Annotated in this window: 55 protein-coding genes and 1 tRNA gene (2 of these 56 cut by a window edge); 34 read left to right on the forward strand and 22 right to left on the reverse strand. The window is 65.5% G+C overall.

What is annotated here, in order from left to right; translation table 11 throughout:
• On the reverse strand, nt 1–1,747 hold the 5' portion of the coding sequence (glnE, locus tag FAZ11_RS02730; RefSeq protein WP_058773358.1) for a bifunctional [glutamate--ammonia ligase]-adenylyl-L-tyrosine phosphorylase/[glutamate--ammonia-ligase] adenylyltransferase. Its footprint begins 1,214 nt before the window's first position; only the first 1,747 of its 2,961 coding nucleotides appear in the window; it begins with the start codon at nt 1,745–1,747; the stop codon falls past the left edge of the window.
• Between the two features lie 329 nt (nt 1,748–2,076).
• On the opposite strand from glnE, the gene aceE reads away from it, so the two are divergent.
• The 4 genes from aceE (at nt 2,077) to msrA (ending at nt 10,343) form a co-directional block, all read left to right on the forward strand.
• Complete coding sequence (gene aceE, locus FAZ11_RS02735) at nt 2,077–4,719, forward strand: pyruvate dehydrogenase (acetyl-transferring), homodimeric type (RefSeq protein ID WP_058763513.1); 2,643 nt, start codon at nt 2,077–2,079, stop codon at nt 4,717–4,719.
• 28 nt (nt 4,720–4,747) lie between these two features.
• Nucleotides 4,748–6,733 carry a dihydrolipoyllysine-residue acetyltransferase gene (gene aceF / locus FAZ11_RS02740; RefSeq protein WP_058778877.1) on the forward strand — a complete coding sequence of 662 codons (1,986 nt, stop codon included), beginning with the start codon at nt 4,748–4,750 and terminating at the stop codon, nt 6,731–6,733.
• A gap of 263 nt (nt 6,734–6,996) precedes the next feature.
• The gene (locus tag FAZ11_RS02745) at nt 6,997–9,603 is read left to right on the forward strand and encodes a putative bifunctional diguanylate cyclase/phosphodiesterase (protein WP_058768264.1); all 2,607 of its coding nucleotides are present in this window, start codon (nt 6,997–6,999) and stop codon (nt 9,601–9,603) included.
• A gap of 80 nt (nt 9,604–9,683) precedes the next feature.
• Nucleotides 9,684–10,343, forward strand: a complete 660-nt coding sequence (gene msrA, locus FAZ11_RS02750) for a peptide-methionine (S)-S-oxide reductase MsrA (protein WP_058768263.1) — start codon at nt 9,684–9,686, stop codon at nt 10,341–10,343.
• 231 nt (nt 10,344–10,574) lie between these two features.
• Here the strand turns inward: msrA and FAZ11_RS02755 are convergent, their stop codons facing one another.
• A complete protein-coding gene (locus tag FAZ11_RS02755) occupies nt 10,575–11,411 on the reverse strand; it encodes a 23S rRNA (adenine(2030)-N(6))-methyltransferase RlmJ (RefSeq protein ID WP_058773356.1) in 837 nt (278 codons plus the stop codon).
• Nucleotides 11,412–11,540: 129 nt separating this feature from the next.
• Between FAZ11_RS02755 and FAZ11_RS02760 the strand changes: the two genes are divergently transcribed.
• The 3 genes from FAZ11_RS02760 (at nt 11,541) to selO (ending at nt 18,215) form a co-directional block, all read left to right on the forward strand.
• Nucleotides 11,541–13,280 (forward strand): potassium/proton antiporter, encoded by a 1,740-nt coding sequence (locus tag FAZ11_RS02760; protein ID WP_058773355.1) that lies wholly within the window; start codon nt 11,541–11,543, stop codon nt 13,278–13,280.
• Between the two features lie 98 nt (nt 13,281–13,378).
• Nucleotides 13,379–16,723, forward strand: a complete 3,345-nt coding sequence (gene mscK / locus FAZ11_RS02765) for a mechanosensitive channel MscK (RefSeq protein WP_137279082.1) — start codon at nt 13,379–13,381, stop codon at nt 16,721–16,723.
• A gap of 31 nt (nt 16,724–16,754) precedes the next feature.
• Entirely contained in the window at nt 16,755–18,215 is a 1,461-nt protein-coding gene (selO, locus tag FAZ11_RS02770) for a protein adenylyltransferase SelO (RefSeq protein ID WP_137279081.1), read from the forward strand.
• Between the two features lie 41 nt (nt 18,216–18,256).
• Here the strand turns inward: selO and pncB are convergent, their stop codons facing one another.
• The 10 genes from pncB to FAZ11_RS02820 all read right to left on the reverse strand — a co-directional run bounded on the left by pncB (nt 18,257) and on the right by FAZ11_RS02820 (nt 27,203).
• The gene (gene pncB, locus FAZ11_RS02775) at nt 18,257–19,459 is read right to left on the reverse strand and encodes a nicotinate phosphoribosyltransferase (protein WP_058763497.1); all 1,203 of its coding nucleotides are present in this window, start codon (nt 19,457–19,459) and stop codon (nt 18,257–18,259) included.
• Nucleotides 19,460–19,540: 81 nt separating this feature from the next.
• Nucleotides 19,541–19,759 carry a hypothetical protein gene (locus FAZ11_RS02780; RefSeq protein ID WP_193557127.1) on the reverse strand — a complete coding sequence of 73 codons (219 nt, stop codon included), beginning with the start codon at nt 19,757–19,759 and terminating at the stop codon, nt 19,541–19,543.
• Nucleotides 19,756–20,454 carry a lipopolysaccharide kinase InaA family protein gene (locus FAZ11_RS02785; protein WP_058763492.1) on the reverse strand — a complete coding sequence of 233 codons (699 nt, stop codon included), beginning with the start codon at nt 20,452–20,454 and terminating at the stop codon, nt 19,756–19,758. The genes FAZ11_RS02780 and FAZ11_RS02785 overlap by 4 nt, the downstream gene beginning before the upstream one ends.
• A 26-nt stretch (nt 20,455–20,480) precedes the next feature.
• The gene (locus tag FAZ11_RS02790; protein ID WP_137279080.1) at nt 20,481–21,167 is read right to left on the reverse strand and encodes a class I SAM-dependent methyltransferase; all 687 of its coding nucleotides are present in this window, start codon (nt 21,165–21,167) and stop codon (nt 20,481–20,483) included.
• A gap of 90 nt (nt 21,168–21,257) precedes the next feature.
• Nucleotides 21,258–22,547: a sensor histidine kinase gene (locus FAZ11_RS02795; RefSeq protein ID WP_137279079.1), complete on the reverse strand. Its 1,290-nt coding sequence runs from the start codon at nt 22,545–22,547 to the stop codon at nt 21,258–21,260.
• Between the two features lie 2 nt (nt 22,548–22,549).
• A complete protein-coding gene (locus FAZ11_RS02800; RefSeq protein ID WP_058763486.1) occupies nt 22,550–23,224 on the reverse strand; it encodes a response regulator transcription factor in 675 nt (224 codons plus the stop codon).
• A gap of 198 nt (nt 23,225–23,422) precedes the next feature.
• A complete protein-coding gene (gene groL / locus FAZ11_RS02805; protein ID WP_058763484.1) occupies nt 23,423–25,063 on the reverse strand; it encodes a chaperonin GroEL in 1,641 nt (546 codons plus the stop codon).
• Between the two features lie 39 nt (nt 25,064–25,102).
• A complete protein-coding gene (locus FAZ11_RS02810; RefSeq protein WP_058763482.1) occupies nt 25,103–25,396 on the reverse strand; it encodes a co-chaperone GroES in 294 nt (97 codons plus the stop codon).
• Nucleotides 25,397–25,585: 189 nt separating this feature from the next.
• Nucleotides 25,586–26,044 carry an FxsA family protein gene (locus tag FAZ11_RS02815; protein WP_058773350.1) on the reverse strand — a complete coding sequence of 153 codons (459 nt, stop codon included), beginning with the start codon at nt 26,042–26,044 and terminating at the stop codon, nt 25,586–25,588.
• Between the two features lie 151 nt (nt 26,045–26,195).
• Nucleotides 26,196–27,203 carry a DUF481 domain-containing protein gene (locus FAZ11_RS02820; RefSeq protein WP_058773349.1) on the reverse strand — a complete coding sequence of 336 codons (1,008 nt, stop codon included), beginning with the start codon at nt 27,201–27,203 and terminating at the stop codon, nt 26,196–26,198.
• Nucleotides 27,204–27,428: 225 nt separating this feature from the next.
• Here FAZ11_RS02820 and FAZ11_RS02825 point away from each other — a divergent pair, with 225 nt between their 5' ends.
• Nucleotides 27,429–27,767 (forward strand): MGMT family protein, encoded by a 339-nt coding sequence (locus FAZ11_RS02825; RefSeq protein WP_058768256.1) that lies wholly within the window; start codon nt 27,429–27,431, stop codon nt 27,765–27,767.
• Nucleotides 27,768–27,795: 28 nt separating this feature from the next.
• Nucleotides 27,796–29,511: an AmpG family muropeptide MFS transporter gene (locus FAZ11_RS02830; protein ID WP_058763539.1), complete on the forward strand. Its 1,716-nt coding sequence runs from the start codon at nt 27,796–27,798 to the stop codon at nt 29,509–29,511.
• A gap of 9 nt (nt 29,512–29,520) precedes the next feature.
• On the opposite strand, the gene FAZ11_RS02835 is transcribed toward FAZ11_RS02830, so the two are convergent.
• Nucleotides 29,521–30,366, reverse strand: coding sequence for a mechanosensitive ion channel family protein (locus FAZ11_RS02835; RefSeq protein WP_420849621.1), 846 nt, complete (start codon nt 30,364–30,366; stop codon nt 29,521–29,523).
• 95 nt (nt 30,367–30,461) lie between these two features.
• Entirely contained in the window at nt 30,462–30,941 is a 480-nt protein-coding gene (locus FAZ11_RS02840; protein ID WP_058763473.1) for a YajQ family cyclic di-GMP-binding protein, read from the reverse strand.
• Nucleotides 30,942–31,064: 123 nt separating this feature from the next.
• Here FAZ11_RS02840 and FAZ11_RS02845 point away from each other — a divergent pair, with 123 nt between their 5' ends.
• From FAZ11_RS02845 to FAZ11_RS02860, 4 genes are all read left to right on the forward strand, one after another.
• Nucleotides 31,065–31,979: a putative 2-dehydropantoate 2-reductase gene (locus tag FAZ11_RS02845; RefSeq protein WP_058773348.1), complete on the forward strand. Its 915-nt coding sequence runs from the start codon at nt 31,065–31,067 to the stop codon at nt 31,977–31,979.
• Nucleotides 31,980–32,183: 204 nt separating this feature from the next.
• A complete protein-coding gene (locus tag FAZ11_RS02850; RefSeq protein ID WP_058768252.1) occupies nt 32,184–34,205 on the forward strand; it encodes a sensor histidine kinase in 2,022 nt (673 codons plus the stop codon).
• A 21-nt stretch (nt 34,206–34,226) separates the two neighbouring features.
• Nucleotides 34,227–34,787: a cob(I)yrinic acid a,c-diamide adenosyltransferase gene (locus FAZ11_RS02855; RefSeq protein ID WP_058773347.1), complete on the forward strand. Its 561-nt coding sequence runs from the start codon at nt 34,227–34,229 to the stop codon at nt 34,785–34,787.
• The gene (locus FAZ11_RS02860) at nt 34,784–35,839 is read left to right on the forward strand and encodes a hypothetical protein (protein WP_058773346.1); all 1,056 of its coding nucleotides are present in this window, start codon (nt 34,784–34,786) and stop codon (nt 35,837–35,839) included. Before FAZ11_RS02855 ends, FAZ11_RS02860 begins: the two co-directional genes overlap by 4 nt.
• Here the strand turns inward: FAZ11_RS02860 and FAZ11_RS02865 are convergent.
• Complete coding sequence (locus tag FAZ11_RS02865) at nt 35,820–36,671, reverse strand: hypothetical protein (protein ID WP_058773345.1); 852 nt, start codon at nt 36,669–36,671, stop codon at nt 35,820–35,822. The genes FAZ11_RS02860 and FAZ11_RS02865 overlap by 20 nt on opposite strands.
• A gap of 254 nt (nt 36,672–36,925) precedes the next feature.
• On the opposite strand from FAZ11_RS02865, the gene FAZ11_RS02870 reads away from it, so the two are divergent.
• Entirely contained in the window at nt 36,926–37,222 is a 297-nt protein-coding gene (locus FAZ11_RS02870; RefSeq protein ID WP_058763462.1) for a hypothetical protein, read from the forward strand.
• Here FAZ11_RS02870 and FAZ11_RS02875 read toward each other — a convergent pair.
• Nucleotides 37,198–38,142, reverse strand: a complete 945-nt coding sequence (locus FAZ11_RS02875) for an NAD-dependent epimerase/dehydratase family protein (RefSeq protein ID WP_058773344.1) — start codon at nt 38,140–38,142, stop codon at nt 37,198–37,200. The genes FAZ11_RS02870 and FAZ11_RS02875 overlap by 25 nt on opposite strands.
• A gap of 83 nt (nt 38,143–38,225) precedes the next feature.
• A complete protein-coding gene (locus tag FAZ11_RS02880) occupies nt 38,226–39,113 on the reverse strand; it encodes a LysR family transcriptional regulator ArgP (protein ID WP_058763458.1) in 888 nt (295 codons plus the stop codon).
• Between the two features lie 98 nt (nt 39,114–39,211).
• On the opposite strand from FAZ11_RS02880, the gene FAZ11_RS02885 reads away from it, so the two are divergent.
• Nucleotides 39,212–39,811 (forward strand): LysE/ArgO family amino acid transporter, encoded by a 600-nt coding sequence (locus FAZ11_RS02885; RefSeq protein WP_058773343.1) that lies wholly within the window; start codon nt 39,212–39,214, stop codon nt 39,809–39,811.
• 63 nt (nt 39,812–39,874) lie between these two features.
• Complete coding sequence (locus tag FAZ11_RS02890; RefSeq protein ID WP_137279078.1) at nt 39,875–40,840, forward strand: methyl-accepting chemotaxis protein; 966 nt, start codon at nt 39,875–39,877, stop codon at nt 40,838–40,840.
• A gap of 8 nt (nt 40,841–40,848) precedes the next feature.
• Here FAZ11_RS02890 and FAZ11_RS02895 read toward each other — a convergent pair whose 3' ends face one another.
• Nucleotides 40,849–41,463: a pseudouridine synthase gene (locus FAZ11_RS02895; protein ID WP_058773341.1), complete on the reverse strand. Its 615-nt coding sequence runs from the start codon at nt 41,461–41,463 to the stop codon at nt 40,849–40,851.
• A 50-nt stretch (nt 41,464–41,513) separates the two neighbouring features.
• Here FAZ11_RS02895 and FAZ11_RS02900 point away from each other — a divergent pair, with 50 nt between their 5' ends.
• On the forward strand, nt 41,514–42,545 hold the full coding sequence (locus FAZ11_RS02900) for an MBL fold metallo-hydrolase (protein ID WP_058773340.1): 1,032 nt from the start codon (nt 41,514–41,516) through the stop codon (nt 42,543–42,545).
• Between the two features lie 4 nt (nt 42,546–42,549).
• Here FAZ11_RS02900 and FAZ11_RS02905 read toward each other — a convergent pair whose 3' ends face one another.
• Both FAZ11_RS02905 and FAZ11_RS02910 read right to left on the reverse strand, forming a co-directional pair.
• The gene (locus FAZ11_RS02905; RefSeq protein ID WP_058763449.1) at nt 42,550–42,885 is read right to left on the reverse strand and encodes a protealysin inhibitor emfourin; all 336 of its coding nucleotides are present in this window, start codon (nt 42,883–42,885) and stop codon (nt 42,550–42,552) included.
• 12 nt (nt 42,886–42,897) lie between these two features.
• Nucleotides 42,898–43,959, reverse strand: a complete 1,062-nt coding sequence (locus tag FAZ11_RS02910; RefSeq protein WP_058773339.1) for a M4 family metallopeptidase — start codon at nt 43,957–43,959, stop codon at nt 42,898–42,900.
• Nucleotides 43,960–44,093: 134 nt separating this feature from the next.
• Between FAZ11_RS02910 and FAZ11_RS02915 the strand changes: the two genes are divergently transcribed.
• Nucleotides 44,094–44,167, forward strand: a tRNA-Gly gene (locus FAZ11_RS02915).
• Nucleotides 44,168–44,683: 516 nt separating this feature from the next.
• Here FAZ11_RS02915 and FAZ11_RS02920 read toward each other — a convergent pair.
• Both FAZ11_RS02920 and FAZ11_RS25300 read right to left on the reverse strand, forming a co-directional pair.
• Nucleotides 44,684–44,959 carry a HigA family addiction module antitoxin gene (locus FAZ11_RS02920; RefSeq protein WP_420849613.1) on the reverse strand — a complete coding sequence of 92 codons (276 nt, stop codon included), beginning with the start codon at nt 44,957–44,959 and terminating at the stop codon, nt 44,684–44,686.
• A gap of 76 nt (nt 44,960–45,035) precedes the next feature.
• The gene (locus FAZ11_RS25300) at nt 45,036–45,155 is read right to left on the reverse strand and encodes a hypothetical protein (RefSeq protein ID WP_420849612.1); all 120 of its coding nucleotides are present in this window, start codon (nt 45,153–45,155) and stop codon (nt 45,036–45,038) included.
• 317 nt (nt 45,156–45,472) lie between these two features.
• Here FAZ11_RS25300 and FAZ11_RS02930 point away from each other — a divergent pair, with 317 nt between their 5' ends.
• The 16 genes from FAZ11_RS02930 to FAZ11_RS03005 all read left to right on the forward strand — a co-directional run.
• Entirely contained in the window at nt 45,473–45,697 is a 225-nt protein-coding gene (locus FAZ11_RS02930) for a tail protein X (RefSeq protein WP_058773337.1), read from the forward strand.
• 22 nt (nt 45,698–45,719) lie between these two features.
• Entirely contained in the window at nt 45,720–46,034 is a 315-nt protein-coding gene (locus FAZ11_RS02935; protein ID WP_058763537.1) for a phage holin, lambda family, read from the forward strand.
• A complete protein-coding gene (locus FAZ11_RS02940; RefSeq protein ID WP_058773336.1) occupies nt 46,031–46,843 on the forward strand; it encodes an N-acetylmuramidase domain-containing protein in 813 nt (270 codons plus the stop codon). The genes FAZ11_RS02935 and FAZ11_RS02940 overlap by 4 nt, the downstream gene beginning before the upstream one ends.
• Nucleotides 46,840–47,037 carry a hypothetical protein gene (locus FAZ11_RS02945; protein ID WP_058773335.1) on the forward strand — a complete coding sequence of 66 codons (198 nt, stop codon included), beginning with the start codon at nt 46,840–46,842 and terminating at the stop codon, nt 47,035–47,037. The genes FAZ11_RS02940 and FAZ11_RS02945 overlap by 4 nt, the downstream gene beginning before the upstream one ends.
• 273 nt (nt 47,038–47,310) lie before the next feature.
• Nucleotides 47,311–47,580, forward strand: coding sequence for an Rz1-like lysis system protein LysC (gene lysC / locus FAZ11_RS24915; RefSeq protein ID WP_193557126.1), 270 nt, complete (start codon nt 47,311–47,313; stop codon nt 47,578–47,580).
• A complete protein-coding gene (locus tag FAZ11_RS02955) occupies nt 47,564–48,079 on the forward strand; it encodes a phage tail protein (protein ID WP_058773333.1) in 516 nt (171 codons plus the stop codon). Before lysC ends, FAZ11_RS02955 begins: the two co-directional genes overlap by 17 nt.
• 200 nt (nt 48,080–48,279) lie before the next feature.
• Complete coding sequence (locus FAZ11_RS02960) at nt 48,280–49,203, forward strand: baseplate assembly protein (RefSeq protein ID WP_058773332.1); 924 nt, start codon at nt 48,280–48,282, stop codon at nt 49,201–49,203.
• Entirely contained in the window at nt 49,196–49,831 is a 636-nt protein-coding gene (locus FAZ11_RS02965; RefSeq protein ID WP_058773331.1) for a phage tail protein I, read from the forward strand. The genes FAZ11_RS02960 and FAZ11_RS02965 overlap by 8 nt, the downstream gene beginning before the upstream one ends.
• Nucleotides 49,824–51,386 (forward strand): hypothetical protein, encoded by a 1,563-nt coding sequence (locus FAZ11_RS02970; RefSeq protein ID WP_058773330.1) that lies wholly within the window; start codon nt 49,824–49,826, stop codon nt 51,384–51,386. Before FAZ11_RS02965 ends, FAZ11_RS02970 begins: the two co-directional genes overlap by 8 nt.
• 2 nt (nt 51,387–51,388) lie before the next feature.
• Nucleotides 51,389–51,949 (forward strand): DUF4376 domain-containing protein, encoded by a 561-nt coding sequence (locus tag FAZ11_RS02975; protein WP_058773329.1) that lies wholly within the window; start codon nt 51,389–51,391, stop codon nt 51,947–51,949.
• 124 nt (nt 51,950–52,073) lie between these two features.
• On the forward strand, nt 52,074–53,468 hold the full coding sequence (locus FAZ11_RS02980) for a phage tail-collar fiber domain-containing protein (RefSeq protein ID WP_058773328.1): 1,395 nt from the start codon (nt 52,074–52,076) through the stop codon (nt 53,466–53,468).
• Between the two features lie 10 nt (nt 53,469–53,478).
• Nucleotides 53,479–53,760, forward strand: a complete 282-nt coding sequence (locus tag FAZ11_RS02985; protein ID WP_058773327.1) for a hypothetical protein — start codon at nt 53,479–53,481, stop codon at nt 53,758–53,760.
• A 68-nt stretch (nt 53,761–53,828) separates the two neighbouring features.
• Nucleotides 53,829–54,419, forward strand: coding sequence for a phage baseplate assembly protein V (locus FAZ11_RS02990; RefSeq protein WP_058773326.1), 591 nt, complete (start codon nt 53,829–53,831; stop codon nt 54,417–54,419).
• The gene (locus tag FAZ11_RS02995) at nt 54,416–54,760 is read left to right on the forward strand and encodes a GPW/gp25 family protein (RefSeq protein WP_058773325.1); all 345 of its coding nucleotides are present in this window, start codon (nt 54,416–54,418) and stop codon (nt 54,758–54,760) included. Before FAZ11_RS02990 ends, FAZ11_RS02995 begins: the two co-directional genes overlap by 4 nt.
• Nucleotides 54,757–55,665, forward strand: coding sequence for a baseplate J/gp47 family protein (locus tag FAZ11_RS03000; RefSeq protein ID WP_058773324.1), 909 nt, complete (start codon nt 54,757–54,759; stop codon nt 55,663–55,665). Before FAZ11_RS02995 ends, FAZ11_RS03000 begins: the two co-directional genes overlap by 4 nt.
• A protein-coding gene (locus FAZ11_RS03005; RefSeq protein WP_058773323.1) for a phage tail protein I crosses the window boundary here: on the forward strand, nt 55,662–55,734 show its beginning. It continues 548 nt past the right edge of the window; the window shows 73 of its 621 coding nt (coding positions 1–73); it begins with the start codon at nt 55,662–55,664; its stop codon lies beyond the right edge, outside the window. The genes FAZ11_RS03000 and FAZ11_RS03005 overlap by 4 nt, the downstream gene beginning before the upstream one ends.

Raw genomic sequence — 55,734 nt, forward strand, 5'->3', positions numbered from 1 at the left:
AGGCGCTGGCGCCGCAGAGTTCCAACAGCCGCGCCAACGCTGGCGGATTCTCGCTGAGCAGGACCAGATAGGCGGAGCGCCGCGCCACCGCCTCCACCAGCGGCAAAACCCGCTCCAGCGCCCGGTCGGGCTGCTCGTCGACGCTCACCGCATCCAGCAGGCGCGGCATGAAGGCATCCAGCCGTTCGCGACCGGCGCGCTGCATGGCCCGCACCTGGCCACTGGCGCGCAACTGCGCCAGCAACTCCAGCGCCTGCTCCGGTGCCTGGAAACCGGCCTTGCGCAAACGCGCCAGGCTTTCCTCGGGGTCGAGCAGGTCTTCCCAGAGCGGCAGCCAGCTATCTTCCAGTTCCGCGCTCTGGGCTTCCTCCTCGGGATCGGCGATGGTCTGCTGGAAGTGCCAATCGACGCGCGTACGCCAGCCGTCGAGCGCCGCATAGAATTCGTCCCAATCGGCGTAGCCCATCAGGAAAGCCACTCGCGCCCGGTTCTGGGGGTCCACCGGCAGGGTCTGGGTCTGCTGATCGGCGATGGCCTGCAAGGCATGCTCGACATAACGCAGGAAACCATAGCCTTCGCGCAACTCAGCTTCGGCCGACGCCGGTAGATAGCCGCGCTCGCGCAAGCTGGTCAGCACCTTGAGCAGCGGTCGCTGCTGCAGCACCGGATCACGCCCGCCATGGATCAGCTGATAGGCCTGGGCGATGAACTCCACCTCACGGATACCCCCCGCGCCCAGCTTGACGTTATCGGTCATGCCGCGCCGCCGTACCTCCTGCCGGATCAGCTGCTTCATGCTGCGCAAGGCTTCGATGGCGGAGAAATCCAGGTAGCGCCGATAGACGAAGGGCCGCAACAGGGTCAGCAATTCGGCGCCGCCGGCCTGGTCACCACCGACCACCCGCGCCTTGATCATGGCGTAGCGCTCCCAGTCGCGCCCCTGGTCCTGGTAATAGAGCTCCATGGCCGCGAAGCTCAGCACCAGGGCACCGGCGCTGCCATAGGGGCGCAGACGCATGTCGACGCGGAAGACGAAGCCGTCCACGGTGACGGCGTCCAGCGCCTTGATCAGCCGCTGGCCGAGCCGGGTGAAGAATTCCTGGTTGTCCTGTTCGCGCCGCGCCCCGCGCGTCTCGCCCGCCTCGCCATAGGCGAAGATCAGGTCGATGTCGGACGACAGATTGAGTTCGCCCGCCCCCAGCTTGCCCATGCCCAGCACCACCAGTTGCTGCGGCTCGCCACTGTATTTCCCGGTCGGCACGCCGAACTGGGCGCACTGCTGGGCGTACAGCCAGGCGCAGGCCTGGTCGATGCAGGCATCGGCCAGGTCGCTGAGGTCGCGGCAGGTTTCCACCAGGTCGGCCTGGCGAGTCAGGTCGCGCCAGACGATGCGCACCTGCTGCAGCATGCGGAAGCGCCGCAAGCGCCGTCCCAACTCGGCTTCGTCCGGGCAGTCCGCCAGCACCTCGCGCAGCCGCTGCGCCAGCTCGCCCGGCGCCAGCGCCTGGTGCAGGACACCGCTGTCGACCAGTGCCAGGCAGGGCTCGGGCAGGCGACAGAATTGCTCGACGACGAAATCACTGAGCGCAGCCACCCGCCGCCATTCCGCACGCAACGGCGCGGACCACTGCGCATGCCGAGCGGCGGCGGTCGACTCGCCGGCCAGCGCTTCGCCCAGGCGGCGTTCGGCGAGGTCGGCACAGGCGACGAGAGTAGGAGGCAGATCGGGACGAAGAGGCGGTATCATGGGCAGCCCTGCGCAAAGACAGTCGAACTTCACCACCCCTGCTACGCCGCCGATTCCAGAGACATTCCGACGGACCACCCGGTCCGAGCGGGAACCGTTTTCCTGTCCGCGGTTCGGAGTTCGCGAGCCCTGGAGTAGAGCGTTCGACAAACGTCGAATTGTTTTTTATCCATTTCAGCTCGGAGCTGAAACGGAATTGAATTTGTAGTAAAACTACACGCCGATCGGAACCGTCCGGTCATAAATCCAAGAATTTTCGCTGCCCCCAAGAGGCCGGCGGCGACCCTGAGGCGACCGATTCTGGAAGCCTTTCCGCCCTGGAGCAAGCCATGCAAGATCTCGATCCCGTCGAAACCCAGGAATGGCTGGACGCCCTGGAGTCCGTCCTCGACCACGAAGGCGAGGAGCGCGTTCATTATCTGATGACCCGCATGGGCGAACTGGCCACCCGCAGTGGTACCCAGCTGCCCTACTCCATCACCACCCCCTATCGCAACACCATTCCAGTGACCAAGGAAGCCCATATGCCGGGCGACCTGTTCATGGAGCGCCGTATCCGCTCGCTGGTCCGCTGGAATGCCCTGGCGATGGTCATGCGCGCCAACCTCAAGGATCCGGATCTGGGTGGCCACATCTCCACCTTCGCCTCCAGCGCCACCCTCTATGACATCGGCTTCAACTATTTCTGGAAAGCGCCCAACGAAGAGCACGGCGGCGACCTGATCTACTATCAGGGCCATGCCTCCCCCGGCGTCTATGCCCGTGCCTTCCTGGAAGGCCGCCTCTCCGAAGACCAGATGAACAACTTCCGCCAGGAAGTGGACGGCAAGGGCCTGTCGAGCTACCCGCACCCGCACCTGATGCCCGACTTCTGGCAGTTCCCGACCGTCTCCATGGGTCTGGGCCCCATCACCGCCATCTACCAGGCCCGCTTCATGAAGTACCTGGAGAACCGCGGCTACATTCCCGCCGGCAAGCAGAAGGTCTGGTGCTTCATCGGCGACGGCGAGTGCGACGAGCCGGAAACCCTGGGTGCCATTTCCCTGGCCGGCCGCGAGAACCTCGACAACCTGATCTTCGTCATCAACTGCAACCTGCAGCGCCTCGACGGCCCGGTACGCGGCAACGGCAAGATCGTCCAGGAGCTGGAAGGCATCTTCCGCGGCGCCGACTGGAACGTCACCAAGGTCCTCTGGGGCCGCATGTGGGATCCGCTGTTCGCCCGCGACACCGAAGGCCGCATGCAGCAGCGCATGGACGCCGTGGTCGATGGTGAATATCAGAACTACAAGGCCAAGGACGGTGCCTACGTGCGCAAGCACTTCTTCGGCGCCAATCCCGAGCTGCTCAAGATGGTCGAGGACCTGTCCGACGACGAGATCTGGAAGCTCAACCGTGGCGGCCACGACCCCTACAAGGTCTATGCGGCCTACCACCAGGCGGTCAACCACAAGGGCCAGCCCACCGTCATCCTGGCCAAGACCATCAAGGGCTACGGCACCGGTGCGGGCGAAGCCAAGAACACCGCGCACAACACCAAGAAGGTCGACGTGGACTCGCTGAAGAAATTCCGCGACCGCTTCGATATCCCGCTGAACGACTCCCAGCTCAGCGAGCTGCCCTTCTATCGTCCGGCCGACGACAGCGCCGAGATGAAGTACCTGATGAGCCGCCGCGAGGCCCTGGGCGGTCACCTGCCCCAGCGTCGCGCCCGCAGCATCAGCATCCCCACCCCGCCGCTGGATACCCTGAAGGCGGTGCTGGACGGCTCCGGCGATCGCGAGATCTCCACCACCATGGCCTTCGGCCGCATCCTGTCGCAACTGGTCAAGGACAAGGACCTGGGCAAGCGCATCGTGCCCATCCTCGCCGACGAGGCCCGTACCTTCGGCATGGAAGGCATGTTCCGCCAGCTGGGCATCTACTCGCCCCACGGCCAGCTCTATGAGCCGGTCGATCGCGACCAGGTGATGTACTACCGCGAAGAGAAGGACGGCCAGATCCTCCAGGAAGGCCTCAACGAGGCGGGCGCCATGTCCTCCTTCATCGCCGCCGGTACCGCCTACAGCAACTACAACCAGCCGATGCTGCCGGTCTACATCTTCTATTCGATGTTCGGCTTCCAGCGGATCGGCGACCTGGCCTGGGCGGCGGGCGATGCCCAGACCCGCGGCTTCCTGCTCGGCGGCACCTCCGGCCGGACTACCCTGAACGGTGAAGGCCTGCAGCACGAGGACGGTCACAGCCACATTCTGGCCGGCACCATCCCCAACTGCCGCAGCTACGATCCCACCTATGCCTACGAGCTGGCGGTGATCATGCGCGAAGGCATCCATCAGATGATGGAACTGCAGCAGAGCGTCTTCTACTACATCACCGTGATGAACGAGAACTACCAGCAGCCGGCCATGCCCGAGGGTGTCGAGGAAGGCATCATCAAGGGCATGTACCTGCTGGAAGAAGAAAAGGGCGACTTCAAGCACCGCGTCCAGCTGCTGGGCTCGGGCACCATCCTCAACGAGGTCCGCGCCGCCGCGAGCCTGTTGCGCGAGATGGGCGTCGGCGCCGACATCTGGAGCGTCACCAGCTTCAACGAACTGCGCCGTGAAGGCCTGGCCGTGGATCGCTGGAACCGCCTGCACCCGCTGGAAGAGCGCCGCCTGACCTACGTCGAGCAGTGCCTGGGCGAGCGCCAGGGTCCGGTCATCGCCTCCACCGACTACATGAAGCTGTTCGCCGACCAGATCCGCCAGTGGGTCCCCACCGAATTCCAGGTGCTGGGTACCGATGGCTTCGGTCGCAGCGACAGCCGCAAGAAGCTGCGTGATCACTTCGAGGTCGACCGTCGCTGGGTCGCCGTCGCCGCTCTGCAGGCGCTGGCCAACCAAGGCAAGCTCGAACGCAAGGTCGTGGCCGACGCCATCACCAAGTTCGGCATCGACACCGAGAAGCGCAATCCCCTGGATTGCTGATGCGGCACACGGATAAGAGGAAACAATTGTGAGCGAGACCATCCGCGTACCCGACATCGGCAGTGGCGACGGCGAAGTCATCGAACTGCTGGTGAAGGTCGGCGATACCGTCGAGGCCGAACAGAGCCTGGTGGTGCTGGAGTCCGACAAGGCCAGCATGGAGATCCCGGCCCCCAAGGCCGGCAAGATCGCCGCCCTGCACATCAAGGTCGGCGACACCCTCAAGACCGGTGATCTGCTGATCGACCTGGAAGGCGAGGACGCTGCCGCCGGTAGCGAACCCGCCGCCGAACCCAAGGCCGAGTCCAAGCAGACCCAGGTCGAGGAAAGCGAAACCCCGACGCCGGCCGGCGACGAGGACGCCTCGGCGTCCGCCGGTGAAGGCGAGTCCCAGGAAATTCACGTTCCGGACATCGGCTCCAGCGGCAAGGCCAGCATCATCGAGGTGGCGGTCAAGCCCGGCGACACCATCGCCGCCGAGCAGACGCTGATCACCCTGGAATCCGACAAGGCCAGCATGGAAATCCCCTCCCCCGCCGCGGGCGTGGTGGAGAGCGTTTCCGTCAAGGTCGGCGACGAAGTGGGCACCGGCGATCTGATCCTGGTGCTCAAGGGCGCCGCCAATGCCAAGCCGAGCAAGAGCGTGGAGTCCAAGGCCGGTGACAAGCCCGCCAAGGAAGCCGCCGAGCCCGAGCTGCACGAGGCAGCCGCCGCCGAGCCGGCCGGTGAATCGGTCGAGGAGATCAAGGTCCCCGACATCGGCTCCACCGGCAGCGCCAACGTCATCGAGGTGCTGGTCAAGGCCGGTGACCAGGTCAAGGCCGAGCAGTCGCTGATCGTGCTGGAGTCCGACAAGGCCAGCATGGAAATCCCGGCGCCCAAGGCGGGCGTGGTGGAAAGCGTCGCCATCAAGGTCAACGACCAGGCCAAGACCGGCGATCTGATCCTGACCCTGAAGGTGGCCGGTGCCGCGCCCAAGCAGGCGGCCAAGCCGGCTGCCGGCAACGCTGCTAGCGCCCCGGCGCCCGCGCAGAAAGCCGCGGCTCCGGCCAAGGCCGCCGCTCCCGCCAGCGCGCCTGCCGCCGGCAAGGGCAAGAAGGTCCATGCCGGCCCGGCGGTGCGCATGGTCGCTCGCGAATTCGGCGTCGACCTGGGCGAGGTCACCCCGACCGGTCCCAAGGGCCGCATCCTCAAGGAAGACGTCCAGACCTACGTCAAGGATCAGTTGCAGAAGAGCAAGGCGGCACCGGCCGCGGCTGCAGGTGCTACCGGTGGCGCCGGCATCCCGCCGATCCCCACCGTGGACTTCAGCAAGTTCGGCGAGATCGAAGAGGTGCCGATGACGCGCCTCATGCAGGTCGGTGCCAACAACCTGCATCGCAGCTGGTTGAACGTGCCCCACGTCACCCAGTTCGACCAGTCCGACGTGACCGATCTGGAAGCCTTCCGCGTCGGCCAGAAAGCCGTGGCGGAAAAGGCCGGCGTCAAGCTGACCATCCTGCCGTTCCTGCTCAAGGCCTGCGCCCATGTGCTCAAGGAACTGCCGGACTTCAACGCCTCCCTGGCCCCCAGCGGCAAGGCGGTGATCCGCAAGAAGTACGTGCACATTGGCTTCGCCGTGGACACCCCGGACGGTCTGCTGGTGCCGGTCATCCGCAACGTCGACCAGAAGAGCCTCCTGCAACTCGCCGCCGAAGCCGCCCAACTGGCGGAAAAGGCGCGGACCAAGAAGCTCAGCGGCGACGACATGCAGGGTGCCTGCTTCACCATCTCCAGCCTGGGTCACATCGGCGGCACCGGCTTCACGCCGATCGTCAATGCCCCGGAAGTGGCGATCCTCGGCGTGTCCAAGGCCAGCATGCAGCCGGTCTGGGACGGCAAGGCCTTCCAGCCGCGCTTGATGCTGCCGCTGTCGCTGTCCTACGATCACCGCGTGATCAACGGGGCTGCCGCCGCGCGCTTCACCAAGCGTCTGGGTGATCTGCTGGCGGAGATCCGCGGCCTGCTGCTGTAAGCCAAAAGAAGACGGCAGTCGACTCGACTGCCGTCTCCTGGCAAAAATAAGAAACCCCGCGTGAGCGGGGTTTCTGTCTTATGGTCGAATGAAACGGTAGGATGGCCGTTCGGTCCCTACTTGTGTGCGCCAGGTCTCATCGGGCACCCTTAGAGGTCATCAGACATCGCTAGCGGCGGAAAGGAAAAAGGATTAATGATTTACCTCCCCTTTCCGATAACCCTAGGGTATCCATCCGTCGTCACAGGGACGCGAACACCCGCATGAGTATTCACTCCGACGCTGCCGATGCTGCGGTAGCCGATCAAGCAGGCGCTCTTAGCGCTCCTGCTCGATTGGGCTTGCTGCGCTTCGAGCGCCTGAATGAAGCCTCGTGGGCGATGCTCTACCTCGACCCCCGTTGCGAAACCAGCCTCGGCCTCCCCGCGCAGGCGTTGTGCTCGCTGATCGACGCCCCCTACGCCAGTCTGATGGAACCCAGCGTGCGGCATCGCCTGCACGAGGACATCCAGCTGCAGCTCGCCGAGCACGGCAGCTACCAGGTCAGTTACCTGTTTCACTCGCCCGATGCCCCCTATCAGGTCATCGAGGTGGGGGAAAGTCTGCAACGCCACGGGCGTCCCCTGCTGCGCGGCTATCTATTGCGGGTGATGGGTAACGAAACGCTGGCCGGCGAATGGGAAGTCCATACCCTGGCCCTGCGCTCCACCCTGACCCTGTTGCAGGAAAACCAGGACCTGACTCAGCAGCGTCTGATGCTCGCCCAGGCGCGGCAGACGCTGCTGCTCGAACTGTCGCGCTGCGCGTTGCGCAAACGCCCCACAGCCAGCGAGCTCGCGAAACTCCTGGTTACCCATGGGACTGCCGCCTTCGCCGTCGACCAGGTGAGCCTCTGGCGCCTGGACGACAATGGCCTGACCTGTCTGACCAGTGACGAGCGGATAACGACGCCGTGCAGCGATCATCAACGGCGCCTGCGCGAGCAGGGCTTGATCGAAGATGCCAGCCAGGTACTGCTGCCACCGAACACGGCCGCCGGTACCGCCCTCGATGTCGCCCTGCTCCATGACGACACCCTCACCGGCCTACTGTGCCTGCGCCGTGCCCAGGCAACCACCTGGGAGGCCGGAGATCTCGGCTTCGCCCGCGGCCTGGCGGACTGCCTGGCTACGCTGGTGCGCGATCAGGAGCGGCCGCCGGAACGCGCCCACCCACTCACCCGGGTGATGGAAGCCAGTACCGATGCCTTCCTGCTGCTGGACGCCGATGGCCGCCTGGAACATGCCACGGACAGCTTCACCCGGATTACCGGCTACCCCAGCACCCGGCTCCAGGGTACCCTCATCGAAGCCCTACCCGCGCTGGAAAACTGGAGCGAGCTGCTCTACGAAGCCTGGCAACGTCTTGCGCACCAAGACAGCTGGCAAGGCGAATTACGCTGCTACCGGCGCGATGGCGAAAGCTATTGGGGCTTGCTGTCGCTGTCCAAGATCCTGCAACCCAATGGCGAGCTGCAGGGCTACCTGGGGATCTTCCAGGACACCAGCAAGACCCGCTTCGCCCAGCAACAAAACGACGAGGTGGTCTTCCGCGACAGTCTCACGGGCCTTGCCAACCGCAACCATTTCATCGCTCGCCTGGAAGCCCGCCTGGAACAGTCCAACGCCAATCGCGAGCACTCGCTGCTGCTGGTGGACGTCGACAACTTCAAGCGGGTCAACGACAGCCTCGGACATCACATCGGCGACCAGCTACTGGTCGGACTGGCCCGTCGCCTGCGCACGGCGCTGGGCAAGAGCGCACTGATCGCCCGTATCGCCAGCAACGAATTCGCCGTCCTGCTCGAAGGGATGGACGCGGTCGCCGCGGCTGCCCTGGCACGCGATACCCTGGTCGCCCTCGATCCGCCGCTGTACGTGGAAGGCCACCCCACCCTGATCAGTTGCTCGATCGGCTTGACCACCGCGCGGCCGCACGAGACGGATCCACAGACCCTGATCAAGCACGCCGGTCTCGCCCTGCACCGGGCCAAGGCCAATGGCGGCCACCAGGTCCAGGTGTTCACCGAGGCGCTGATCGCCGAGGTCAGCCACAAGCTGTTCATGCAGAACAACCTGCGCCGCGCCCTGGAGCAGAACGAGCTGCTGATGCACTACCAGCCCAAGGTCTGCCTCAAGCGCGCCAAGCTGCTTGGTCTGGAGGCCCTGATTCGCTGGCAGCATCCGGAAAAGGGCATGATCCGGCCGGACCAGTTCATCAGCGTCGCCGAAGAAACCGGGCTCATCGTCCCCATCGGCAAGTGGGTGATTCGCGAAGTCTGCCGCCAGTTGCACCAGTTGGACGCCGCGGGCTTCGGCGACCTGCAGATCGCCATCAACCTGTCGCCCAAGCAATTCACCGATCCGGATCTGGTGCAATCCTTCGTCACCATCCTCGAAGAAGAAGGCATCGCCCCCCGACGCCTGGAACTGGAACTCACCGAAAGCCTGCTGCTGGATGCCACCGACGCCACTCGCGAAACCCTGGAAGCCCTCAAGCGGCTGGGCATGAGCCTGGCGATGGACGACTTCGGCACCGGCTATTCGTCGCTCAGCTACTTGAAAAAATTCCCCATCGACATCATCAAGATCGACAGGAGTTTCATCAAGGACATCCCGGACAACCAGGACGACATGGAAATCACCTCCGCGGTGATCGCCATGGCCCACAACCTGCGACTGGAGGTGGTTGCCGAGGGTATCGAAACGACCGAACAGCTGGCCTTCCTGCGTCATCACCGCTGCGATATCGGCCAGGGTTATCTGTTCGACAAGCCGATCCCGGCCGAGCAACTCGATACCGCACTGGCGCGTTATCTACCGGCGCGCTGACCCGCCGAGTGGCACCGACCCTACCTAGGCAATTTTGCGTACACTGGGTGTTTCGCCAGGCCTTTCCAACGAGGTAACCCATGGTCCTGCGTTCCGAAATCTTGACCAAGAAGACCCACCTGCCCTCCGCCGACCAGGCACTCCCCGGCCGGGAAACGCCCCTGGCGGTGCCGGAGGCGCATTTCGTCAACGGCCATCCGCTCAAGGCACCCTTCCCCACCGGGCTGCAAAGCCTGGTCGTCGGCATGGGTTGTTTCTGGGGCGTGGAACGGCGCTTCTGGCAGCAGCCGGGCGTCTGGACCACCGCTGTGGGTTATGCCGGCGGGCACACCCCTAACCCGACCTACGAAGAGGTCTGCTCGGGCCTGACCGGCCATACCGAGGTGGTGCTGGTGGTGTTCGATCCGGCACAGACTTCGCTGGAGGCACTGCTGAAGGTCTTCTGGGAAGCCCACGACCCGACCCAGGGCATGCGCCAGGGCAACGATGTCGGCACCCAGTACCGCTCGGCGCTGTACTACACCGACGAGCGCCAGCGCGACGCCTTCGAAGCCAGCCAAGCCGCCTTCCAGGCGCAGTTGGCCGCGGCGGGTTATGGCGAAATCACCACCGAAATCGCCCCGCTACCGCCCTTCTACTATGCCGAGGCCTATCACCAGCAGTATCTGGCGAAGAATCCCAACGGCTATTGCGGCCTGGCCGGCACCGGCGTCTGCCTGCCACCCAGCCTGGCGGTCTGATCCCGAGCCGCGCTAGCGGCTCCCTGTTGGGCTTCGGCGATAGAGCCGCCTCAACCCAACCTACGCCAAACCGCTCCTGTAGGTTGGGCTGAGCACAGCGAAGCCCAACACTCCGAGGCTCAACTCCGTCCTGTTGGGCTTCGGCGATAGAGCCGCCTCAACCCAACCTACGCCAAACCGCTCCCCGTAGGTTGGGTTGAGCGTAGCGAAGCCCAACAGCGCCGAACCTGGCTATTCCGCAATCAACCAATCCAACTGCCAGCCACCTTCGCCCTGGGCCAGGTGTGCGGCCAGCCAGGGCAGCAGCTCGCGCAGCTCTTCTTCCAGCCCCCAGGGCGGATTGACGAGGGCCAACCCGGAACCGTTGAGCCGGGTGGGATCGTCCGCCGCGCGGATCAGCAATTCCGCCTGCAACAGCTTGGGTGCCCCGCTACCCTGCAGCCCCGCATAAAAGCGCTTGAGCTGGCGACGATCCTTGATCGGATACCAGAGGGCGATCACCGTCTGGCGCATGCGGCCGATGGCCTCCTGCACTGCCTTGACGCAACGCTCCAGCTCGTCGGCCTTCTCGAATGGCGGATCGATCAGCAGCAGGGCCCGCCGCTCGGGCACCGGCAACAAGGCACGCGGCAACAACCAGCCGTCCTTCTGGTGCACCGCCACCCGACGATCGCCCCCCATGTTCTCCTTGAGCAAGCGACCGTCTTCGGGATGCAGCTCGTTGAGCAGCAGCCGGTCCTGGGGCCGCAGGGCCTGGCGCATCAGTTCGGGCGAACCAGGGTAGTAACGCAGGGCGCCGTCGGGATTGAGCGCCGCCACCGCGTCACGGTATCCCGCAAAGGCCGCGGGTGCCTTTTCCAGCCCCCAGAGCCGCCCGATGCCCTCGCGCCACTCGTCGGTACGGCTGGCCTGGTCACCGGCCAGGTCGTAGCGACCGACCCCGGAATGGCTGTCCAGATAGACGAAGGGCGCCTCCTTGCGCGCCAGCAAGGCGGCCAGGCGCAGCAGGGTGGCGTGCTTGAAGACATCGGCGTGGTTGCCGGCGTGGAAGGCGTGTCGGTAATTCATGGGATACTCCAGCGTCAGCCCTACAGTGTACCGTCTTCCTCCGCCGCCAGCGGCGCTGCGCTTTGACACCCCGGTCGCCCAACGGGTTAAATCCCTAGGTTGTTCAATCCTTTGCCCCAGGAGTCGCGCTTGGACGCCGTCACCATCAACAGCTTGTTCTTGATCGGTGCGGTGCTGATCGGCCTGTCGATTCTGGTCAGCTCGATTTCCTCGCGGATCGGCATCCCGATCCTGGTGATCTTCCTGGTGGTCGGCATGTTCGCCGGGGTCGACGGCCCCGGCCACATCGCCTTCGACAACTATCCGATGGCCTACCTGGTGGGCAACCTGGCGCTGGCGGTGATCCTGCTCGACGGCGGCATGCGCACCCGGGTATCGAGTTTCCGCGTAGCCCTCTGGCCGGCGCTGTCGCTGGCCACCGTAGGGGTGATGATCACCACCGGCCTGACCGGCCTCGCCGCGGCCTGGCTGTTCGATCTCAGCCTGCTGCAAGGCCTGCTGATCGGTGCCATCGTCGGCTCCACCGACGCCGCCGCGGTGTTCTCGCTGCTCGGCGGTCGCGGCCTCAACGAACGGGTCACCGCCAGCCTGGAGATCGAATCCGGCAGCAACGACCCCATGGCGGTGTTCCTCACCGTCACCCTCATCGAGATGCTCGCCAGCGGCCAGACCGGCTTCACCTGGAGCCTGCTCGGTCACTTCGTCAGCGAATTCGCCATCGGCGGCGTCATCGGCCTGGGCGGCGGCTGGCTGCTGTTGCAACTGATCAACCGTATCCAGTTGGCCGACGGCCTCTACCCGCTGCTGGCCATCAGCGGCGGCCTGCTGATCTTCGCCCTGACCAATGCCGCTCACGGCAGCGGCATCCTCGCCGTCTACCTGGCCGGCCTGCTGCTGGGGAATCGGCCCATTCGCAGCCGACACAGCATGCTGCACATGCTCGACGGCATGGCCTGGCTGGCGCAGATCGGCATGTTCCTGGTGCTGGGCCTGCTGGTGGAGCCGCACAACCTGCTGCCCATCGCCCTGCCGGCCCTGGGCCTGGCACTATGGATGATCCTGGTCGCCCGCCCGCTGTCGGTGGCCATTGGCCTTCTGCCCTTCCGTGCCTTCCACGACCGTGAGAAGGCCTTCATCGCCTGGGTCGGCCTGCGCGGCGCCGTCCCCATCATCCTCGCGGTGTTCCCGATGATGGCCGGTTTGCCCCAGGCCCAGCTGTTCTTCAACGTGGCCTTCTTCATCGTACTGGTCTCCCTGCTGGTGCAGGGCTCCAGCCTGCCACTGGCGGCCAAGCTGCTGAAGGTAACCGTGCCACCGGAACCGGCGCCCTTCTCTCGCGCCGGCCTGCAGGTGCACCCCACCAGCGAGTGGGAGCTGTTCATCTATCGCCTGGGCGCCGAGAAATGGTGCATCGGCGCGGCGCTACGCGAACTGAAGATGCCCGAGGGCACCCGTATCGCCGCGCTGTTCCGTGGCGAGACCCTGCTGCACCCCTCGGGCAGTACCACCCTGGAAGCCGGCGACATCCTCTGCGTGGTCGGCCATGAGCACGACCTGCCCGCCCTGGGCCGGCTGTTCAGCCAGGCGCCCCAGCAGACCCAGAGATTCTTCGGCGACTTCGTCCTGGAAGCCGATGCCGAACTCAGCGCCGTCGCGGCCCTGTACGGCCTGCAACTGGGCAACGTGGACGGCAACCAGCGGCTCGGCACCTTCATCACCCACGAGATCGGTGGCGAACCCATCGTCGGCGACCTGGTGGAGTGGAACGGCCTGGTGTGGATCGTGGCCGCCATCGAGAACCAGCGCGTGCGCAAGGTGGGGGTGAAGTTTCCCGAAGGCAGCAGCAGCGGACCCGCGCTCTTTCTGTGACCGGCGACGGACGCGGTTCGCGGCTTTGGCGGTGCTGCCTTGCACCCCAGACAGCGGCGCTTTAACCTCGCGCCTTTCCACTGCCCGACGCCTGCCGTATGTCTCGCCTGTCCGCCCTGCTTGGTGCTGTCGCCCTCTGCGGCTGCCTGTTGACCCTGCCCGCCGTCGCCCAGGACTCCGGACCGCCCGATGCGCAGCAGGTCCAGCAGAGTCTCTCCGACCTGGCCAACCGCAAGCTACCCGCCGCCGAGCAGGCCGCCGCCCAGGAGAGCCTGCAGCAGACGCTCAAGCTGCTCGACCAGCGCGACCAGTACGTCAAGCAGTTGGACGACCTACGCCAGCAACTGGCCCAAGCGCCGCAGCAGACCAAGGATGCCCAGCGTCAGCTGGCGCGCCTGCGCGCCGAGCCGATCAAGCCGGCCGAGCAACGCTACGCTGGCGCCACGCCCCAGGCCCTGGAGCAACGGCTGAGCGAGACCAGCACCGCACTGAACAATGTGCAGGACGACCTCAACGCCGCCAACAGCCTGGTGATCAACGCCCAGACCCGCCCCGAGCGCGCCCAGGTGGACATCGCCAACCTGCAGACCCGTCTGCAGCAGATCGCCGACCTGCTCAAGAACGGTCGTGAAAACACCAAGCCGCTGACCACCGAGCGACGCAACCAGCTGCTCGCCGAGCAGGCCGCCGACACCGCCCAGATCCAGTTGCTGCGCCAGGAACTGGCCGGCAACAGCGTCCTGCAAGACCTGGGTTCGGCCCGCCGCGAACTCTACACCGAGCAGGTCAAACGCTACGAACAGGAAACCCTGGACCTGCAGACCCTGATCAGCGGCAAGCGGCGCCAGCAGTCCGAGAAGACCCTGGCCGAAGCCTCGCGCGAATCGGAAAAGACCGCCGGCGATGACGTGCTGTCCCAGGAGACCAAGGCCAACCTGCAGCTGTCCGACTACCTGCTGCGGGCAACGGATCGGCTCAACGACCTCAACCGGCGCAATCTCGAGGCGCGTCAGCAGCTGGACCAGCTCAAACAGACCAGCGAGACCATGGATCAGCAGATCGGCGTGCTCAAGGGTAGCGTCCTGCTTTCCAAGCTGCTCTACCAGCAGCGAGCGGCCCTACCTTCGGTCAAGGTGAACAAGGACCTGACCGACGACATCGCCGATCTGCGTCTCTATCAGTTCGAGCTGAACCAGCAGCGGGCCCAGATCGCCAATCCGAACGCCTATGTCGACAATCTGCTGGCTCAGCAGCCGCCGGAAAAGGCCACGCCGCAACTCCGCCAGCAATTGCTGGATCTGCTCAGGACCCGCGCCGACCTGCAGGACAAGTTGAATACCGAGCTCAACGCCCTGCTCAGCGAATCCATCGACCTGCAACTCAACCAGCGCCAGTTGCAGACGACCGTGACCAACCTGCGCAGCACCCTCGACGAGCAGATGTTCTGGATTCCCAGCAACAAGCCGCTGGACTGGAGCTGGTTGAAGAGCGTACCCGGCAAGCTGCTGCAGCAGTTGCGCGACGTGCCCTGGGGTTCCAGCTTGCATGAGCTCTACGTGGGCCTGGCCGATCGACCCCTGCTGTTGCTGCCACTGGTGCTGGCCTTCGCCACCCTGATCTGGCAGCGGCGGCGCATTCACGCCCGCGTCGCCAGGCTCAACCGAGACATCGGCCACTACCAGCGTGACAGCCAGCTACACACGCCCCTGGCCATCCTGCTCACCATCCTGCTCGGCCTGCCGACAAGTCTGGTGCTGTGGGTGGGGGGCGTGGCCCTGGAAGGCGACGAGCGCGGCGTCAACGCCGCCATCGGCGCGGCGCTACTGGAAATCGCCGCCGGCTGGCTGGTGTTCTACACGGTATACCGCCTGCTGGCCTCCGGCGGCGTGGCCGAGACCCACTTCCGCTGGGCTCGCCCCCAGGCACAATCGCTGCGTCGGCTGGTGCGGCGCGTGGGTCTGCTGGCCCTGGCGCTGATGGCGGTGGTGGCCATCGCCGAGCGCCAGTTGGCCGGCCTTGCCGACGATGTGCTGGGTATCCTCATCGTGCTGTTCGCCTATGCCAGCCTGGCCTGGATGCTGGGGCGCTCCCTGCTCAACGCCAGTGCCCGGGAACGCCTGCCGTTCTTCCGCCTGCTGCTCGGCCTGATGATCACCGCCATCCCGGCCGTGCTGTTCTGCGCCGTGCTGTTCGGCTACTACTACACCGCGCTCAAGCTCACCGATCGGCTGGTGGATACCCTCTATGTGCTGATGGCCTGGATCATCCTCGAGGCCACCCTGGCCCGTGGCCTGAGCGTGGCGGCCCGGCGCCTGGCCTACCAGCGCGCCCTGCAGAAGCGCCAGGCGCAGCAGGAAGACGCCGAGGGCGTCGAGGTGGTGCAGGAGCCGGTCCTGGACATGGAGCAGGTCAACCAGCAGTCCTCCCGACTGTTGCGCCTGAGCCTGATCCTGGCCTTCCTCGGCGTGCTCTACCTGGTCTGGGCCGACGTGGTGGCGGTGTTCTCCTACCTGGACAACGTCACCCTCTACCAATACACCAGCGGCACCGGCGCCACTGCCACCGAGGTGCCCCTGACGCTGCGGGTGTTCATCATCGCCCTGGTCATCGCCGGCCTCACCGTCGCCCTGGCGCGCAACCTGCCCGGCCTGCTGGAGGTACTGGTGCTGTCGCGCCTCAATCTGGCCCAGGGCAGCGCCTACGCCACCACCACCCTGCTCTCCTACGTCATCGTCGGGGTCGGCACCGTCACCACCCTGGCGACCCTCGGGGTGAGCTGGGACAAGCTGCAATGGTTGGCCACCGCCCTCTCCGTCGGTCTGGGTTTCGGTCTGCAGGAGATCTTCGGTAACTTCATCTCCGGCCTGATCATCCTCTTCGAGCGCCCGGTGCGCGTGGGCGACCTGATCACCATCGGTAACGTGACCGGCACGGTGAACAAGATCCGCATCCGCGCCACCCATATCACCGACGCCGACCGCAAGTCGGTGGTGGTACCGAACAAGACCTTCGTCACCAGCCAACTGATCAATTGGACGCTGACCGATACCGTCACCCGTATCGTGCTGACCCTGGGCATCAACCGCGGCAGTGACCTGGCCGAGGCGCAACGGCTGATCATGCAGGCGGTGAAGGAAAATCCGCGGGTCCTGCACGATCCCGAGCCCTCGCTGTACATCATCCATTACGGCGCCAGCACCCTTGACCATGAACTGCGCATCTATGTGCGTGAACTGGGTGACCGTAGCGCCGCCACCGACGAGCTGATTCGCCGTATCGATCACCTGCTGCGCGACGCCGGCATCAACCTGCTGTCGACACCGCAAATGGAGATCACCCTGAAGAATCGCCACGGAGCGGAGAAACAACTGGGCAAAAAGTCCCTCCTACCTGAAGGGGATGCCCAGCAGGAGGCCGAGGATCCCAAGCCATCCAAGGCCTGAGTACTACCTGCGCGGCGAGTCCGGGAGACCCATGAAACAGCTGCTCGACCTGACCTTCGACAACAGATTCGCCCGCTTGGGCGATGCCTTCTCCACCCACATCGAGCCACGGCCGCTGGACGATCCGCAGCTGGTGGTCGCCTCCCCGGCGGCCCTGGCACTGCTGGATCTGGACCCAGCGGTGGCCGAGACGCCTGAATTCACCCAGGTGTTCGCCGGCGCCCAGCTATGGGACAGTGCCGAGCCGCGGGCGATGGTCTATTCCGGCCACCAGTTCGGCTCCTACAACCCGCGCCTGGGCGACGGCCGCGGCCTGCTGCTGGGCGAGGTGGTGAACGACCGCGGCGAGCACTGGGACCTGCACCTCAAGGGGGCCGGCCTCACGCCTTTCTCGCGCATGGGCGACGGCCGCGCCGTGCTGCGCTCCTCCATCCGCGAATTCCTCGCCTCCGAGGCGCTGCACGCCCTGGGCATCCCGACCACCCGCGCCCTCTGCGTGATCGGCTCCTCCACCCAGGTGGTGCGTGAGCGGCTGGAAACCGGTGCCACCCTGCTGCGCATGGCCCCCAGCCACGTACGCTTCGGCCACTTCGAATACTTCTATTACACCCGCCAGCATGAGTTGCTCGAACAGCTGGGCGAGCATGTCCTGGCTGCGCACTTCCCCGAGTTGCTGGCCAGCCCCGAGCCCTGGGCGGCGCTGTTTCGCGAGGTGGTGGAGCGCACCGCGCAGTTGATCGCCCACTGGCAGGCTTACGGCTTCTGCCACGGCGTGATGAACACCGACAATTTCTCGATCCTCGGGCTCACCTTCGACTTCGGCCCCTACGCCTTTCTCGACGACTTCGACGCCCAGTTCATCTGCAACCACTCCGACCACACGGGACGCTACTCCTACAGCAATCAGGTGCCCATCGCCCATTGGAACCTGGCGGCCCTGGCCCAGGCATTGACACCCAAGGTGGCGGTCGAGACGCTGCAGGAGAACATCGCCCTGTTCCTGCCGCTCTACCAGGCGCACTACCTGGACCTGATGCGGCGACGCCTGGGGTTGCAGGAAGCCCGCGAGCAAGACCAAGAGCTGGTCGAACGCCTGCTAGCCCTGATGCAACAGGGCGGCGTGGACTACCACCTGTTCTTCCGCCGGCTGGGCGAAGAGGAGCCCGACGCAGCGCTCGCCCGGGTACGGGAGGATTTCATCGATCTGCGCGGTTTCGACGACTGGAGCCAGGCCTATCGCGCCCGCCTGGACGCCGAAGGCGGTGCGCCAGCCGACCGCACCGCGCGCATGAACGCCGTCAATCCGCTCTACGTCCTGCGCAACTACCTGGCCCAGCAGGCCATCGAGCGGGCCGAAGCGGGGGATTACAGCGAGGTACGGCTGCTGCATGAGGTGCTGTCGCGCCCCTTCGAAACGCAGCCGGGTCGCGAGCGCTTCGCCCAGCGACCCCCGGATTGGGGTAAGCATCTGGAGATCAGCTGCTCGTCCTGAGCGCCGGTCGGTAATCTGCCGCGCGTCGGCCTGACTGCGATCTAGGCGCCGTCGACCTGGAAGACGTGCCTCAGATAATGCAGGAAGTCCGGCTCGCCACCCTGGGCCTTGCCCGGCGCGTCGGAGATCTTGGCCACCGGCTGGCCATTGCAGCGACTCATCTTGAGCACCATGTTCATCGGCTGCACCCCGGGGATGTCACAGGTGAAATGGGTGCCGATGCCAAAGCTCACGTTGATCCGCTCGCGCAGGGCGCGGAACAGGGCGAGTGCCTTTTCCAGATTCAGGGAGTCGGAGAACACCAGGGTCTTGGTCAGGGGATCTATGCCCAGCTGCTGGTAATGGGCGATGGCCTTTTCCGCCCATTGCAGGGGATCGCCACTGTCATGGCGCAGGCCGTCGAACAGCTTGGCGAAGTAGAGATCGAAATCGCGCAGGAAGGCATCCATGGTGATGGTGTCGGTCAGGGCGATACCCAGCTGGCCGCGATACTCGCGCACCCAGCAGTCGAGCGCAGCGATCTGGCTGTCGATCAGCCGCGGCCCCAGTTGCTGGTGCGCCATCAGCCATTCGTGGGCCATGGTGCCCAGGGGCGCGACATCCAGCTTCCACGCCAGATGGACGTTGCTGGTGCCGACGAAGCGACCGGGGAAATCGTCCTTCAGGCTGCGCACCACCATCTCCTGCACGCCATAGGAGAAGCGGCGGCGCGTGCCGAAATCGGCCATCTTGAATTCGGCCAGTTCGTCGGCGCCTGCGGCAGCCGCCAGCCAGTCGAATTTGCGATAGAGCTGATCACGGGCCACCTGCAACGGCAGCTCGGCATGCCGCTGGCGATTGCGCACCTCGCTGATCAACGCCAGGATCGGCACCTCGAACAGGATGAGGTGGAGCCAGGGCCCCTTGAGAGTCAGGGTGAAGCGGCCCTCTTCCTCGCCGAGGAACACATAGGAAGGATTGAAGCGGAACAGCCGCAGGAAGCGAATGAAATCGGGGGTGATGAAGGCGATGCGTTCGAGAAAGGCCAATTGACTGTCGCTGATGGCGACGTCGGCGAGGGCATCGATCTCGGCCTGGATGGCCGCATGATAGGGCCGCAGGTCTTCATCGTTGCGGCAGCGGAAGGTCCATTCGACTTCCGCGTTCGGATAGTTGTGCAGGACGGCCTGCATCATGGTGAGCTTGTAGAAATCGGTGTCCAGCAGGCTTTGCACGGCCTGCTCGGAGAAGCTATCAGCCATCATTGGCGGGGCTCGGCGTCGATTGGTCAATCGACAGCATGCCGAACTTGTCTGGGAAGCGAAAGGAGCTTGGCCGCCAGGGGATTAGCGGTTGTGGGTCTGGGTCATGCCAAACAGGAAGAGCAGCAGATCATGGCTGCCTGTGTTGGAGGTGCTCAGGTTGCGCGAGACCGGAGTCTGGCAGTAGCTGAGTTCCTCGCTACCCACCACGGCGGCCGCTGGACGCAACCAGCTCGCGTAGGCCAGAGTCGTGACCCCACAGAAGGCCGCCACCAGCAAACCTCGAGTAATTTGTGAAGTCATGATTCTAAGCCCCTGATCTTCCGCCCCAGCGCGTGTTGATAAACGTAGATCAGAGTTCGCCATTGCGCAGCGTTCCACGACGAATGGCGGCGTAATTGCAGCATATCCCGACGAGCGGCGGTGTCCAGCGATATTCGTTGGCGGCATTTCTCCAGATCGAGCAGTGCGACGTCGAATTCCTTGCCCTCGGTGCCCTGTCGCTCGGCCACGAAGATGTGCTTGGGATAAAGGCAGCCATGCTGCCAACGGTGCCGATGCATCCGGGCCAGGACACCGGCGAGGGTCGCCAGGAAACGTTCATGCTCAGCCTCGCTCAGTTGGCTACCACCGCCTTCCGCGTACCAATGATCGAGGTCCTGATAGCCTTCCAGCGCGGCGCTCACCAGCAAGGCGCGCCAACCGCCCTCGGCTTGCCGGGCATCGCAGAACAGCAAGTCCGGGACCTGAATGCCCAGCTCGCGAAAGGCCAGCAGCGCATCTCGTTCACGCAAGGCGGTGGGACGCCCCAGGGGATGACGCAAGCTGCGGTAGAGGTGGCCGACCTGTCGCTTGACGTAGGCCAGGGTGCCGTCGGGAAGCCGTAGACGCTGGACGCCACTCTCCCCGCCGCGCCTAACGTTGGGCGCTTCCACCCAATCACCGGCGGTGTTCCACCAACGGTCAAACCCCTTGTCGCCCTGAGTCATGGCTCCCATCGGCTGCCTCTTATGTTTTGGAAAGCTTAATTGGTCTTGCGCAAGACGTAGACCCGCCACATGGCGTAGCCCGGCAGGAAATCCAGGGCCCGATCCACGACGAAACCGGCTTCGGCGACCTCCGCCTCGAATTGGCTGCGCGCGACGATGAATCGATTCTGATAACCGCCGCGGTCCCGGCCTTCGGCCTGGCGGCGGCGCTCTAGTGCCTGGCGGCGCCAGGCTTTGAAATTGCCATCCACCCAGAGCGACAGGATGACGCTATCCCGGGTGACCCGATGGAATTCCTGCAACAGAGCCAGGCGGTCCGCCGATTCGCCCACGTGGTGGAGCAAACGCATACAGAAGATGCAATCTACAGAATTGTCGGACAAGTCGATAGCAAAAGCCGATGTTTGCAACGGCCGTACCCGCGCCACGACCTCCGCGGGCTGCTGCGCGCAGGCAGTGGCCAGCATGTTTTCCGAGTAGTCCGCGCCAATGATCACGCGATTACGCTTTTCCGCCAGTAGCGGCCAGAAGCGCCCGGCGCCGCTGGGCAGGTCCAGCACCAGATTGGGCTGGCCGGCGATGCTCAGCGCCTGGCGTGCCAGTTGCTCGTCGCGCCAATGGGACAGGCGCCGCGCCAGCCCGTCCTGATGCTTGAGATAATACTGGCGAGCGTGGTCGGCGTCGTACTTTTGCGAAAAGGGCAAATCGATGGGCGCTTTCACGGAGTCAGCTCCTGGAAGGTAGGAAGGTGCCGCTAACCTACCCAGGACGCTGTCAAACGCCGGTCAAGCCTTTGTGAAAATTCTGTAATCCTAATCAGCTACCCTGTCGGTGCCGAGTCGTATTTCAAAACGGCAGCCGCCCAAGGGGCTGTCACCCAGGTTTACGCTCCAACCCTGCAGCTGGCAGATCCGTCTGACCAGCGACAAGCCCAGGCCAAGCCCCTCCCCGCGCCCCTCGGCGCCGCGCACGAAGGGTTGGAACATGGCTTCGCGCTGCTCTTCCGGGATACCCACGCCACTGTCTTCCACCACGAAGCCATGATCCCCGACCTGCAAGCCGATGTAGCCACGCTCGGTGTAATGCAGCGCGTTGCGCAGCAGGTTACTCATCACCGAGCGCAGGAAGGGTTCGTGCCAGAGGTAGGTGTCGGCTTCCGGCGCCATGCTCAGCCGCCATTGCAGTCCCTTGGCTTCCACCGCCGCCTGCCATTCCGCCGCCTGCCGCCGCGCCACCTCGGCCAGGGTGGCCCGCGGTGCCTGGGTATCGCTGTCGCCCTGGTTGCGGGCCAGCGCCAGGAAGGTCTGGACCAGCTCCTGCATCTCCCGCGCGGCGCGGGTCATGCGCTCCAGCGGTCCCTGCGCCCGAGGCGGCAGGTCCGGGATGGCGGCCAGTAGTTCGCAGGACGAATTGATGACCATCAGCGGCGTGCGCAGCTCATGGCTGACATCGCTGGTGAACAATCGCTCGCGCACCAGCGCGGCGCGCAGGCGATCGAAGGCGTGGTCGAAGGCGCCGGCCAACTCCCCTACCTCGTCCTTGGCGTAGTCGGGTGCCAGGGGCGGCGTGACATCCAGGATCTGATCGCGCCGCCGTACCTGCCGTGCCAGGCGCACCACCGGGGCGATCACCCGCCGCGCCAGGGCCCAGCCCAACAGCCAGGCCAGCGCCACGCTGCTCAGGAAGCCGACCAGCACCACCTTGTAGAGCAAGCGTTCCCGGGCCTCGAAATCGCTCTGGTTCTGCAACAGGACGAAGTGATTACCTTCGAGCTCGGCCACATAGGCATAGAAATACTGATGGTCCTCCTCCACTTCGCTGAAACCTGCTGGGAGGTCACGCAGGTGGTCTGGCAATTGAGACACCTCGGCGAGGGGGACGAAATACAGGCGCATGTCGGGATCCAGCACCGGCTGCCCGCCCCGTCGCATGTCGCGCTGCACCATACGCTCCAGCTCATTGCGCAGGTCGGTGGAAATCAGCCGCTCCTCGACGGTGTGCACCACCGCGACGATGCCCAGGGAAAACACGCCGCCGACCAGGAAGGTCATCAGCACGAAGGCGATGACGATCCGCCGCGACAGGCTCAGGTGGTACTCCATGGTCAATCCTGCTCCACCAGCTTGTAGCCCACCCCATGGATGGTACGCAGCAGCGGCTGCTCGAAGGGTTTGTCGATGACCTGCCGCAACTGGTGGACATGGCTGCGCAGGCTGTCGCTGTCCGGGTAGTCCTCGCCCCAAACCGCCTCTTCCAGCACCTCGCGACGTACCACGTGGGGGCTCTTCTGCATCAGCAGGGCGAGGATCTTGAGGCCAATGGGATTGAGCTTGAGCAGCGTGCCGGCCCGGGTCACTTCCAGGGTATCGAGGTCGTAGCTGAGATCGGCGACCTGCAACTGGCGCCGTCCGCCGCCCTTGGTCCGCCGCATGACCGCCTCGACGCGGGCGGCCAATTCGGACAAGGCGAAGGGCTTGACCAGGTAGTCGTCGGCGCCGGAGCGGAAGCCTTCCAGGCGGTCGTCGAGCTGGTCGCGAGCGGTGAGCATGATCACCGGGGTGTCGCGTCGGGCGTCTTGGCGCAGGCGCTGGCAGAGGGTGTAGCCATCGATGCCCGGCAGCATGATGTCGAGGATCAGCAGGTCGTAGTGCTCGGTCGCCGCCAGGTGCAGACCCGAGAGACCGTCCTGGGCGCAATCCACGCTGTAGCCCTTGAGGCTGAGGTAGTCCAGCAGATTGCTGAGGATGTCCTTGTTGTCTTCCACCACCAGGATACGCATGTCGCTGACCTCTATGCCAGACCCCGCCCGGGGCCTCGTTGTCTTCTGTTCGGCACAGAGCCTACCTGCCACCAGCGACCTCGACCAGCGCAGCAGCGGCGCCCTGGTTGGGAGCACCAGGGATTACCGACCATAAAAAAACCCCGGTGTCCGCGAGGATCACCGGGGTTCGGCTCGGCCCTAGGGCCGGAGCGGCTCTTACATCATGCCGCCCATGCCACCCATGCCGCCCATGTCGGGCATGGCCGGGGCTGCGTCGTCTTTCGGCAGCTCAGCCACGATGGCTTCGGTGGTGATCAGCAGACCAGCGATGGACGAAGCGGCCTGCAGCGCGCTGCGGGTCACCTTGGCCGGGTCGATGATGCCGAATTCCAGCATGTCGCCGTATTCGCCGGTCGCGGCGTTGTAGCCGTAGTTACCGCTGCCCTGCTTGACCTTGTCCAGCACGACGGAGGCTTCGTCACCGGCGTTGGTCACGATCTGACGCAGGGGCGCTTCGACGGCGCGACGCAGGATGTTGATACCGGCGTTCTGCTCTTCGTTGATGCCTTTCAGGTCTTTCAGCGCTTCCAGGGCACGCACCAGGGCAACACCGCCGCCAGGCACCACGCCTTCTTCCACAGCAGCGCGGGTCGCGTGCAGGGCGTCTTCGACGCGGGCTTTCTTCTCTTTCATCTCGACTTCGGTGGCAGCGCCAACCTTGATCACGGCAACACCGCCAGCCAGCTTGGCCAGACGCTCTTGCAGCTTCTCTTTGTCGTAGTCGGAAGAGGTTTCTTCGACCTGGGCACGGATCTGCTTGATACGGGCCTGGATGTCGGCTTCGACGCCAGCGCCGTCGATGACGGTGGTGTTTTCCTTGTTCAGGACCACACGCTTGGCTTGACCCAGGTGCTCCAGGGTGGTGCTTTCCAGGCTCAGGCCGACTTCTTCGGAGATGACGGTGCCGCCGGTCAGGATGGCGATGTCCTGCAGCATGGCCTTGCGACGATCACCGAAGCCGGGCGCCTTGACGGCAGCGACCTTGACGATACCGCGCATGTTGTTGACCACCAGGGTGGCCAGGGCTTCGCCTTCGACGTCTTCGGCGACGATCAGCAGCGGACGACCGGCCTTGGCAACGGCTTCCAGCACCGGCAGCAGTTCGCGGATGTTGGAGATCTTCTTGTCGACCAGCAGCAGCAGCGGGCTGTCCAGCTCGGCGGACATGGTGTCGGGCTTGTTGATGAAGTAGGGCGACAGGTAGCCACGGTCGAACTGCATGCCTTCGACGACGGACAGTTCGTTTTCCAGGCCCGAGCCTTCTTCGACGGTGATGACGCCTTCTTTACCAACCTTCTCCATGGCTTCGGCGATGATGTTGCCGATGCTGTCGTCGGAGTTGGCGGAGATGGTGCCTACCTGGGCGATGGCCTTGCTGTCGGCGCAGGGCTTGGACAGGTTCTTCAGCTCGGCGACGACGGCGGCGGTGGCCTTGTCGATGCCGCGCTTTAGGTCCATCGGGTTCAGACCGGCGGCCACGGACTTCAGGCCTTCGGTAACGATGGCCTGGGCCAGGACGGTAGCGGTGGTGGTGCCGTCGCCGGCCGCATCGTTGGCCTTGGAGGCCACGTCTTTCACCAGCTGGGCGCCGATGTTCTCGATCTTGTCCTTGAGCTCGATCTCCTTGGCGACGGAAACGCCGTCCTTGGTGATCAGGGGAGCACCGAAGCTACGCTCCAGAACCACGTTGCGGCCTTTCGGGCCCAGGGTGGCCTTGACGGCGTCGGCCAGGGTGTTGACACCGGTCAGCAGCTTCTTGCGCGCGGAGTCACCGAATTTGACGTCTTTTGCAGCCATGTTCTGTTTCCTCTAAGAAATTCGAAAAGTGAGCGGGGATCAGCCTTCGATGACGGCCAGGATTTCGGACTCGGCCATGACCAGCAGTTCTTCGCCATCGACCTTGATGGCGTTGCTGCCGGAGTAGGGGCCGAACACCACCTTGTCACCCACTTTCACCGCCGGAGCCCGGACTTCGCCGTTGTCCAGCACGCGTCCAGTGCCTACGGCAACCACTTCACCGCGGTTCGGCTTCTCGGCAGCCGAGCCCGGCAGCACGATGCCGCCAGCGGATTTGGTCTCTTCTTCGCTGCGACGGATCACAACGCGATCATGCAGAGGACGAAGCGCCATTGTCGTATCTCCCAAAGTTCTAAGTGTTTCCAGCGCCGATGACTGCATCGGCAGTTTGTTTTTACCGGCTGCGCCGGGTGCGACCCATCCTCGACGGGACGCGAAACCTGCTCGCCTCGCGGCGACAACCTTGCGGTGTCCGCTACATGAGGTTGTCGCCAGGCATTTCAAGGGTGGCCAGGAAAATTTTTAGTGCTTTTCCTCGTCGCGGCGCACGATCTCGCCCTCGATCACCTCGGGACGATGCGGCGCGGAATGACCAGGCCCCGGCTGGTAGCCCTGGGGACCGGCAGCCCGGCGCGTCACCTGGCCGATCACCGCGCCCAGCAGGGCCTTGCGGGTCACTGGCAGCAGGCAGATGAGCGCCAGGACGTCACTGATGAAGCCCGGAAAGATCAACAGGGCACCGGCGATGGCCATGGTCAGCCCCTGGACCACCTCCTGCTCGGGCATCTGCCCCTGGGCCAGGCGCATGCGGATACGCCAGAGGGTGGTGAAACCGGCGACGCGCAGCAGGGCGACACCGACCAGAAAGCCCAGCAGCAGCAGGGCGAAGGTGGCGAGCACGCCAATTTCGCTGCCGACCTTGATGAGTACGGCCAGTTCCAGAAAGGGGAACAGCAAGAAGAGTAAGGCGGTCACGCGCATCTCGAATCCTTCACGGTAGAAACCGGTTGAATGCTTAGAGATGGAGGCGTCCGCGACGATTTCAAGGTGATCGTCACGGACCGTACGCCTGCGAAAAGGCCGCGAAAATCGCGGCCTTGACGGTTTGGCTGACGCCTAGCGAAACATGACGTTACCAGGAGACGCCGACGCCGGCGGTGTACTCGGTCTGGTTGACGTTGCCCTCGGCGCCGCTGGTGAACTCCTTGGACGCCTTGAGGTTCAAGGATGCCCAGTTGGTCACCTTGTATCTCAGGCCGATGTCGCCGTCGAAGGTCAGGTCGGCGGTATTGTCCAGCGGCCGGCCGATTTCGCCGTTGGTGAAGAACTGGACGGTCTGACCGTAGAGATAACGGTTGTAGTCCCACTTCATGCTCGCCGAGAGGAAGCTGCTGGAGCCGCCATCGCGATACTCGTAGCGGTTCTGGTTGAGCAGGCCGGTGAGCGAGAAGGCGCCCAGTTCGTTATCCCAGAACTGGTAACCCGGACCGGTACCTATGATGCGCTGTTTGGCCAGATCCTGAATCCAGTCGCGCTTATATTCGGCGCGGCCCTGCCAGAAGAATTTCTCGTCGAAGAAGCGATCCAGGGCGTACTGCAGGTCGTACTTGTTGATCGACACCACGTCGTCGGCTTCGTAGCGGTCATAGCTGCCGTTGGCATTGTGCCGCCACATGCCGTGCCGGGCCTGGGTCCGGAAGTCGATGTCGTACTTTTCGCTGTCCTGGGACGAGTTGATGTAGTCCAGGCCGGCATCGATGTTGCCTTTCCAGGCGAAGTCGCGCAGGAAGGGACGCGGGGTGACGATCTGGGTGATGCTCGCCAGGGGCACGGTCTGCGCGCCGTCGGCGGTGGTGACCACCACCTCGCCGTCATTGGCCGGCTTGAGGCTTTCCACGGGGAAGTCAGGCTCGTACTTGCCACGCTGGACGATGACCGGCTTGTCGCGCTGCAGGGTCTTGATCTTGTCCCAAGCCAGGGGAATGTTGCCACCGTACTCGGTCTGCAGCAGCAGCTTCTTGCTGTCGAGCAGCTTGATGGAGCCGGTCAGGCGGTCGCCATTCTTGAGCCAGACCGTGTCGGCATGGGCGAAAGAGGCGAGTGACAACAGCGCGAGCGAGGTAAGGAATCGAAAACGCATGGGCACCAGGACACCTTGAGTAGAAAGGTAACGAAACGAGAGGGCGCGATTATCCGGGTGGCAGAGCCCGACGCAACCGTTACTGAGTAAAAGTTGAGCAAGTTTCCAGAAATACCGCCCAGAGGTCGGACAGACTTGAAGAAAGCGGCAAGCGAACCTCTTTCCGCCCCACTGTAACCAAATTTTTCGGCACACTGGCACTCTCATCCAGGGCATCGAGGTGTCATGAGCGAATCCTCTCCTCCCGATCCACGTCGCCAGGCGGTCTTCCAGGTCCTGGCCGCCATTCCCACCGGGCGGGTGGTCAGCTACGGCCAGTTGGCGGAACTCGCCGGTCTTGGGCGGGGCGCACGCTGGGTGGGCTGGATGCTGGGACGCTTGCCGGAGGGCAGCGCCCTGCCCTGGCACCGCGTGATCGCGGCGGATGGACGGCCGAGCCTGAGCCAAGATAGCGCTTCGGGACGGGAGCAGCGCGAGCGCCTGCGCGCCGAAGGTGTGATGTTGCACGAGGACCGGGTGGACATGCGTCGGTACCGGTGGAATCCAGCTGAGAGTGTCGAGTAGAGTGCGCGTTTTTTCCGAGCCCAAGGGCATGTTTGCACGTTTCTGGCGTGAAGCCGTCACCACCTATAAGTCCAAGGCCTGCCTGGCCCTGCTGCTGCTGGGTTTCGCCGCGGGCTTGCCGGCGATGCTGGTGTTCTCCACCCTCTCCGTCTGGCTGCGCGAAGCCGGGGTGAGCCGCGAGACCATCGGCTATGCCAGCTGGATCACCCTGGCCTATGCCTTCAAGTGGGTGTGGTCGCCCATGCTCGACCTGTGGAAGCTGCCGCTACTCGGCCGACTCGGCCGGCGGCGTTCCTGGCTGGTGCTGTCCCAGGTCGTGGTCGGCCTGGGCCTGGTGGGCATGGCGCTGTGCAATCCACAGCAGCACCTGGAGCAGTTGATCGCCCTGGCGGTCCTGGTGGCCTTCGCCTCGGCGACCCAGGACATCGCCGTGGATGCCTATCGCCTGGAGATCGCCGGCGACGAACGCCAGGCAGCGCTGGCCGCCTGCTACATGACCGGCTATCGCATCGCCGCCCTGCTCGCCAGCGCCGGCGCGCTGTTCCTCGCCGAGGAGCTGGGCTCGTCCAAACTGGACTACAGCCAGAGCGCCTGGGCCACCACCTATCTGCTGTTCGCCCTGCTGGTAGTGCCCAGCCTGATCACCAGCCTGCTGATCCGCGAGCCCGAGCAGGTGGCACCGCTGGCCATGGCCGAATCCCCCTTCGGCTTCAATCACCAACTGGTGGCGGTGGCGCTGCTGCTGGTGATGCTGATTTCCATCCCCGCGGCGATCAACGCCATGATCGCCCAGGCCTGGCCGCGCGCCCTGCTCTATACGCTGTTCATCGTGGGCATCCTCTCGCCCTGGGGGCGCTACTGCACCCGCCCGCTCAGTGACCTGCTACGCCGGGTACGCGAGCCCATGCGCCTGCGCGACGCCGCCAATGCCGAGGAAGTACCGCGCTTCGATTTCGTGCACCAGATGGTCTCGGTGATCCTGCTCATCGTGCTGCTGGTGGCGGTTCCCGGCGCCCTGTCGGCCTATGCCGGCGGCTACTGGCCACGCGGCCTGATGTACAGCCTGATCGCCTGGGGCTGCCTGTGCGCCCCCGGTCGCCGCCTGATGGCGCCGGTGCTGACCCCGATCACCGAGTTCATCCAGCGCTACCAGTGGCAGGCCCTGCTGCTGCTCGGGCTGATTTCCACCTATCGACTGTCAGATACGGTGATGGGAGTGATGGCGGGGGTGTTCTACATCGACGTCGGCTACAGCAAGGAAACCATCGCCAGCGTGAGCAAGGTCTTCGGGGTGTTCATGACCCTGCTGGGCGCCGGCCTGGGTGGCGTCCTGATCACGCGCATCGGCATCCTGCCCATCCTCTTCATCGGCGGCGCCGCTTCGGCGTTGACCAATCTGCTGTTCGTGATGATCGCCTCCACCGGTGCCAACGTGCCGCTGCTGATCGCCACCATCTGTGCCGACAACATCAGCGGTGGCATGGCCACCTCGGCCTTCGTCGCCTATCTGTCGAGCCTGACCAACCTGAGGTTCTCGGCGACCCAGTACGCCATGCTCAGCTCGCTGATGCTGCTGTTGCCGCGGCTACTGGGCGGTTATTCGGGGGCCATGGTGGAGCATGTCGGCTATAGCTCCTTCTTCTCGCTGACCGCGCTCATGGGGGTTCCGACCCTATTGCTGATCGCGCTGCTCTGGCTGCGCCAGCGGCGCGATCCCGCCGTCGTCAAGACCGGCGGGACTTGAGCGGGAAACTCAGGCGCTGGGGCTGGACTCGGCGCGCGGATCGGCAGCGGGCGCGGTATTGGCGAAATGCACCACCCGCTGAGGGAAGGGAATGCCGATGCCGACCGCGCCAAGGCGGTCGCGGACTTGCTCATTGAGCATGAACATCATCGGCCAGTAGTCGCCACTGTCGGTCCAGAATCGCAGCGACAGGGTGATGGCGCTGTCGCCCAGCGCCGAGACCACTACCTCCGCAGCCGGATCGCGGTGCACCCGCGCATCTTCCGCCAGCGCCAGCAGGACTGCGCGGCCCTGCTGCAGATCGGCCTCGTAATCCACGCCCACGTCGAAGATCACCTTGCGCTTGGGCTGGCGCGAGTAGTTGGTGATGATGCCGTTGGACAGGTTGCCGTTGGGAATGGTGACGGTCTTGTTGTCCCCGGTCAGCAGGATGGTGTGGAAGATCTGGATGGAATTCACCGTGCCCAGCACACCCTGGGCCTCGATGAATTCTCCGACGCGGAAGGGGCGGAAGGTCAGGATCAGCACCCCGCCCGCGAAGTTCGACAGGCTGCCCTGCAGCGCCAGGCCCACGGCCAGACCGGCCGCACCGATGATGGCGACGAAAGAGGTCGTGGCGATGCCGATCATGGACGCCGCGCTGACCGCCAGCAGGATCTTGAGGATGATGCTGACCAGACTGCCGACGAAACTCAGCAACGCCGGATCGGCGCCATGGTGCGCCGCCAGGCCGCTCGCCTTGCCCGAAATCTTGTTGATCAACCACCAGCCGATGGCCAGGGTCAGCAGCGCCAGCAGTACCCGACCGGAATACTGCAGGACAATGGGAAGCCAGCCCGCGGTCAGTGCCAGCAGGTGGTTGTATTGATTTTCGATATCCAAACGGGGTCTCCTGTTACCTCTTCGAGCGAGGGTCGCCGCGCCAGGGGGCGACCCTAAAGGGAGTCAGCTCAGTCGCGGAAGTTCTGGTATTGCAACGGCATGCCCAGCGACTGGCCACGCAGCAGGGCGATGACTTCCTGCAATTCGTCGCGCTTCTTGCCGGTGACGCGCACCTGCTCGCCCTGGATGGCGGCCTGGACCTTGATCTTGCTGTCCTTGATCAGGGCGACGATCTTCTTCGCCAGCTCCTTGTCGATACCCTCGCGCAGGGTGGTCTCCTGCTTCACGGTCTTGCCGGAGGCGTAGGCGTCCTTGACCTCCAGGCACTGGACGTCGATCTTGCGCTTGGCCAGGTTGACCTTGAGGATCTCCAGCATCTGCTCGAGCTGGAAGTCGGCTTCGGCGGTCAGGGTCACGGTCAGGTCCTTGGCTTCGAAGCTGCCCTTGCCGCGCAGGTCGTAGCGGCGATCGAGGTCCTTGATGGCGTTGTCGACGGCGTTGGTGACTTCGTGCTTGTCCAGCTCCGATACCACGTCGAAGGAAGGCATGAGTTTTCTCCTGGGTTGCGATGGGGCAGCCTTGACGCTGCAGCCTGACCGACCATTATAACGACTGGCCCTCTTCCTCAGGAATCCGACCATGCGCAAGGAATCGACGTTGGAGTCACACTCGTGAGCTGGCATGTGCTAGGCGCCGGCAGCCTCGGCGGCCTCTGGGCCGCGCGCCTGTTTCGCGGTGGCGAACCGGTGCGGCTGATCCTGCGCGATCGCACGCGCCTGGCGCAGTACCGCGCCAAGGGCGGCCTGCACCTCACCGAGGGCGAGATCACCAGCCTCTATCCGCTGCCCGCCGAAACGCCCGAGGCGGGCAATCCGATCCGCCGGCTGCTGCTGGCCTGCAAGAGCTACGACGCCGAGGAAGCCATCGCCAGCGTCGCCGCGCGCCTGGAGCCGGAGGCCGAGATCCTGCTGTTGCAGAACGGCCTCGGCAGCCAGGACGCGGTGGCGGCGCGGGTGCCGCGGGTGCGTTGCCTGAGGGCCAGCACCACCGAGGGCGCCTTTCGCGAGACCGATTTCCACGTGGTGGCGGCCGGCGCTGGCCAGACCTGGATCGGCGACCAGCTCGGCACCCAGGCGCCGCCACCCTGGCTGGACACCCTCGCCGCGCTGGGTATTCCCGTGCACTGGACGGACGATATCGATGCCCGCCTGTGGCGCAAGCTGGCGATCAACTGCGCCATCAATCCGCTGACCGTGCTGCACCGCTGTCGCAATGGCGAGTTGCGCGGCCATGCCGCGGAGGTGGCGGCGCTGTGCGATGAACTCGCCGCCCTGCTGGAAGCCATGGGACTCGCCCCGGCGGCCCAGGGGTTGCAGCAGGAGGTCGAGGCGGTGATCGCCGCCACCGCCAACAACAGATCCTCCATGCTGCAGGACGTGGAGCGTGGCCAGCGCACCGAGGTGAGCTATCTGCTTGGCCATGCCCTGCCGATCGCCGAGCGGTTGCGCCTACCGATGCCGCACCTTGCGGACGTCCACCAGCGTCTGCAGGTCCGACTCGCGGAGCGCGGATTGCCCGTGGACTGAGTGTGGTGTTTCAGAAGTTAACTACACAATCTTGGCGGCGCTTTTTTGGCCGGAGCTGCGTTGCCACTTCTCGCCATAGCCCTGCTATGACTCGTCGCGGCGCCTTGCCCCTACCAAAAAATCACTCGCCAATTCTTGCGCGAACTTCTAAAACACCACACTAGCGGGCTACCCTGCCCGTCCCCTCGCTGGAACGGCTGCCCCATGATCCTCGCCAAACGCCTGAAGAATCTCCCGGTCGGCCGTAAGTTGCTGGCCGCCCTGCTGGTGATGATGGTCGCGGTGCTGGTGGTGGCCAACGTGACCTTCATCAGTGCGGCCTACTGGATTTCCCAGGAAAGCGTCGCACCCCAGGCCTTGCAGACCCTCGGTCGGCTATTCGCCAGTCCGGTGCTGAGTCGCGAGGTGCTGGCTTCGCCGGCGGAATCCCAGGCGCAGCTGCGTCTGCTCGACGGCTATGCCCCGCTGCGCCTGGCGGTGGTCTACGACAGCCAGGGCCAGCGCCTGGCTGAGTTGCACAACGGCGATCGCCTGCAAGTCCCCGAGCGTTTCGACGAGCTGCAGACCTGGCGCCTACGGGAATTCCGTACCAATCTGCTGGTGGAGCTCCCCCATCCGGGGAGTCCGCCTGGTCACCTGCTGCTGGTGGCCAGCAGCGAGCTACCGGGAGCCTTCTACCGCGGCACCCTGACCGCCAGCCTGGCCATCCTGACCTTCAGTATCCTGCTTTGGCTGGTGGTGGCGCGGCAGATCAAGCGACTCATCACCCTGCCGATCCGCGAACTGGAAGAACTCTCGCGCCAGGTGACCCGCGAAGAGAACTACTCGTTGCGCGCCAGCAAGGGCAGCGAGGACGAACTGGGTCGCCTGGCGGAATCCTTCAACACCATGCTTGGCCGCATCCAGGGCCGCGAGCAGCAACTCAAGCGCGCCCGCGACGACGCCCAGTACGCCGTGCTGCAGGCGCAGAGCCTGGCCGAGGAAACCCGCCGCTCCAACCGCAAGCTGGAGCTGGAGGTGCAGGTCCGCGGCAAGATCGAGAAGAAACTCACCGGTTTCCAGAACTACCTCAACAGCATCATCGACTCCATGCCCTCGGCGCTGATCGCCGTGGACGAGCAGTTCTACGTCACCCAGTGGAACCAGGAAGCCACCCACCTCTCCGGCACCCAGCTGGACGAGGCGCTGAACCAGCCGGTGTTCCTCGCCTTCCCCTCACTCAAGCCCTTCCTGCCGCAACTGAGCCGCACCGCCGAACTCCTGCGGGTGGAAAAGGTGGAGCGGGTGACCTGGGCACTGACCGATACCCCGCGCCACTACACCCTCACCTTCTACCCGCTGATGGGCGGCGCCGGTCGCGGCGTGGTGATCCGTATCGACGACATCACCCAGCGGCTGAACATGGAAGAGATGATGGTGCAGTCGGAAAAGATGCTTTCGGTGGGGGGCCTGGCGGCCGGCATGGCCCACGAGATCAACAATCCGCTGGGCGCCATCCTGCACAACGTGCAGAACATCCGCCGCCGGCTGTCGCCGGAATTGCCGAAGAACCTGGAGCAGGCCGCCGAATCCGGCGTCGAACTCAACGCGGTGAACTGCTACCTGGAAAGCCGCCAGATCCCCCGCCTGCTCGACGGCATCCACCAGGCCGGCAGCCGCGCGGCCAAGATCGTCAGCCACATGCTCGCCTTCAGCCGCCGCAGCAATCGCAAGATGGAAGCCAGCGAATTGCCGCCGCTGATCGACCAGGCCATCGAGATCGCCGGCAACGACTTCGACCTGGCCGAGGGTTTCGACTTCCGCACCCTGTCCATCATCCGTGAATTCGATCCGGCGCTGGGCCCGGTGCCGGTGATCGCCAACGAACTGGAGCAGGTGCTGCTCAACCTGCTGAAGAACGCCGCCCAGGCCATCCACCTGCGCGACGACGAAGAGGAAGGCGAATACGGCCGCATCACCCTGCGCACCCGGTTGCGTGGCGGCTGGGCGGAGATCCAGGTGGAGGACAACGGCATCGGCATTCCCGAGGACATCTGCAAACGCATCTTCGAGCCCTTCTTCACCACCAAGGAAGTGGGCCAGGGCACCGGGCTAGGGCTGTCGGTGTCGTACTTCATCATCACCAACAACCACAAGGGGCAGATGGAGGTGCATTCCACGCCCGGCGTAGGGACCTGCTTCACCCTGCGCCTGCCCCTCGTTCAGGCCGACTTCGACGCGGCCTAGGACCTGACCAGGAGCTACGCCATGGGTTTTCGCCTCACCGAGATCTACACCCGCCAGGGCGACGCTGGCGACACCGGCCTCGCCGACGGCAGCCGGGTGCCCAAGGACCATCCGCGCATCGAGGCCATCGGCGCGGTGGACGAACTCAACAGCGCCCTGGGCCTGCTGCTCGCCGAACTGGCCGACGATGAGCGGCTGGCCGAGGTGAGCGCTGTCCTGGCGCCCTGCCAGCACCGGGTGTTCGACCTGGGCGGCGAATTGGCCATGCCCAGCTACCGTGCCCTGCAGGCGACCGAGATCGAGCGGCTGGAACAGGTCATCGACGGCTGGAACGCCGAGCTGGGGCCGCTGGAGAATTTCATCCTGCCTGGCGGCTCCCGCGCCGTGGCCCAGGCCCATGTCTGCCGTACCCTGGCGCGCAGCGCCGAGCGCCGCTGCCGTAGCCTGCATGCGGTGGAGCCGCTGGAAGGCCAGGGCTTGCCCTATCTCAATCGCCTGTCCGACCTGCTGTTCGTCGCGGCGCGCATCGTCGCCCGGCGCCAGGGCGTGAGCGAGGTGCTCTGGCAGGCCGCGCGACCATGAGCGCGCCTGCGGCACCACCCGCGCGCCGCCATGAGGGCCTGCTCGCACTCTGGGACGGCCTGATCCTGATCCTGGTCTGCGTGAACCTGGCGCTGATCCTGTTCGACAGTCTCTATGCCCTGGACCCGCTCAATCGCGCCCTCGCCGCATCGCTGCCAGGCTTTCACGCCTTCTATGGCGAACGCATCCACGCCCACTTCACCAGCATCGACCTGGTGTTCGTCGCCTTCTTCATCGCCGACGTGCTGCTCGGTTGGCTGGTGGCGGTGGTCGAGCGGCGCCATGCGCGCTGGTATCACTATCCTTTCATCCATTGGTACGACGTGCTCGGCTGCATCCCGCTGGGTGGCTTCCGTCTGTTGCGGGCGTTGCGCATCATCTCGCTGCTGCTGCGCCTGCAGCGCCTGGGGCTGATCGACATGCGCCACTGGCGGCCCTACCGCCTATTCAACCACTACTACCAGTTGCTCATGGAGGACCTGTCGGATCGGGTGATGATCAAGATCTGCGGCGAGTTGCAGGACGAATTGAATACCCGCGACGACTTCTCCCAAAGCGTGATCGACCGCGTTCTTCGCCCGCGCAAGCAGCGACTCATCGATGGCATGGCGCTACGCATCCAGGCGATGGTGGAACAGGGCTATACCCAGAATCGCACCACCCTGGAGCGATTGGTGGGCGATGTCGTAAAGCGTGCGCTGGACGACAACCCCGATCTCGCCCGCCTCAAGCGCCTGCCCATGGGCGACCGCCTGGCCGACACCCTGGACGGGGTGCTCACCGATATCGTCAACGGCCTGGTCCGCGAAGCGGCGGCGAGTCTGCGCACCCGGGATTTTCGCGCCCTGGCCAGCCGCCTGGCCGATCACGGCTTCGACCAGAGCCTGCCCAGCGGCGCCCAGGACAGCGCCCTGGACGAGGTGCTGGTGGAGATCCTCGAGGTGTTCAAGCAGAAGGTGCTGCAGCGCCGGCTCGACCAACTCGATGGCGAGCTCTGGCCGCATGAGTGGCAGCGCAGCGAGATAGATCCGATCAACGCGCCACGGAGCTGATCTGCTGCTGCAGGTTCTGTACCTGGCTCTGCAGGGTGGTGATGTTTCTCGTGGTCTGCAGGCGGAAGGCGTCGAATTCCTTGCTGTCCGGGCCGACCGGACGGGCGTCGAGTTCACTGCGCAGCACCAGCAGGTCCTGCTGGATGTCGCCCAGCGACTGGCTCTGAGCGCTCGGCTTCTTGAGCGCGGCGATATCCGCCTGCAGCGCCTTGTTCTGCGCCGTCAGGCTGGCGACCTGCTCCTCCAGAGAGTTGGCACGCGCCAGGCCAGTCTTCAGCGCAGCCTGCTCGTCGGCCAGGGTCTTGAGGCGGCCGTCCACCGAGCCACTGCCGTTCTGCACCGTCTCCAGCGCGGTGGCGAGGTCTTGCAGGCGATTGTCCTGGGCTTGCTGGTTATCCGCGACTCCCTGCTGCTGGCGACTGAGTTCAGCGACCTTGGTCTGTAGCGTCTTGACCTGCAGCAGCAAGGCTTCGCGGCTGGTGGTGCCCGAGGACTCGCTCTCCACCAGCTTGCCGGAGATATCCCTCAGGCGGCCCTGGGCGTCCTCGCTGATACGGGCGAAGTTTTCCTGGGTGGCCACTACCTGGTCCTGCATCAGCACCAATTGCTGATGGCTCCACCAGGCGACACCGGCCAGCGCCAGGGTCAGGGCGGCGACCAATACCCACAGCGGCGCCGTGGAAGGCCCGCGCCGGGCCGGGCGGACATGGCCGACGGGCTCGCGATAGGGTTCGTCGTCACCGTCGGTCGGCCGCCGACTCAAGGGGCGATCGTCACGTTCCGGCTTCAGACTCGGCACGTTATCCATTTCATCGAGAAGATCGTTGCGCATGGCAGACCTATGACCAGGGGCGAAAGACAAAATCGCGGCCAGTATAGCGGTCGTCACCCCGGGTGCGAGGTAGCCGACCGCCGCTTTCGTATCGGGATCGTGCACCGAAACTCACACTGCGTCGATATCAATGCGCCATCACGGCGCACAGGGAACATCGCCGATCGGAAAAACCTGAGTTCTGCTTGGGTTTCGCCAGCTGGTATGTGACTTGCTTCACACAAGTCATTCTCATCCGTTGGAGGTCAGTCAGCATGGAATACAGCAAAGCGTACTTCGATTGCCTTACCGCCCTACGCCGCCAACTGCGCAAGGAACAGGATCTGACGATTCGTCTCGACGAGACCGATGCCATCCCCCGGATGCTGGTGGCCAGCTTGCGCTCCAGCGAGGCCGAGACCCGCGAGCTGGGCGAGCGGCTGGCCGCGCTCAGCGGCGTGCAACTGCCCGCTGAATTGCCGCGGCCGGCCCTGGAGATCCAGGAGTCAGGCTTCGTCAGCCGTGAATTCCTGGCGTCCGCCAATCGCTACGTCGGCCCGCTCCGCGGCTGACGTCCACGCGGGCGATACTCCTCCAGCGCGGCCCAGGAACTGGCCTCGGGACGATAACCGAAGGCGTCCTGGGCGGCGCGGATGTCCAGGGTGAAGGGGCTGTCCAGCAGCTCGGGCCAAGGCGACTCGTGGCGCGGGGTGCGTAGCCGGGCATAGAGATGGCGGGGATCCAGGGCCTTGGCCTCGGCCACGGGCGGCAACTCGAAGCGCCGCAGCAGGAAGTTGATGGCGTCCCAGCACACCAGCGGCTGGCCATCGCTGAGGTTGAACACCTTGCCAGTGGCCGTCGCCGGCTGCTCCAGCAATAGCGTCACCAGCGCCTGGCGCAGATTGGTCGCACTGGTGAAGTCCCACCGATTGAGGCCATTGCCGCGCCGCCAGAGCTGCTTGGCCCGGGCGCGTTCGAGCAGCCAACGCGCCCACTCCCGATCGGCCAGGCCCAGTACCTGGGCCGGACGCAGCACCGTCACCTGCGGACCGAACTCGCCGGCGGCCAGGGCCAGGCGTTCCAGTTGCAGGCGCCGCTGGGCCTCGCTGCCGCGCGGCTTGGCCGGTGCCTGGTCTTCCTTGAGCGCCTCGCCGCCTCTTTCGTAGACTCGGGCAGACGACACGTAGACGAATTGGGCGACCCGCTGCTGCAGGCAGGCCTCGATCAGCACATGGCCCTGGGCCAAGGCCGCGGCGGTCGGTACGCCGGCCACATCGGCGCAGTGGGCTATGGCGTCGATGTCGTCACACAGCGCCACCACCTGCTCGGGCTGGTCGAGCAAGGCCGGGCGATACTCGGCGCCACGCTCGACCAGGGCATCCAGGGTCGCGCCGGGACGGCCGTGTACGCGCACCAATTGGCCGCGGTCGAGCAGATCGCAGGCCAGGCCGGCACCGAGGGCTTCGCTGGCGCCCGTGATCAAGATACGCATGTTGCTGGGATTCCCTGAAAAGACCACGGTCGCGGCAGTGGCGACCGGTGGCGCAGTGTAACCAAAGCCCTGCGCCCGTGCCGCTAGTCGCGCACCAGCCACTCGCCCGCGCTCCGCTCCAGGTGCCGGGTCAGGGCCTGCAGAGGCGTACCGCCGTTACGCCAGTGATGCCAGAACAGCGGCACGTCCACCCAATGACCGGGCGCCAGATCCACCAGTGCCCCCCTCGCGCGGGCGGCGGCGCTCTGGATATCCGGCAGCAGGCCCCAGCCGATACCGTTCAGGGTCAGTTGCAAAAAGCCCTCGGCGGACGGACAGAGGTGGTAGTCGAACGGCTGGGTGACGCCAAGTTGTTCGAGGTAGCGGTGCTGCAAGCGATCGTCCGGGCCGAAGACTATGGCCGGCGCTCGTGCCAGAGCCTGTGCATCCGGCAACTCGGCGAGGTGTCGGGCACAGAAGGCGGGACTGGCCAGGGCACGATAGCGCATGGCGCCCAGGGCACTGACCCGGGCGCCGGCCAGGGGTTGGCCACTGGCGCACAGACAGGCCGCCACCTCGCCTGCGCGCATGCGGCGCAGCACCACGTCCTGGTCTTCCACCACCAGATCCAGCAGCACGGCCTGCTGCGTCACCCAAGGCCCCACCGCGGCGGCCCACCAGGTCGCCAGGCTGTCGGCATTGAGGGCAATGCGCAGCCGTTGCGGCGCGTCCTCGGCCAGACCGGGTACCTCGCTGCCCAGATCAGCCTCCAGCAGCCGCACCTGCTGGATATGACGCAGCAGGCGCAAACCCGGAGCGGTGGGCTGGGGCGGTGTCTCGCGAACCAGCACCGCCTGGCCGACCCGGGCCTCGAGCAACTTGATGCGCTGGGAGACCGCCGATTGCGATAGCCCCAGACGCCGCGCGGCGCGCTCGAAGCCGCCCTCTTCCACCACCACGGCCAGGGCTTCGAGCAATTTGTAGTCGATCATCGATTTAGCTAATGCTGCATTAGGAATATTGGTTTTTCTTATACCCGCAAACCCGGCAAGGTGGCAGCCACTCCACGACCACGGCACCTCTTCGCGTAATGAACAGCTACTTCACCGGCCTGCTGACCATGGCCAGTCTCATCATGGCGCTGGGCGCCCAGAACACCTACCTGCTGGCCCAGGGGCTGCGGCGCGAGCATCACCTGGCCATCGCCGCCTTCTGCCTGACCTGCGACGTGGTGCTGGTGGCCGCGGGCGTCCTGGGCCTGGCCGCGCTGATCCAGCACAGCCCGCTGCTGGTGGCTATCCTGCGCTGGGGTGGCGCGGCCTTCCTGCTCTGGTACGGCGTCCAGGCCCTGCGCCGGGCCTGGCGACCGGCGGCCCTGAGTAGCCTGGAAGCAGCCAATCCACGCAGTCGTCGCCAGGCCCTGCTCGCCGCCGCCGCGGTGTCCCTGCTCAATCCCCACGTCTATCTGGACACGGTGCTGCTGGTGGGCTCCCTGGGCAGCCAGCAGGCCGCGCCCCTGGCCTACGTGTTCGGCGCCGCCACCGCCTCCATGCTGTGGTTCTTCGGCCTCGCCCTGGGCGCTGCCTGGGCCGCGCCCTATCTGGCCCGCCCGACTGTCTGGCGATTGATCGATCTGCTGGTGGCGCTGGTGATGTTCGCCGTTGCCGGGCAACTGTTGGCCTCGGCCTAAATACTAGCCTTCGGCGGGTGGGCGCCCTAAGCTGCGGCTCTGCCCCTCTCGTCGAGACGTCCCATGCTCTTCGCCCGCTCGCTCCGCAGCCAGAGCCTGCTCCTGTTCGGCGGCAGTCTGCTGCTGATGCTGCTGATCGCCCTGGCCGGCTTCGCCCTGCTGTCCCGCGAGCTGCAGCGCTACCAGGCGCTGATCGAAGGCCCGCTGGAGCGGTTGGCGGAGATCGACGACACCCAGCTGATCTTCAAGATCCAGGTGCAGGAGTGGAAGAATTTCCTGCTGCGCGGCGGCGATCCGGAAACGGCCACGCGCTACTGGCAGGCCTTCCTGACCCGCGAGGCAGAGGTCGATCAGCGCCTGCAGCAACTGGTCGCCACGCTCGCCCCGGACCTGCAGCCGCGCGTTGCGGCCCTACGTGCCCAACATACTCGCCTGGGCGAGCGCTACCGCGCCGGGCAGGCGGCCTATCTCGCGCACGGCCGCAACCCGCAAGCGGGCGATGCCGAGGTCCGCGGTATCGACCGGGACACCGCCGACGCCTTCGCCGCGCTGGTCTACGAACTGCACGGACGCACCCAGGTCGAGATCGCCACCATCCGCGCCGAAGCCCAGCGCGACATCCTGCTGGGCGGCCTGGCGCTGCTACTCTGTGGCGTTGGCTTGCTGTTCCTCGGCGTGCGTCTGGTGGAACGCCGGCTGGTCGATACCCTGGTAGCCTGTGCCCGGCAACTGGACCTGCTGGCCCGCGGTCGCTTCGGCGAGCGCCTGGCCAACGGCCGGGATGACGAACTGAGCCGCCTGACCCACAGCACCAACCTCTTGCGCGACGCCGCCGTGCAGCATACTCATGACTTGCGCAACCAGGCATCCGAGCTCGGCGCCCTGAGCGCCCTGCTGGCCAGCCAATTGCTGACCGAGCCGGGCCAGCCGCCGCGCCCCCTCGAACCGCAGACGCTCAAGGACATCAGCCGACGGCTGACGGACGTCGCCCGGGATCTGCAGGACGCCGCCAGCCAGCGGCAGGACTGAGCGCCAAACTATAAGGACGCCGGCACCTCGCGCCATTGCCCCGGCGCCAGGTCGTCCAGCGTCCAGGGACCGATACGGACCCGCACCAACCGCAGGGTGGGCAAACCAACGGCGGCCGTCATACGCCTTACCTGGCGATTGCGCCCTTCGCGGATGGTCAGCTCCACCCAGGCGGTGGGTACGCTCTTGCGAAAACGCACCGGTGGATCGCGCTCCCAGAGTACGGGTGGCTCGGCCAACAGCCGCGCCTCGGCCGGCAGGGTGGGGCCGTCGTTGAGCTCCACGCCCTGCCGCAGGCGCTGCAGTTGCTCTTCGGTAGGCGTGCCTTCGACCTGTGCCCAATAGGTCTTGGGCAGCTTGTGCTTGGGATCGGCGATGCGCGCCTGCAGCTGGCCATCGTTGGTCAGCAACAGCAGCCCTTCGCTATCACGGTCCAGGCGGCCGGCGGGATAGACCCCCGGAACCGCGACGAAGGCCTTGAGCGTCGCCCGGCCATCGGCGTCGGCGAACTGGGTGAGTACATCGAAGGGTTTGTTGAGCAGCAGGAGTCGCGGCTCGGGCGGCGGCGCCTTGGCCTGGCGGCGGGGCCGGGGGCCGGCAGCGGAACGAGGATTTCGCGGCATGGATAGCTAGGAGGTAAGCTGGGCCGTCCAGTCTAATCGTCCGAGGTCCCATGCGCATCTTTCGTCCGCTGTGGCTGATCCACCTCCTGACCTTGGCCGGTTGTGCCTCGTCGGCCTACGAAGGCCCGCGCTCCGACCACTTCGACGGTGAGCGCTTCTATAACCTGGCGCCACGCGAAGACAAGAGCCTCTGGACGCTGCTCAAGTGGCAGTTCACCCGGACCCGTCCGCAGTGGACCTGGCAGGACGGCCCGGCCGTGCCGACGCGTCCCCTACCGCGCGTCGAGGGTAGCGAGCTGCGGGTGACCTTCGTCAACCACGCCACCCTGCTGATCCAGCATGAGGGTCTCAACATCCTCACCGATCCGGTATGGTCGGAGCGGGTCAGCCCCTTCACCTTCATTGGCCCGAAACGCTATCACGCCCCTGGCGTCGCCCTGGACGACCTGCCGCCGCTGGACCTGATCTTCGTCAGCCACAGCCACTACGATCATCTGGACCTGGCGACCCTGAGGCGCCTGGCCGAGCGCTCGCCGCTAACGCCAGTGGTGACGCCCCTGGGCAATGGCGAGCTGATTCGTCGCGAGACCGGCTTCGTCAGGGTCGAGGAGCTGGACTGGTGGCGGAGCGTGCCGCTCAAGGAAGGCCTAAGCCTACATCTGGTGCCAGGCCAGCACTGGTCGGCGCGCAGTCGCTTCGATACCAATCGCCGGCTCTGGGGTGGCTTCGTCCTGGAGGCACCGGCGGGACCGATCTATTTCGCCGGCGATACCGGTTGGGGGCCGCATTTCGCCCAGATCCGCGAGCGCCTGGGCGCGCCGCGCTTTGCTGCTATACCTATCGGTGCCTACGAACCGCGCTGGTTCATGAAGGACAGCCATCTCAACCCGGACGATGCCGTGCGCGCCCATCAGGTATTGGCAGCCGGTAGCAGCCTCGGCATCCACTTCGGCACCTTTCCGCTCAGCGATGAAGAGCAGTTCGCGCCACCCCGCGACCTGGCACAGGCGCGTGCGCTGCATGGTCTGGCGGATGCGGACTTTCGCACGCCGGTGCCGGGCGAAGTCTGGTCGGTACCCTGAGCGGCTACTCCACCAATCCCTTGTCCCAGAGGCGCACCAGCTCACTGGGCGCACGATCTTCAGGGATCAGCAGGGTCAACTCGTCTTCCTGCTCGGTGGGCTGCGGGCGGAAGCGCAGCTCCACCTTGAAATAGCGCTGATCACCCCGCCCGACCTGGGTCGGCTCGCCGGATTCCGGCAGGCAGCGTTCCAGCACCGAACAGATCCGCCCGCGTTGGGCGCTGTCGTACTGGCCGAATTCGATCTCCCGCGGCTTGCTCAGCGCATGCAGGGGGGCGAAGCCACCCTGTCGCGAGAGTCGCACCACGGTGTCCTTGCCCAGCGGGGGTAATTCGCGCATCGCCGTGCTCCTTTAACTCAGGGTAACGCCCACACCGGCCCAGGCTTCTTCGACGGCTCGTACCTCTGCCGACTCCGCTCCGAAGCGCCGACCGGCATTGGACACCGTCAACCGGGCAAAGGCGGGGAAGTCCGCATCGTTGGCCAGGCGGCTATCACAGAGGGTGTCGTACCAGATCGGCCCGGCCTTTTCCCAGGCATAGCCGCCCAGGGCCACCGCCGCCAGATAAAAGGCCCGGTTGGGAATGCCCGAATTGAGATGGACGCCGCCGTTGTCTTCACGGGTCTCTATGTAGTCGCGCATATGGCCGGGCTGGGGGTCCTTGCCCAGGGTGGGATCGTCGTAGGCCGTACCGGGCTCGGCCATGGACCTCAGGCCCTTGCCCTGGATACGCTCGGTGAGCAACCCGGCGCCGATGATCCAGTCCGCCTCGGCGGCGGTCTGCTTCAGCTGGTACTGCTTGACCAGGATGCCGAAGACATCGGACACCGATTCGTTCAGTGCGCCGGACTGATTGAAGTACACCAATCCCGCCTCGCTCTCGGTGACGCCATGCGCCAATTCATGGGCGATGACGTCCAGGGCGATGGTGAAACGATTGAAGATCTCGCCGTCGCCATCGCCGAACACCATCTGCTCGCCGTTCCAGAAGGCGTTCTGGTACTCCTGGCCGTAATGGACGGTACCGGCGAGCGGCAGGCCCTGGCCATCGATGGAATTGCGGCCGAAGACTTCGTAGAAGAAGGCGAAGGTGGCGCCAAGGTAGTCGTAGGCCTCGTCCACCGCCACATCGCTGACCGCCGCCTGCCCTTCCTGGCGCACCAGTCGCCCCGGCAGCTGCATGGCGTTACCGGCGTCGAAGATGCTGCGTTGCGGACTGGCATCATCGGTACGCGGCAGCGGCCCGACCGGTGCCTGGCGCACCCCCGGCCGACCGGGATTGTGCAACAGGCTCTGCACATGGCTCAGCGTGGTCAGGGCGCAGGAACGCTGGTGTTCGTCGCCATGATCGATGATGCGGCCCAGAATGTAGGGAGGAATGACTCCCTGGATGGTGCCTTGGTTGCGAGACATGCGCGCCCTCCTCCTCTGGGGGACAGGGTCCCCGATCACCGCAGCGTGCGGCCTCTGTTTTCTTGGACCGCAAAACAACCAGACGACTCCCGCCTCTTCACCCCGGCGCCGGCTTCTGGTACAAAGCACCCCACGCGGGCGTCGTATAATGGCATTACCTGAGCTTCCCAAGCTCATGACGAGGGTTCGATTCCCTTCGCCCGCTCCAGATTTCATGCGGCTTTCAGCGGGTGAAAGCCGGTCGCCAGGCAAGCTGGTGACAGTTTTGGTGACAGTTGGCATCCAGCGCTGCACCCTTCTCTACATCCCCTCCTCCCTACTAATAGCCCCTTTTTAGTGCCGGGCCAGGGGTTGGCGTTACCGCCGTTACCCGCCTCTCGAAAATCTTTGTACGCCTTGGCGTAGCTGGCTTTCAGCCGTTCGTCGTGGCTGTTCCCTGACCGTTATCCAAGGTTCTGTAGTAACAAAATAGACTGTTACTCAAGATTCCTCAGAACCCCTCTGGCAAGCGGCTTCGCATCTGCAGAACGGTCGCGGGAACGCTGACGGAACGGCTCGGCGGCGAGGTCTAGAAGCCAGGCCAGACGCGGCCTGCAGCCCAAATCGACGCGGCATCGGAACGCCGGTAACGGCGTGCGTAACCCCTACCCCTATCCCGACAAGATCCTCAGGCATAGAAAAGCCCCTGACAGCCCGACGCTGTCAGGGGCTTTTGCATTACGGCTCAGGCGGCGGCGATGCGCTCGACCGCCGGCTGCTCGGCCTGTTCGGCCTGCCACTGGTCGTAGGCAGCCTGCATCGACAGCCAGAAACGCGCGGTGGACAGACCGGCACGCTCCAGGCGCACAGCGAGCTCGGCGCGGATCGGCTTGCGGCCGTGTACCACGCCGGACAGGTAGACGCGGCTGAAATGCAACCGGCGGGCGGCCTCGGCGATCTTGATCGGGGTTTCCTCGAGCACCGTCTGCAGAACGGCGCCGGGATGCGGGTGGTTGTGCATGGCCATGAGCCTCCTAGTGGTAGGCGAGATAGTCGAGCCATTCGGTGTCGGCGCCGTCGAAGCGAAAGATCACCCGTCAGTTGCCACTGATGGACAGTGACCAATAGCCGGCCAGGTTGCCCTTGAGCGGATGCAGGCGAAACTCAGGCATGTCGATCTCTTCAGGCGTCGCGGCCTGATCCAGTATCCCCAGCACCAGGCTTAGCCGCTTCGCATGGGCCGCCTGTATGCCCCGGTACTGCCGGTCTCGAAGACGGCTTTCCGGCCCTTGTGCTTGAAGGTCTCAGCCGTCGGCAAGGTGTAATCCTTTGGATTACACCCGGAACTACCCCTCGTGCTGCTGCTTGTCCCCCTCAGACCTACAACCCCCGCGCGTTGTCGCGCTGTGGCTGTCGTTCGACCATGCCTGAAACCTTCGCCCCGATGCCGCGAGACCACCGGCACGGTCGATCCCACCCCTTTCCCCGGCCCGTTCTCCCATCCGAACCGGCCGCGACCCGAGGAGCTGCGCTGATGACCACCGTCCTGCGTACCCAGCAAGGCGACACCCTGGATCTCGTTTGCCTGCGGCACTACGGCTACACCCGCGGCGTCACCGAGGCCGCCCTCGACTACAACCCAGGCCTGGCCGAGCTCGGCCCGGTCCTGCCCATCGGCACCCCCGTCACCCTGCCAGACGTCCCCACCACGGCCACCGCCGGCACCGCCGTGCAACAGCCGGTGAACCTCTGGGATTGATCCCATGCGCGAGAAACCCGACATGCCCGACCGTCCCGATACCTGGGCCTTCCTGATCGCCTGGTTCCAGGACCACTGGCCTTCCTTCTATGCCGGCCTGATCGGCACGGGCGTCGCGGCCCTGCGCGTCGCCTACGGCGGCGGTACCTGGCGCCAGATGCTGCTGGAGGCGCCGCTGTGCGGCCTGATCACCGTCAGCGCCTGCGGCGGCTTCGAACTGTTCAGCCTGTCCAGCACCACGGCGCCCTTCTTCGGCGGGGTCATCGGCCTGCTCGGCGTCGAAGGCGTGCGCAAGCTGGCCGATCGCTATCTCGACCGCAAGGTGGATCTGCAATGAGTGCGGCCCCGTCACTGCGCCAGGGCGACCAGGGCCCGGCGGTGCAAGCCCTGCAGCAGGCCTTGGCCACCCAGGGTTTCGCGCTCGTCGAAAGCGGCACCTTCGACACGACGACCCTGGCCGCCGTCCAGGCTTTCCAGCGGCGGGCCGGCCTGCCGGCGGACGGTCTCGCCGGTCCGCGCACCCTGGCCGCGCTGGGTGCAGCTGCGGATCACCGCCAGTTGGCCCGCGCCGATCTGCAGAACGCCGCCACCACCCTGGCCGTCCCCCTGGCAGCCGTCCAGGCGGTCACCGAGGTCGAATCCCGTGGCAGCGGCTTCCTGGAAGACGGCCGCCCGGTGATCCTTTTCGAACGTCATGTCTTCTATGCCCGCCTGGTGGAGCGTCGCGGTCGTGCCACGGCCGAATTGCTGGCCCGGGACTATCCCAACCTGGTCAATCCGCAACCGGGGGGCTATGGCAACGGCACCAGCGAATGGCAACGGCTCACCCTGGCGCGCCAGCTCGACGAGAACCTGGCGCTGGAATCAGCCAGTTGGGGCCTGTTCCAGATCATGGGTTACCACTGGCAGACCCTGGACTATGCCGACATTCAGGACTTCGTCGCCCGGATGACGAGCGGCGCGGCCGCGCAGTTGGAGGCCTTCGTGCGCTTCCTGCGCGCCCAGCCGGGGCTGCTGCAGGCTCTGCGCACCGGCAAATGGGCGGACTTCGCCCGCGGCTACAACGGCCCCGGCTATGCCCGCAATCTCTACGACATCAAGCTGGCGCGCGCCTTCGCCCGCTACCAAGCGGAGTCCGCTCGATGAGCCACGACCCGCAGCGCCCCGCCTACGACGGCGACGTCTTCGTCCTGCCGGCCGGTGCTTCCCTGGAAGACGCCGAACGTCTGGCCGAGACCATCCAGCGCGCCAGCCCCGGGGTCAAGGCCATCGTGGTGGTCGGCGATCCCCGCCACCTGGACCGCGCGGCGCTCGGCCACGCCGGCTGGCAGGCGCTATGAACCTGCTGGCGGCACGCCTGCTCGGCGCCCTGGCGCTGCTGGTCGGCTGCGTCCTGCTCGGCCTGTTGCTGCATGCCCAGCAATTGCGCCTGCAACTGGTCGGCGCCGAACGCGACAGCGCCCGCCAGGCCGCCGGCACGGCCCAGACCGAACTGCGCCAACTGCAGCAGGTGCTGGACCAGCAGCGCGCCGCCCAGCAGCAACTCCAGACCACCCAACACGACCTGCGCCGCGAACTGGATCTTCGCCGACGCCGGTTGCAGGAGCTCGAAGATGAAAACCGCGATCTCAAGGCCTGGGCTGCTCAGCCTCTGCCTGCTGCAGCTCGCCGGCTGCGCCAGCGCCCCCCCCTCGACGGTGCCAGCGCTTACCGTGACTGGCTGTCCCCTGGTGACGCCCTGCCAACTGCCGGCCACGGCGCCGCGCAGTAACGGCGAGTTGCTCGCCGACGCCGATACCCTCGAGGCGGCGTGGGCCGACTGCGCCGCCCAGGTCGACCAGATCTACACCCTGCAGCAGGCCCAGCATGAACAAACCCGCTAGTCTTCGCGCCCAGTTGCTCGCCAGCATCCCGGAACTGCACGACAACCCCAACCGCCTAGCCCTCACCGTCACCCAGGGCCGACTGCACTGCACCGGCGCCACCAGTCTGTCCTGGGAATACGCCTACCAGTTGCGCCTGACCCTGACCGACTTCGCCGGCGATGTCGACCTGGTGCTCCTGGCCTTGCTGCTCTGGGTCCGGGAGAACCAGTCCGACCTGCTGGTCAGTCTCGACCAGGCCGCCCAGGGCATCGGCTTCGAGATGACGGCGAGCGGCCTGACCCTGCTGCTGCCGCTCACCGAAAGAGTCGTGACCCAGCGCCAGGCGGACGGCTCCTACCAGCTGAGCCGCCCCGCCGAGCCGCACTACAGCCCCTACCTGGACGCCGGCACCTGGCAGCTCGCCACGGCCGACGGAGCCTTGAGCGAATGGCAGTCCAGCGCGGCTGGCGACGCCGTGGCGCTGGCCATGCCGCATCCGAGGCGTAGTCAGGCCTGAGGGTGATAGCTGCTGGGGTGGCGACATTCGTCACCCTTGCTTGTCGACCCGGCCACCACAACCCGGGCCTGCTGCACCCAGTCCGGGAGCCCGCCATGCTGGCTGGTACCGAGAGCTTGCAGACAATCTCGCCAAGCCACGCCCGCTGATCCACCGGCAGACCACCGAACGTGGCGGCCGCTTGCCTGGAACAATCCGCCATGGTCGACACCTTCAGTCCCATAGATCTCAGCCAGTTGCCAGCGCCGACCATCATCGAGGCGCTGGACTACGAATCCCTGCTCGCCGAACGCAAGACGCGTCTGATCGGCCTCTATCCCGCTGCCGAGCAGGCGGCCATCCGTACTCGCCTGGCGCTGGAATCCGATCCGGTGACCAAGATCCTGCAGGAGAATGCCTATCGCGAACTCATCCTGCGCCAACGCGTCAACGACGCCACCCGCGGCGTGATGCTGGCCTTCGCCCGCGGCAGCGACCTGGACCAGCTCGGCGCCAACTTCGGCGTGACCCGGCTACTGCTGCAGGCCGCCAATCCCAATGCCATCCCGCCCAGCGCCGCCGTCTACGAATCCGACGACGATTTCCGCGCCCGTATCCAGCTCTCGCCCGAGGGCTACACCACCGCCGGCAGCCAGGGCAGCTACGTCTTCCACGGGCTGTCGGCCGATGGCGACGTGCGCGACATCCAGGCCATCAGCACGGCGCCGACCCAGGTGACCGTCTACGTGCTGTCGCGACGGCCTTCGGGCCAGGCCTCGCCAGCGCTGCTGGCCAAGGTGAGCACCGCCCTGAATGCCGAGAAGGTCCGCCCGCTGACCGACAAGGTAACGGTCCTGGCTGCCAATATCGTCGACTATCAGGTCGAGGCCGAACTGACCCTCTATGACGGCCCCGACGCCAAGGTGGTGCTCGACGCCGCCTACAAGGCGGTGGAGGACTACGCCGCCAGCGTGAAGAAGATCGGCTACGACGTGGCCATCTCCGGCCTCTACCAGGCCCTGCATGGCGCCGGCGTCCAATCGGTGAAGCTCAAGCGGCCCGCGGCCAGCCTGGTCCTCGGCAACGGCGAGGCCAGCAACCTGACCGGGGTGACCCTCAGCGTGGCGGGGGCGACCGATGCGTGACCTGCTGCCACCCAACAGCACGCATCTGGAACGGCGCCTGGCCCAGGTCGGTAGCGCCATCAGTGACGTGCCGGTACCCACCCGTTCGGTCTGGAACCCGGACACCGCTCCGGCCGAGCAGTTGCCCTGGCTGGCCTGGGCATTGTCGGTGGACGCCTGGGATCCGCTTTGGAGCGAGAACCAGAAGCGCCAGACCATCCGTGCCAGCCTCCAGGTCCACCGCAGCAAGGGCACCTTCGGCGCCATCAAGGACGCCCTGGCCGCCCTGGGTTATCCCCTGCGCGTCCAGGAATGGTACCAGCAGACGCCGCCCGGCCAGCCCGGCACCTTCCGCCTGCTGATCGAAGTCGATCAGGTCGGCGTGCCTAACAGCAGCGCCGAACGCTTCCTGGCCGTGGTCGAGGCCGCCAAGAACCTCAGATCGCACCTGGACACCATCGAACTGCACGTGGCCAGCCGGAATCGGCGGTATCGCGCGGCCGTGACCATGGCGGGGTTCGAGCTGACGCTCCGCCCTTCCGATCTCCAATACGCCGTCCTGGAGCCTGGCTTCGTCGAGGCTGAATTCGGGCTGCACCAACTCACCAACGTGGACCTGGTCCAGGCGCTGGAACTGAAAAATGGCTGACTTGACCCTACCCGAGGTAATCACCCGCTTCCGGGAGAATGAGGCGCGCATTGCCGATTTCGTCAACGGCAATGCCGCGGGCTACTACACCACCACAGATGGCAAAAAGGTGGAGACGGTACCCGGTGTGGCCTCGCGCCTAGCATCGGCCATTGCGGCGGCCAGTGCCACAGCCGAGACCCTCAAGGGCACAGGCGGCGCGAAGCTGGTCGGGTACGGCGCGACCACGATCGATGCCGCTCTGACCGCCCAGGCGAAGGGGATCGCGGACAACGCCACGGCCATCGCCGACCTGGATACCGGCAAGCTCGCCAAAGGCGGCGGCACCATGACCGGCGCGCTCAAGCTGGCAGGAGACCCGACCGACCCTCTCCACGCGATCAGTAAGGGCTGGGCGGACGGCACCTATTGGAAGCCGGGTATCGGTGACGTCCTCGCCACTTGCCGCGGCGCGCCTGATGCGAACTGGATTCCTGAGGGCGCGAATTACTTGCAGGCGAGCTACCCGGACCTTTTCGCCAAGGTCGGTCTGCTCAACTATGACGGCGCAGGCTCCGCATTTGCTAAGGGAGCGGCATTTTCAAACGCTAATCCTCTGAATGTATTCGGCAAGGACGGCGTGCTCATGAGCACCGATACCGACCCGAACGGGGAGGTTTTCTATCTGCTGCGCAGCACGGACGGAGGGCTCTCATTCGCGCCCTTCCAATCGCCTACGGCTCGAATTACCTCCATCGGAACCGATGGCGCAGGGCTCTGGATTGCTGGCTCGACTGTAGGTCGCGTGCTGCGCAGCACTGATAACGGCTTGACCTGGACTGTTATCAACACCGGATCGGGTAATGACATCACTGGAATGGTGACGGATAAAAAAGGCTGCTGGATTGCGGTCACTTCGGGCGCGTGGGTTATGCGTTCGGACGATAGCGGCTTGACCTGGAAAAAGGTCGCGCTCCCTCTCACTTACGCCGCAAATATGCTTGCAACAAACGGCGCAGGGAAGTGGATTGGCATAGGCCCGGTCTCGAACACCATCTATTCCTCCGTGGATAACGGGCTGACCTGGACGACATACACCCTCACATATGCGAGCGAAAATGTTTCGTGGTCCGGCGTTACATACGGTCGGGGAGTGTTTGGCCTGGTCGGCGCGCAACAGACGAATTATGGAAATTATATGCCTTTCGGTTTTTCCCTAGACGGGTTTAACTGGAAGCTCGGCGCGGGCAGCAACTACTCTAATTATCAAGCTTGGTCTATCGCCATCGGCAAGGATGGCACTTATGCCGTTTGCGGCTATACAGGCGGCGCACTTCGCGGCGTCGTGTCGCTAGACTCCAAGGGCGCGATTACCTGGACCGGCCTTTTGGGGATGGGGGTTTCTGGCTGGCCAGTTAGCATGGCCACGGACGGCCTGGGGTTGTGGGTCGCTTTTAACACCAGCGATCGATTCCTTTACCGCGCCCAACCACTCTACGACGTTAAAACCTTATTCCAGGTCCCCAAGGCAGGGGTCCAGCCGGCCCCTTACGCCAACTTCATTAAGGCCAAATAACCATGGACACCATCACCCTCTATCAATGGGGCGCCGATGGCGTCCTGGTTGGCTCCTTCCTGGCCGATCCCATGGCCGGCATCCCCGAGCGCAGCACGCCGACGGCGCCAGCCAAGCTCACGGCCGGTCAGGTGGCCGTCTGGAATGGCCAGGGCTGGACCGCTGCCGACAAAGCGCCGGTGCCGGCGCTGCCGGCCGTCACGGCTGACCAGGTCGACGCCGAGCGGGACCGTCGCGTCGGGTTGGGCTTCGAGTTCCAGGGCAAGCGCTATCAGACCCGCGAGGCTGGTGACCGGGAGAACATCCTCGGCGCCATGAACAGCGCCCTGGCGGCAATCATGGCCGGCGCCAAGGCAGGTGACCTACGTTGGGCCGATCCACAGACGGACTTCGTTTGGATCGCCAGCGACAACCAGCGCGTGCCCATGGATGCCCAGACCACCCTGGCGTTCGGCCAAGCCGCCACGGTACGCAAGAGCCAACTGGTCCTTGCCGGTAGCGCGCTCAAGGCCATGATGCCTACCCCTCAGGACTTCGCTGCTGATCGGTGGTGGCCCGCATGAAGCCAGCAACCTTCGCCAAGGCATCTGAAGGTCAACTACTCCCGAACTGGTACTCCGTCCGCTGCCCGAGCGGCCCGTCTCCTCTCGACATCGGCCCTCTCATCTCTGCAAAGGTAGCCTGAGCATGGACTTCCACACGATCCACACCTACTACGGTCTCAAGCGCCTGGCCCAGGCCGAGGCCAGCGGCGTCGCCATCAACTTGAGCCACGCCGCGGTGGGCGATGGCAATGGCAACCCCGTCACCCCGGCCGAGGGCATGACCCAGCTGGTTCGCGAGCGCTATCGCACTACCATCAACCGCGTCTACCAGGACCCGGACGAGCCCCGCGGCTTTATCGCCGAGGTCATCATTCCGGCGGCTAAGGGTGGCTTTACCCTGCGCGAAGTCGGTCTCTACGATGATCAGGGCAGCCTGTTCGTGATCGGCAACCTGCCGGACACCTACAAACCGCTCCCCGGCGAAGGCGCCTATTCAGATGCCGTGCTGCGAGTGCAATTTCTCGCCGCCAACACCTCCTTCATCACCCTCAACGTGGACCCCAATCTGGCGGTGGCCAGCCACACCTGGGTGCTCAATACCTTCGCCAAGGCCTTGATCATCCCCGGCGGTACAGCCCGCCAGGTACTGGCCAAGACCAGCAACACCGACGGCGATTACGCCTGGACCGATCCCACCGAGGCCAAGGTCACCGTTCGCTCCATCGAGGAGATCCAGACGCTGGCGGCCGACCAGACGGTGGTCAGCCTGGCCAAGACCACCACCGTGGGTCTGGCGGTCTATATCGCCGGCGCGCGGCTACGGGCCGGGGAAGAATGGAAGGCCATCAGCACCACCACGCTCAGGCTGAGTAGCAGCTACCCGGCAGGCACCAAGATCATCCTGGCGCAGAACGATCCGCTGGGGACCTTCTTCGATCCGCTGCTGCGCGCCCAGAACCTGGCCGACGTACCGGACAAGGCCCAGGCCCGCGCCAATCTCGAGCTCTACAGCAAGAGCGAGGTGGAAGGCCTGATTCCCCGGGTACCGGCAGGCACCGTGGTCTACTTCGCTGGCACCACCGCGCCGACCGGTTGGTTCAAAGCCAATGGCGCGGCCATTTCCCGCACTGCCTACGCCGAACTCTTCGCCGCCTTGGGCACCTTCCATGGTGCGGGCGATGGCTTCACCACCTTCAACCTGCCGGATCTGCGCGGTGAATTCATCCGCAGCCTCGACGACGGCCGTGGGGTCGACAAGGGCCGTGGCCTGGGTACCGCCCAGGGCAGCCAGAACCAGGAGCACAGCCACGCCGGCCGCACCGCCACGGCCGGTGCCCACTCCCACTCCTATATGAACACCGACACCTTCGAGACCAGCACCAGTGGCCTGTCGGGCGGTAACAACTTCACCGACCGCGACAGCTACTACAGCACCAGCACCAACGGCGACCACAGCCACGCCCTGACCATCGACCCTAGCGGTGGCAGCGAAGCCCGGCCACGCAACGTCGCCCTGCTGGCCATCATCAAGTACTGAAGGAGTGCCCATGGACAAGCTCGTCTATCAGCTCGACCACGCCGGCTTCTACCTGGGCGAGACCGTCGCCGACGCCTCGCCGCTCGATCCCGGCGTCTATCTACTGCCGGCGCGCTGCGTGGAAACGCCGCCGCCTGCCACCTGGGAGGACAGCCAGTGGCCGCGCTGGGACGGCAGCGCCTGGCGCCTGGTCAATCGTCCCAGGGCCTTCGCGGCCGAGGACCCGGTCGACAAGCTCAAGGCCTTCCTGGCCGCCAATCCGGACGTGGCGCGGCTGATCGGCACCGCCTGAACTTGTCGGCCGCGCGCCGACAACGCCCGTCGGCTGCAGGGCGACCGGGCGAGCGCCATGCTGGCGGCATGAACGAATTCGCTGCGCTTTCCCGCCTCCTCGAGAACCTGATCCGCCTCGGTACCATCGCCGCGGTGGACCACGGCAGTCTCACCGAACCCCGCCCCGCCCGCGTGCGCGTGCAGAGCGGCGAACTGCTGACCGGCTGGCTGCCCTGGCTGACCCTGCGCGCCGGCAGCAGCCGCGAGTGGGACCCGCCGACCCTCGGCGAGCAGGTCGTGCTGCTCAGCCCCAGCGGCCAGACCACCCAGGGCATCGTCCTCTGCGGCCTGTTCAGCCAGCTGCTGCCGGCCAATGGCGACCGCGCCGACCTGCACAGACGCAGCTACCCCGACGGCGCCGTGATCGAGTACGACAGCCAGGCCCATCGCCTGAGCGCGGTGTTGCCTGAGGGTGGCGTCACCCAGCTGACCAGTACCGGGGGCATCACCATCGTCGGCCCCATCACCCACCAGGGCGACTATACCCAGACCGGCAACCAGCAGGTCACCGGCCAGGTCACCGTCAGCCAGGACGTGGTGGCGGCCGGCATCAGCCTGGTCAAGCACAAGCACGGCGGCGTCCAAAGCGGCGGCAGCCAGACAGGAGCACCCGCATGAATCGCAACACCGGCCAGGCCCTGGGCGACCTCGAGCACCTGCAGCAATCGGTCACCGACATCCTCACCACGCCCATCGGCAGCCGCCTGATGCGGCGCGACTACGGTTGCGACCTGTTCCGCCTGCTCGACCAGCCGCTCAACGGGGCCCTCGGCCTGCAGGCCAAGGCCGTCGCGGTGATCGCGCTACTGCGCTGGGAGCCACGCCTCAACCTCACCCATATCGATCTGGTCCAGGGCGAGCGTCCCGGCCAGGCCTTCATCGAGCTGGAGGGCTACAGCACCGTCAACGACGCGGCCGTCAGCCTGCGCGCCCCGCTGGTTCTGGGGGGCCTGTCATGACCACCTTCACCCCCATCGATCTGAGCCAGCTGCCGGCGCCGAGCGTGGTGGAGCCGCTGGACTTCGAAAGCCTGTTGCAGGCGCGCAAGGAGCAGCTGGTCAGTCTCTGGCCCACGGCCGAGCAAGCCGCCCTGCGTGCCCGCCTGGCACTAGAGTCCGAGCCGCTAACCAAGCTGCTCGAGGAAAACACCTATCGCGAATTGCTGCTGCGCCAGCGGGTCAACGAGGCGGCGCTGGGCACCATGCTGGCCAAGGCTCGCGGTAGCGACTTGGAACAGATCGCCGCCGGCGTGAATCTCACTCGCCTGGTGGTCACCGCCGCCAACCCCGACGCCGTACCGCCCACCGCGGCCGTGCTGGAGACGGACGATGCCCTGCGCGAGCGGGTGCAAATGGCCTGGGAGGGCCTCAGCGTGGCCGGGCCGCGCAACGCCTACATCCTGCATGCGCGCAACGCCAGCGGTAAGGTCGCTGATGCCAGCGCCACCAGTCCCAGCCCGGCAGTGGTGACCGTCACCGTGCAGAGCCTGGAGGGCGACGGCAGCGCCTCGGCCGAGTTGCTGGCCACCGTCAGCCAGGCCCTCAACGACGAGGACGTGCGCCCGGTGGGCGATCGCCTGATCGTACAATCGGCGCAGATCCTCACCTACCAGGTCAAGGCCGTGCTGCACCTGGCCAACACCGGTGCCGAGGGCGAAGTCATCCTGGCCACCGCCCGGCAGCAGCTGGCCGCCTACGTCAACCAGCGGCGTCGCCTCGGCGTGCGGGTGTCGCGCTCCGGCATCGATGCCGCGCTGCACGTCGCCGGCGTGGCCTGGGTCGAGCTCAAGGACTGGCAGGATCTGACGCCGACCGAAGCCCAGGCGGCCTATTGCACCGCCAGCACGGTCACCCTGGGCGAATGACCATGAAGACGTTGCTGCCGCCCAACAGTACCCCGCTGGAACGCCTAGCCGCCGAGGCGCTGGCCGGCA

The sequence above is a fragment of the Pseudomonas rhizoryzae genome (assembly GCF_005250615.1).
GTDB lineage: Bacteria > Pseudomonadota > Gammaproteobacteria > Pseudomonadales > Pseudomonadaceae > Chryseomonas > Chryseomonas rhizoryzae.

Excerpts from the sequence above, each read along its gene's own strand:
- aceE (WP_058763513.1), top strand. The coding sequence starts at position 2,077 with ATGCAAGATCTCGATCCCGTCGAAACCCAGGAATGGCTGGACGCCCTG.
- FAZ11_RS02745 (WP_058768264.1), top strand. The coding sequence starts at position 6,997 with ATGAGTATTCACTCCGACGCTGCCGATGCTGCGGTAGCCGATCAAGCA.
- msrA (WP_058768263.1), top strand. The coding sequence starts at position 9,684 with ATGGTCCTGCGTTCCGAAATCTTGACCAAGAAGACCCACCTGCCCTCC.
- FAZ11_RS02755 (WP_058773356.1), bottom strand. The coding sequence starts at position 11,411 with ATGAATTACCGACACGCCTTCCACGCCGGCAACCACGCCGATGTCTTC.
- mscK (WP_137279082.1), top strand. The coding sequence starts at position 13,379 with ATGTCTCGCCTGTCCGCCCTGCTTGGTGCTGTCGCCCTCTGCGGCTGC.
- selO (WP_137279081.1), top strand. The coding sequence starts at position 16,755 with ATGAAACAGCTGCTCGACCTGACCTTCGACAACAGATTCGCCCGCTTG.
- pncB (WP_058763497.1), bottom strand. The coding sequence starts at position 19,459 with ATGATGGCTGATAGCTTCTCCGAGCAGGCCGTGCAAAGCCTGCTGGAC.
- FAZ11_RS02780 (WP_193557127.1), bottom strand. The coding sequence starts at position 19,759 with ATGACTTCACAAATTACTCGAGGTTTGCTGGTGGCGGCCTTCTGTGGG.
- FAZ11_RS02785 (WP_058763492.1), bottom strand. The coding sequence starts at position 20,454 with ATGGGAGCCATGACTCAGGGCGACAAGGGGTTTGACCGTTGGTGGAAC.
- FAZ11_RS02795 (WP_137279079.1), bottom strand. The coding sequence starts at position 22,547 with ATGGAGTACCACCTGAGCCTGTCGCGGCGGATCGTCATCGCCTTCGTG.
- FAZ11_RS02800 (WP_058763486.1), bottom strand. The coding sequence starts at position 23,224 with ATGCGTATCCTGGTGGTGGAAGACAACAAGGACATCCTCAGCAATCTG.
- groL (WP_058763484.1), bottom strand. The coding sequence starts at position 25,063 with ATGGCTGCAAAAGACGTCAAATTCGGTGACTCCGCGCGCAAGAAGCTG.
- FAZ11_RS02810 (WP_058763482.1), bottom strand. The coding sequence starts at position 25,396 with ATGGCGCTTCGTCCTCTGCATGATCGCGTTGTGATCCGTCGCAGCGAA.
- FAZ11_RS02815 (WP_058773350.1), bottom strand. The coding sequence starts at position 26,044 with ATGCGCGTGACCGCCTTACTCTTCTTGCTGTTCCCCTTTCTGGAACTG.
- FAZ11_RS02820 (WP_058773349.1), bottom strand. The coding sequence starts at position 27,203 with ATGCGTTTTCGATTCCTTACCTCGCTCGCGCTGTTGTCACTCGCCTCT.
- FAZ11_RS02825 (WP_058768256.1), top strand. The coding sequence starts at position 27,429 with ATGAGCGAATCCTCTCCTCCCGATCCACGTCGCCAGGCGGTCTTCCAG.
- FAZ11_RS02830 (WP_058763539.1), top strand. The coding sequence starts at position 27,796 with ATGTTTGCACGTTTCTGGCGTGAAGCCGTCACCACCTATAAGTCCAAG.
- FAZ11_RS02840 (WP_058763473.1), bottom strand. The coding sequence starts at position 30,941 with ATGCCTTCCTTCGACGTGGTATCGGAGCTGGACAAGCACGAAGTCACC.
- FAZ11_RS02850 (WP_058768252.1), top strand. The coding sequence starts at position 32,184 with ATGATCCTCGCCAAACGCCTGAAGAATCTCCCGGTCGGCCGTAAGTTG.
- FAZ11_RS02855 (WP_058773347.1), top strand. The coding sequence starts at position 34,227 with ATGGGTTTTCGCCTCACCGAGATCTACACCCGCCAGGGCGACGCTGGC.
- FAZ11_RS02860 (WP_058773346.1), top strand. The coding sequence starts at position 34,784 with ATGAGCGCGCCTGCGGCACCACCCGCGCGCCGCCATGAGGGCCTGCTC.
- FAZ11_RS02865 (WP_058773345.1), bottom strand. The coding sequence starts at position 36,671 with ATGCGCAACGATCTTCTCGATGAAATGGATAACGTGCCGAGTCTGAAG.
- FAZ11_RS02870 (WP_058763462.1), top strand. The coding sequence starts at position 36,926 with ATGGAATACAGCAAAGCGTACTTCGATTGCCTTACCGCCCTACGCCGC.
- FAZ11_RS02875 (WP_058773344.1), bottom strand. The coding sequence starts at position 38,142 with ATGCGTATCTTGATCACGGGCGCCAGCGAAGCCCTCGGTGCCGGCCTG.
- FAZ11_RS02880 (WP_058763458.1), bottom strand. The coding sequence starts at position 39,113 with ATGATCGACTACAAATTGCTCGAAGCCCTGGCCGTGGTGGTGGAAGAG.
- FAZ11_RS02885 (WP_058773343.1), top strand. The coding sequence starts at position 39,212 with ATGAACAGCTACTTCACCGGCCTGCTGACCATGGCCAGTCTCATCATG.
- FAZ11_RS02890 (WP_137279078.1), top strand. The coding sequence starts at position 39,875 with ATGCTCTTCGCCCGCTCGCTCCGCAGCCAGAGCCTGCTCCTGTTCGGC.
- FAZ11_RS02895 (WP_058773341.1), bottom strand. The coding sequence starts at position 41,463 with ATGCCGCGAAATCCTCGTTCCGCTGCCGGCCCCCGGCCCCGCCGCCAG.
- FAZ11_RS02900 (WP_058773340.1), top strand. The coding sequence starts at position 41,514 with ATGCGCATCTTTCGTCCGCTGTGGCTGATCCACCTCCTGACCTTGGCC.
- FAZ11_RS02905 (WP_058763449.1), bottom strand. The coding sequence starts at position 42,885 with ATGCGCGAATTACCCCCGCTGGGCAAGGACACCGTGGTGCGACTCTCG.
- FAZ11_RS02910 (WP_058773339.1), bottom strand. The coding sequence starts at position 43,959 with ATGTCTCGCAACCAAGGCACCATCCAGGGAGTCATTCCTCCCTACATT.
- FAZ11_RS02920 (WP_420849613.1), bottom strand. The coding sequence starts at position 44,959 with ATGCACAACCACCCGCATCCCGGCGCCGTTCTGCAGACGGTGCTCGAG.
- FAZ11_RS02930 (WP_058773337.1), top strand. The coding sequence starts at position 45,473 with ATGACCACCGTCCTGCGTACCCAGCAAGGCGACACCCTGGATCTCGTT.
- FAZ11_RS02935 (WP_058763537.1), top strand. The coding sequence starts at position 45,720 with ATGCCCGACCGTCCCGATACCTGGGCCTTCCTGATCGCCTGGTTCCAG.
- FAZ11_RS02940 (WP_058773336.1), top strand. The coding sequence starts at position 46,031 with ATGAGTGCGGCCCCGTCACTGCGCCAGGGCGACCAGGGCCCGGCGGTG.
- FAZ11_RS02945 (WP_058773335.1), top strand. The coding sequence starts at position 46,840 with ATGAGCCACGACCCGCAGCGCCCCGCCTACGACGGCGACGTCTTCGTC.
- lysC (WP_193557126.1), top strand. The coding sequence starts at position 47,311 with ATGAAAACCGCGATCTCAAGGCCTGGGCTGCTCAGCCTCTGCCTGCTG.
- FAZ11_RS02955 (WP_058773333.1), top strand. The coding sequence starts at position 47,564 with ATGAACAAACCCGCTAGTCTTCGCGCCCAGTTGCTCGCCAGCATCCCG.
- FAZ11_RS02960 (WP_058773332.1), top strand. The coding sequence starts at position 48,280 with ATGGTCGACACCTTCAGTCCCATAGATCTCAGCCAGTTGCCAGCGCCG.
- FAZ11_RS02965 (WP_058773331.1), top strand. The coding sequence starts at position 49,196 with ATGCGTGACCTGCTGCCACCCAACAGCACGCATCTGGAACGGCGCCTG.
- FAZ11_RS02970 (WP_058773330.1), top strand. The coding sequence starts at position 49,824 with ATGGCTGACTTGACCCTACCCGAGGTAATCACCCGCTTCCGGGAGAAT.
- FAZ11_RS02975 (WP_058773329.1), top strand. The coding sequence starts at position 51,389 with ATGGACACCATCACCCTCTATCAATGGGGCGCCGATGGCGTCCTGGTT.
- FAZ11_RS02980 (WP_058773328.1), top strand. The coding sequence starts at position 52,074 with ATGGACTTCCACACGATCCACACCTACTACGGTCTCAAGCGCCTGGCC.
- FAZ11_RS02985 (WP_058773327.1), top strand. The coding sequence starts at position 53,479 with ATGGACAAGCTCGTCTATCAGCTCGACCACGCCGGCTTCTACCTGGGC.
- FAZ11_RS02990 (WP_058773326.1), top strand. The coding sequence starts at position 53,829 with ATGAACGAATTCGCTGCGCTTTCCCGCCTCCTCGAGAACCTGATCCGC.
- FAZ11_RS02995 (WP_058773325.1), top strand. The coding sequence starts at position 54,416 with ATGAATCGCAACACCGGCCAGGCCCTGGGCGACCTCGAGCACCTGCAG.
- FAZ11_RS03000 (WP_058773324.1), top strand. The coding sequence starts at position 54,757 with ATGACCACCTTCACCCCCATCGATCTGAGCCAGCTGCCGGCGCCGAGC.